This is a genomic window from Myxococcus guangdongensis (genome assembly GCF_024198255.1).
Taxonomy (GTDB): domain Bacteria; phylum Myxococcota; class Myxococcia; order Myxococcales; family Myxococcaceae; genus Myxococcus; species Myxococcus guangdongensis.
Genome location: NZ_JAJVKW010000009.1, coordinates 1 through 57055, shown reverse-complemented (window position 1 = coordinate 57055; position 57055 = coordinate 1). Strand labels below are relative to the sequence as shown.

The following is a 57055-nucleotide window of genomic DNA, read 5'->3' as shown; positions in this document are numbered from 1 at the left end:
AGCAGACGGAGCGGCTGCTCGAGCGGCAGGTCATCTGCCTGGACCAGCGGCTCAAGGACCTGGGCGCCGTGGTGGACACGCTGGCCACCGCGGACGCGCAGGTCATCCAGAACGCAACGCGCGTGGTGCACTCGCTGGAGAGTGTCTCCGTCTGCGCCAACCTGTCCGCGCTGGCCGCGCCCGAGCCTCCGCCCACGGACGAGGCCAGCCAGAAGCGCATGGAGGCCCTGCGCACCCGACGCGCCCAGGTGCGCGCGAAGCTCAATGCGGGACAGGTCGCGCCCGCGCTCCTGCTCGCGAACGACGTGGCGACCGAGGCCCACGCCATCGGCTACGGGCCTCTGGAGGCGGAGGTGTTGGACCTGCTCGCCGAGACGCAGGGCAAGAACCTCGCGTACCGCGACGCCATCAAGACGCTGCACCAGGCCATCCAGGTGGCCACGGCCAGTCGCCATGACCGACAAGCCGCCGAGTCGTGGGCGGGCATGATTCGCCTGCTCAGCCTGGTGGGGCCGGAGGTGGACCCGGACGGCGCCGTGCCTGGACACGCGCAGGCGGCCCTGCGCCGGCTGGGCGGCGACGCGCGCATCGAGGCGATGTACTTCCGCAACCTCGCCAGTCTCCACCGCAAGCGCGGACGACGCGAGGAGGCGCTGGCCGCGAGCCAGCGCGCGGTGGAGCTGGCGCGCAAGCTCTACACCGCGAACGAGCCCGAGCTCGGCACGGCGTTGTTGACCATGGGCCACGCGCTGCACGAGTTCGACCGCCACGCGGAGGGGATTCGCTTCCTCACCGAGGCGGAGGCCATCTACCGCGAGAAGTACGGCCCCGAGCATCCGTACCTCGCCACGGTGCTCAGCAACCTCGCCGTCTTCAACGTGCGGCTCGGCGACATCGAGGCCGCGCTCCGCTACGGGCGGGAGGCGCTGCTCATCAACCGGCGCGTCTATGGCGAGGAGAGTGAGGCGGTGGCCAGCGCGTACCACAACCTGGCGGGGTTCCTGATGGCGCAGGGGCACCCGGAGGAGAGCCTCCAGCACTACCTCAAGGCGGCGCGCATCCACGAGAAGGTGCAGGGCCCCGACGCCAGCGACGTGGGCGCGTCCCTGTCGCGCATGGGCGTGGTGCTGGCCTCGCTGGGGCGGTACGAGGAGGCGCTGAAGCAGCACCTGCGCGCGGTGACCATCCGCGAGAAGCGGTACGGCCCCGGGGATGCCCGGGTGGGGATGGAGCTGGTGAACGTCGCCGATGACCACCTCGGCCTGGGTGAGCCGCGCAAGGCCCTCCCCCTGTTGGAGCGGGCCCTCGGGCTGCTCGAGCAGCCCTCCGCCGAGCGCTACGCCGATGAGCTGGCCAGCGCCCGCTACTCGATGGCGCGGGCGCTCGAGTCCGAGCCCGGCCAGCGCCAGCGAGCCCTCACGCTGGCGAACGCCGCGCAGCGACACAACCAGGGCCACCTGCCCGCTCGCACCCAGCAGTTCAAGGACGTCGAACGCTGGCTCGTGCGACACACCGCGCCTCGTCTATCCTCCCAGCACCATGGCAAGCCCCTATGAGGTGATGGCGGTGCGCGGCCCGTCGGAGCTCCCGCGCATCCTGGAGCTCCAGCGCAGGAACCTGAAGCAGGTGCTCGAGGACGACGAGATGCGCTCTCAGGGCTTCGTCACGGTGGAGCACGACGTGACGGCCCTGGAGAAGATGCACGCGCTGGCACCCAGCATCGTCGCGCACCACGGAAGCGAGCTGGTGGCGTACGCGCTGACGATGCCCCGCGAGTGCCGCGCGCTGATGCCCTTGCTCGTCCCCATGTTCGACCTGCTTGACACGCTGGAGTACCAGGGACGGTCCCTGCGCGAGCGGCGCTTCTACGTCATGGGGCAGGTCTGCGTGGACAAGGCGCACCGGGGCAAGGGGCTCTTCGACCAGCTCTACGCGAAGCACCGGGAGCTGTACCGCGAGCGCTTCGACCTGCTCGTCACGGAGGTGTCCGCGCGCAACACGCGCTCGCTGCGCGCCCACGAGCGCGTGGGCTTCAAGACGCTGCACACCTACCGTGACGCCACGGACGAGTGGGCCGTCGTGGCATGGGATTGGAGCGCGGCGCCCTGACGGCGGCGACCACCAGGCGGAGCAGCGTCCCGTGCTCGTGTTGCACAGCCGCAAGAGGAAGCGCTGGGCGCCCGAGTCTTCGCCGCTCCAGGCGGCGTTGAAGACGCAGACGCCGTCGCCCATCGACGTCCACGTCTTGCAGACATGGGCCCGGCGGTTCCCGGGCGCCGTCAGGTCGATGCGAGACATGTCCCCGCCCTGAGGAGCGACGACGACGAGGAGGAGCGCGCCCGCACGGCGGCCCCCCTCGTCCCGCACAGGCTAGAGGTCCACGGCCCAGCGCTTGTCCCGGTCGTGGTGGAAGGTGTGAACGGGAGCCCCCGCACGGGACAGCAGGAGGACCTCACCGCCATCATCGAGGATGGCCGTGACGGTGATGGCGTTCATCATCCACGTGTCCCCCGTGCTGAAGATGTCGGGCTGCCCCGAGGTGAACTCGATGCTGAACTCGAGCACCTGGCTGAGGAGGACTCCGGCGGGCATGGCGACGTCCACGGTGTGCGTGGAGCGGTCCACCCACCGCGCGCGGTTGTTCAGGCTGGAGCTCGCGAAGCCCACGTTGCCGGACAGCGCCGTGTACTTGAGCACCGCCACCGCGTGGCTCTCGTTGCGCAGGTCGTCGTTGCCCGTGGTGACGGAGACCCGCAGGTGCGTGATGAGGCGGTCTCCGTCTCCGGCCAGCGCGCGACCGGGCATCAGCATCATGACGGCGGCCGCGACGAGCATCGTCAGGGTCGACAGGAAGCGCGGCTTCACCGAGCAAGGGACTGGATTCATGACAGACAACTCCTGGAAGCGGGTCGGATGGGAGGGACTCCGGCGCGCACGGGACCCAGCGGGCACGCATGACGCCACCGTGCCGTGATGCCCTCGACCCGCCTACTGCCAGATTTCTTGCACTGCCCCGGCGCTCATCGCGGCGCGAGGCTCGCGACATGGGAAGCCCCTCCTCCGGCCTCATCATCCTGGCCCTCTGTCTGCTCTGGAGCGCACCCGCGCGCGCGACCGTGGACTTCCTCGCCCACCCCGAGGACGTCCACGTGAAGCTGGTGACCTTCGGCCCCGGCCCGCACCTGCACGAGCGCTTCGGCCACGTCGCGGTCTGGGCCGAGGACACACGACGTGGCGCCCGCGCCCTCTACAGCTACGGCGTGACGTCATATGGCCGCGCGACCGAGCTGCGCCTCCTGATGGAGCGACCCACCTACTGGGCGGCCCGGCTCCCCTTGGACAACGCGCTCCTGCTGTACCGCGCACGCAATCGCTCCATCTTCGTCCAGGAGCTGGACCTGTCCGTGGAGCAGCGGCGCAGGCTGCTCGAGCGCCTCGAACGCGACGTGAAGCCCGAGACGCGGACCTATGCCTATGACCCGCTGAGGGACAATTGCGCGACGCGCCTTCGCGACGCACTCGACGAGGCGCTGGGTGGTGCGCTCCGCCTCCAGCTCTCCGGCCCCGCCGGCCGCGACGAGCGCGAGCACCTGCGTGATTCGCTTCGCGAGCTCCCCGTGACGAGCACACTCCTGATGCTCTGGCTGAGCGACGACGTGGATGCGCCGATGAGCCGGTGGCAGGAGGCCGCCTTCCCGCGCGAGCTCTCCCAATCCCTGGACGAGGTCCGCATCGTGGATGACACGGGCACCCTCAAGCCCCTCGTCCTCCGGGGCCACGAGGAGCACCTGTCCCGGGACGTGCCGCCCTCCCGGGAGCACGGCTCGAGGCTCCTCCCTATCGCCGTCGCCCTGGGGGCATGCGCGCTGCTCCTCACACCGCGGAGGTTCGAGCGCGGCCGTGCATACCGCGTCGCTCTCGGGCTGTACCACGCCCTCATCGGCGCGACCGTGGGCGCCGCCGCCACCGCCGGGTTCGCGCTGATGCTCTTCTCGGTCCATCCGTACTTCGGCATCAACGAGAACCAGTGGCTCGCCAACCCGCTCACGATGACGCTGCTCCCGCTCGGGCTCCTGGTGGCCTGGGGCCACCCGCGCGCGGAGGTCTGGGTCCGCGGGTGCGTCGGGCTGCTGGTCCTCGGCTCGCTGGTGCCGCTCGTGCTCGGGCCACTGCTGCCCTCGTTCGACCAGGACACTCGTGAGGTCCTCCCCATCCTGGTCATCACCAACGCGGGGCTGGGGCTCATCCATGCGAAGCGTTGGTGGCACTCCCGCCCCGCACGGAGCAGGGCCACCGTGGGCGCCGAGGGCCTCAGCCACCGGTGGGGAGCATGACCTCCACCCGGGCTCCGCCACCGGGCAGGTTCGCCGCGCGCAGCGTTCCTCCACTCGCCTCGATGAGCCCTCCCACCAGGCGCATCCCCAGTCCGGAGCCGGCCTGCTTCGTCGAGACGCCCGTGAGGCGCGTGGCGTCCAGCGCCGCCGCCCGGAAGCCAGGGCCGTCGTCGCTCACCCGCAGGAGCACCCGCCGCGTGCGTCCCTCGGGCTCCACGCTCACCTCGACAGTACAGGCGCCTCGCTGCCCATCCCCCTCGCACGCGTTCACCAGCAGGTTCGTCATCACGTGCGCCAGTCCCCGCTCGCCTCCGACAATCCAGACGCGCAACGCCTGTGACTCCGCGGACACGGCGCCGAGCACGATGCGGACATGCGCGTAGCGCGTCTGCACCACCGCCGTGGCATGACGAAGCGCCGCGCACACCTCCACGGGCGACGCCTCATCGATCATCGTCAGCTCCCCGAGCGCACGGGACTTCACGCTCTCGACGAACTCCCACAGCTCCCGAAGGTCCTGCGCCAGCCCCTGGGCGTGGTGCGAGTCCCCCTGGCCGCCCGCCTCCCGCAGCAACAGGTCCGCGCGCAGCCGGGCCGCGGACAACACCGTCCGCACGTCATGGTGCTCGCGGAGGATGGCGCGCAGGTTGCTGCGAGCCCGCCGCACGCGCTGCCCCGCCGCGCCGGAGGCAAGCACCAGGCGCCGCGCCACCCCACACGTGACGGCGGCCACCGCCCCCGCGCTGCCGATGAAGATGACCCACAGCGCCACCTCGGAGGCGCCATAGGTGATGACGTCGGCGTTGCGGTGGAAGTCCAGCGCGACCAGCGCGAGCGCCCCCACGAGGTTCAACCCCGTCCCCACCCAGGCGATACGCGGAGACAGTCGCAGCGCGGTGACGAACACCACCGCGATGAGCGCGGACGGGTCCGGCATGCGCAAGAGCCCCGTGTAGTGAGGACCGTGCCACCACAGCGTGGACCCCAGCGTGCCCAGCGCCACGACCGCATCCAGCAACACCGAACCCAACAGCAGCCACGGACCGAACCACCGCCTCCGTCCCGCCCACAGCCCCAGCACGGACAGCGCCATCCCGCCCACCAGCAGCGACACCTCCAACAGCGCCGCCGATGGCCCTCCTTCCGCGTCCGCGCCCCCCAGCGCGAGGAAGCGCGTCAGCACCAACGCGCAGAAGACGATGCGCACCGCGCTCACCAGGACCTCGGCGTCGTTCGACGCGTCGGAGAGGACTTTGCGTGCTAGGCTTTCACGCATGGCCATGGTCCAACACCTCCTGCTCGTCGAGGACTCGGTGAGCCTGGCGCGCGTGCTGGAAGAGGCCCTGGCCCCCCGCGCGCACCGCATCACCCACGTCACCACGCTCGCCCAGGCGCGCGAGGCCCTGCGAACCCAACCTCCCGACGCGGTGCTCCTGGACGTCAGCCTCCCGGATGGGACCAGCGACGCGCTGCTGGAGGACCTGCTCGCGGTGGAGCCACTGCCGTATGTCATTGCCATCAGCGGCAGCGCGACCGCCGAACAGGCCTTCCGCCTGGCCGCCGGCGGCGTGCGCGCCTTCGTCCCCAAGCCGCTGGACCTCGCGCGGCTGGAGGACGTGTGGACCCGGACCCTCGCCAGTCCCCCGGAGCTCGTCCCCGTCCTGAGAGCCAGCGCCGGCAAGGTCCCCCTCCATCACTTCGAGGACCTCGTGCGCGACACCCTTGTCGATGAGGCCCTCGCCCGCGCCAAGGGCAGCGTTCGCGGCGCCGCCAGGCTGCTCCACATCTCCCGGCAGCTCCTCCAGCACATCCTCAACGCCCGGGACTGAGTCGGGCGACCCGGCGAACGCCTCACCTCCGCGCTCCCTCTCCGTGAGAAAACCTCGCTTCCCGGGGAGCAACGGCCTCCGAGCAGGTCCTTCGCGCGGATGGGCAACGGGCAGCCCTCGCGATTCCGCCTGGGTGGAAATCCCCGGATCCGAGGCGACAGCGCTTGCGCAGTCACTCGCGCGCCCGGGTATTCCTCACACCATGGGAAAACCCACGACGAGGTCGCTCCCACCCCCTACCACCCAGCCAGCGGTGGCGGCACGAGGGCGGGCGCGTCGTGCTCCCAAGGCGGCGCACCGGCGCGCGGCGGCCACCTCCCCACCGGCCATGCGAGCGCGCCACCCGCCCCACCCCTCTCGGCCCGGTGCGGGCGCGGCGTAGCATGAGCGAGTGAATGCGCGGGTGCCTTGTCTCGTCCTCCGAGGCAACGCCCCATTGGAGCCAATTGTCTCGTATATGATGCTTTGGTAGAGGACCGCCGCAGCAGGCAGCACCCGCCTTTTCTCCCCGCCATCATGGTTTTTTCCGTCCACCACTGGGCCGCGTGGGCTCCCGGGCTTGTCGGGCAAGACGCCTGGAGGTCCTGGCTCTCACAGCCCCATCCGCTTCCGTCCGAGGGAACCCCTCCGCTGACGGAGATGCCGCCGATGATGCGCCGTCGGGTGGACAGGCTGGGCCGCATCGCGCTCCAGGCGGCGTACACGTGCCAGGCGGACGCCCCGGCGTGTCCCCTGGTGTTCGCCTCCCGCTATGGGGACATGGGCCGCTCGGTGGACCTGCTGGAGCAGCTCGCGAAGTCCACCCCGCTGTCGCCCACGTCCTTCAGCCTGTCGGTGCACAACGCCATCGGCGGGCTGTACTCCATCGCCCGGGGGGATTTGTCGGCGCAGAGCGCGGTGGCCGCGGGGGCGGAGACGGTGGAGGCCGCCTTCGTGGAGGCGTGCGGGTTGCTCGCCGAGGGCGCCCCCGAGGTCGTGGTCGTCGTCTATGACGAGCCCCGCCCGGTGCCCTTCCAGCACTTCCCGGAGCAGGTGTCCCTGGCGCACGCCTGGGCCTGCAGCGTGAGGCCCGCGGGCGACGGGCCCCGCTTCCGGCTGTCCTGCGGCGCGGCGGAGGGGGCCGTTCCCACGCCGACGCCGGAGGGGATTGCGGAAGAGCTGTCCGTGCTGCGCTTCCTCGTCCTGGACGACGCGCGCCTGGAGCGGGTGCTGGGCTCTCGCGTGTGGCGGTGGGAACGCGATGTCTGAGCGCCTCAACTACTACTGGCGCGTGTTCGCCACGGGCTTCTGCTTCACCACCTTCGGGCTGGGCGGGCTGGCCCTGCGCGTCCTCTTCTTCCCGCTGCTGTCGCTGCTGGTGCGCGACAGGCCCCGGCGCACGCGGCTGGCGCGGCTGGCGGTGCACCACTCGTTCCGCTTCTTCATCGAGCTGATGCGCGTGGTGGGCGTCCTGGCCTACCGCATCGAGGGCGTGGAGAAGCTCGCGCGCCCCGGCCTGCTCATCCTCGCCAACCACCCCACGCTCATCGACGTGGTGTTCCTCATCTCGCTGGTGCCCAACGCGGACTGCGTGGTGAAGGCGAGCCTGGCCAACAACCCCTTCACCCGGGGGCCCGTGGAGGCCACCGGCTACCTGTGCAACGACTCCGGCCCGGAGCTGGTCAAGGCGTGCATCGCGTCCGTGAAGGCGGGCAACAACCTCATCATCTTCCCCGAGGGCACCCGCACGCCGGTGACGGGCCCCATGAAGCTGCAGCGCGGCGCGGCCAACATCGCGGTGCGCGGGCCCTGTGACATCACCCCCGTCACCATCCGCTGCCAGCCGCTGAGCCTCACCAAGGGCCTGCCCTGGTGGCGCGTGCCCCCCTCGAAGATGAACTTCACCATCGTGGTCCAGGACGACATCGCGGTCTCGTCCATGGTCGACGAAGCGCACGGAGAGGCGCTCGCGGCCCGCCATCTCACCGAGAGATTGCACGACTACTTCTCCACGGAGACACAACGTCATGCAGGTGCTTGAGCAGGAGATAAAGAAGCTGGTCATCGAGACCCTGAATCTCGAGGACGTCAAACCCGAGGACATCGACCCGGGCGCGCCGCTGTTCGTCGAGGGCCTGGGGCTGGACTCCATCGATGCCCTGGAGCTCGGCCTGGCGCTGCAGAAGACCTATGGCGTCGCCCTGGCGAGCGACTCCCAGGAGAACCGTCGTCACTTCGCCAGCGTGCGCGCCCTCGCGACCTTCGTGAGCGCCCACCGCAAGTCCTGAGCATCCAACAACCATTCGAGGGGGCCCCCATGCACCACATGACCAAGAACCAGCTCTTCGAGAACCTGCGCACGCTCCTGCAGGACACCTTCGACATCGACCCGGCGCGAATCACCCCCGAGGCCCGCCTCCGGGACGACCTGGACATCGACAGCATCGACGCGGTGGACCTGCTGGTGAAGCTCAAGCCCGTGACGGGCAAGCGCATCTCGCCGGAGGTCTTCAAGTCGGTCCGCACGATTCAGGACGTCGTCGACGCGCTGCACAGCCTGCTCGACGAATCCGTGGCGGCGTGAAGCACCTGCGTCCAGCGCTGCTCGGCGTGCTGAGCCTCGCGTACCCGCTGCTGATGTACAGCGGGCTGGGCCGGTTCGAGCCTCGCTGGATGGCGATTCCCCTCGGGGTCATGGCCGTGCTGCGCGCCGTGGCCACGAAGGAGCGCGTGTGGCTCGTCACCGCCGCGCTCGCGCTCGTGCTCGCGGGCACCAGCATGCTGGGCAACCACGCCCTGCCGCTGAAGCTCTATCCGGTGCTCGTGAACTCGATGCTGCTCGCCGTCTTCGCCACCAGCCTGGTGTATCCGCCCACCGTCATCGAGCGGTTGGCGAGGCTGCGTGAGCCGGAGCTCCCGCCCTCGGGCGTGGCCTATACGCGGCGGGTGACGCAGGTGTGGTGCGGCTTCTTCGTCGTCAACGGCGGCATCGCGCTCGCCACGGCCCTGTGGGCGAGCGACGCCACGTGGGCGCTGTACAACGGGCTCATCTCCTACGGGTTGATGGGGCTGCTCTTCGCCGGTGAGTGGCTGGTGCGCCGACGCGTGAGGGCGGGCCACGTCCATGGCTGAGAGCCTCGCCCTCGAACAACTCCTCACCCACGGCCGCCCCTCCGACTCCCCGGTGGCGTTGCGGGACGGCCACGTGCTGGGGTTCGCGGACCTCCAGGCCCGGGCCGCCGGCTGGCGCGCGGCCATCGAGCGTCGCGAGGGTCGACGACTGGCGCTGTACTTCGAGGACACGTTCGAGTTCGCCGCCGCGCTCCTGGGCGCCTGGCACGCGGGGCGGTGTGTCTTCCTGCCGTCCGACATCCAGCCCGCCACGCTGGAGCGGCTCGCGCGCGAGGTGGACGGCTTCGCCGGGCAGGTCCCCGCCGCGCTCTCCCCGCTCGTGCCCGAGGAGGGCCGGCGCTTCGACTGGAGGCCGCTGTCCTCGGGGGCGCGCTCGCTGGTGGTCTACACGTCGGGCTCCAGCGGTGAGCCCGCGGCCATCGACAAGCACCTGGGCCAGCTCACGCGCGAGGTCCACACGCTGGGCCGCCTGTTCGACGCGCGCGTCGGTGACGCCCGCGTGCTCGCCACCGTGTCGCACCAGCACATCTACGGGCTCCTGTTCCGGGTGCTCTGGCCGCTGACGGCGGGTCGGCCATTCCTCGCGCGGAGCCTGCCGTATCCGGAGGAGCTGCTCGCGGAGCTGGCGAAGGGCGCGTCCGTGCTCGTGGCCAGCCCCGCACACCTCAAGCGACTGCCCCAGACGCTGGACTGGGCGCACGGGCGAGAGAACCTTCGCGCGGTGTACTCGTCCGGAGGGCCGCTGCCCACCGAGGCGCTGCACGCGTGCCGGACGCTGCTGGGACAAGCCCCGGTGGAGGTCTATGGCAGCTCGGAGACGGGCGGCATCGCGTGGCGACAGCGCTCGCGAGACGACGACGCGGGCTGGACGTTGATGCCGGGCCTGGAGGTCCGCCTGGAGGATGACGCGCTCGCGGTCCGCTCTCCGCACCTGCCGGAGGGTGGCTGGTTCCAGACCGAGGACCGGGCGCGGCTCCTGCCGGAGGGCTTCGAGCTGCTCGGGCGCAAGGACCGCCTGCTGAAGCTCGAGGAGAAGCGCGTGTCGCTGAGCGCCATGGAGCGAGCGCTCGTGGAGGGCGGGCTGCTCGCCGAGGCGCGCGTGGTGCCGCTGCGGGAGGGCTTGCGGGTGACGCTGGCGGTGGTGGCCGTGCCCACGGCCGAGGGCGGCAGGCTCCTCGCGGGAGAGGGCAAGCGCTCGCTGAACCAGGCCCTGCGGGAACAGCTGGCCCACGGCTTCGAGGCTGCTGTCCTTCCGCGTCGATTCCGGTATCTGGAGGCGATGCCAGTCAACAGCCAGGGCAAATCCACCGAGGCGGCGCTCACCGCCCTCTTCGACTCCCGCAGGCCGCCCCTGCGCGTGCTCGAGCAGGGCCCGGAGAAGGCCGTGCTCAGCCTGGAGACGCCGGCGAGCCTGCCCCAGTTCAAAGGCCACTTCCCCCAGAAGGCCATCCTGCCCGGCGTGGCGCAAATCGAATGGGCCATCCAGTTCGGCCGCGAGCTGTTCACGCTGCCGCCCCGGTTCCTCCACATGGAGGTGGTGAAGTTCCAGCAGCTCATCGTCCCCGAGACGCAGGTGACGCTGGAGCTGACGTGGAACGCGGCCAAGGGCAGCCTCCACTTCAAGTACACCTCCGAGGCCGGCACCCACGGGAGCGGCCGCATCCTGTTCACCGAGGTCCACGGATGAAGGTCTGCGCGGTGATTCCCGTCTACAACCACGGCGAGGCCGTGGGCGCGGTGGTGCATGCCGTGCGCGCGCATGGGTTGCCGTGCGTGCTGGTGGACGACGGCAGCGAGCCGGGCTGCGCGCGGGTGCTGGACTCGCTCGCGGAAGCGGACGCGTCCGGTGTCTCGGTGGTGCGCCTGCCCCAGAACGAGGGCAAGGGGGGCGCGATGATGGCGGGCCTCAAGGCCGCGCAGGCCTCGGGCTACAGCCACGCGCTCCAGATCGACGCCGACGGCCAGCACGACACCGGCGACATCCCGCGCTTCCTCGAGCTGGCGAAGGGCGCGCCCGACAAGCTCGTCTGCGGCACGCCCGTGTACGACGAGTCGGTGCCCAAGGGCCGGCTGTATGGCCGCTACGCCACGCACATCTGGGTGTGGATCAACACCCTGTCCCTGGCCATCCGCGATTCGATGTGCGGCTTCCGCGTCTATCCCTTGGCGCCCACCGTGGCGCTCATCGACCAGGTGCGCATCGGCAAGCGGATGGACTTCGACGTGGAGGTGCTGGTGCGGCTGTACTGGCGGGGGATGGGCATCCTCAACCAGCCCACCCGCGTGCGCTACCCCACCGACGGCATCTCCCACTTCGACGTGCTCTGGGACAACGTGCGCATCTCCGGCATGCACGCGAAGCTGTTCTTCGGGATGCTGCTTCGGCTGCCCCTGCTCCTCTGGAGGAAGGTCTCCTCATGAGGACGCGGCACTGGGCGGAGATGGGAGAGAGCACGTTCGTGCTCGGCATCTGGATCCTCTACTGGGTCCACCGGCTCCTGGGCCGCTGGCCGTTCCGCCTGTGCCTGTATCCCGTCGTCTTCGTCCACTGGCTGTCGCGCCCCGTGGTCCGCGACGCCTCGCTCCAGTACCTCACGCGCGTGCAGGCAGCGACGGGCGCCATCGGCCACACGCCGGGGCGGAGGGACAGCCTCAAGCACATGGTGACCTTCGCGGAGACGATGCTCGACAAGCTGCTGGCCGTCAGCGGCCGCTACCGCTTCGAGCAGGTCAACACCGAGGGCCGCGAGCAGTTCTACGAGGTGGCGAAGCAGGGCAAGGGCGGCATCATCGTCACCGCGCACATGGGCTGCCTGGAGCTGTGCCGGGCCATGGCGGAGAAGCGCGGCGAGGTGAAGCTCCACATCCTGGTGCACACCCGCCACGCCGAGCAGTTCAACCGGCTGCTCAAGCGGCTCAACCCCGACAGCATGTTCCAGCTGGTGGAGGTCACCGACATGGGGCCGGGCACCGCCGTCGCGCTGGAGAAGTACGTGGCGGCGGGCGAGTTCGTGGTGATAGCCGGGGACCGGGTGCCGGTGAACGCGAGCCAGACGGTGGACGTGGACTTCCTGGGGCACCCGGCCGCCTTCCCCGTGGGGCCGTACGTGCTGGCCTCGCTGTTCAAGTGCCCGCTGTACCTCTTGGGCTGCATCCACGAGAACGGCGGCTACACCATCCACTTCGAGTGCCTGGCGGAGAAGGTCGAGCTTCCGCGAGGCCAGCGCGTGCCCGCGCTGACGGAGCACGCCAGGCGTTATGCCGGACAGGTGACGGCGCTGTTGAAGCGCTCACCGTTCGATTGGTTCAACTTCTTTCCCTTCTGGGATCAGGCGAATGTCTCCGCCAGGAATCAACAGTGAGCGCGCGGTCCGGTTCGATGGGAGCCGGCTCGCCATCGAAGACGTGTCCGCGCTGTCGCGCCGCGAGCGCGAAGCCGAGCTGAGCACCGCCGCGGAGTTCCGGGGACGCATCACCCGGGGCGCCGAGTTCCTGGACCGGCTGCTGGCCGAGGATGGGCACATCTACGGGGTGACGACGGGGTACGGAGACTCGTGCACCGTCACCATCCCCCCGGAGCTGGTGGCCGAGCTGCCGCACCACCTCTACGCCTACCACGGCATCGGCGCGGGCCGATTCCTCACGCCCGAGGAGACGCGCGCGGTGCTCGCGGCCCGGCTGGCGTCGCTGTCGCAGGGCGTGTCCGGCGTGGGGATGGGGCTGCTCCATCAACTGGAGCAGTTCCTGCGCCTGGACATCCTGCCGCTGATTCCGGCCGAGGGCTCGGTGGGCGCCAGCGGTGACTTGACGCCCCTGTCCTACGTGGCCGCCGCGCTGTGCGGCGAGCGCGAGGTCTGGCACCGGGGCGAGCGCCGTCCCGCGGCCGAGGTGCTCGCGAAGCACGGGCTTTCGCCCCTGCGGCTGCGCCCCAAGGAGGGGCTGGCCATCATGAACGGCACGGCGGTGATGACCGCCCTGGCCTGCCTCGCGTGGGAGCGCGCGGAGTACCTGGGCCGGCTGGCCACGCGGCTGACGGCCTTCAACGTGGTGGCGAGTGCCGGCAACGCGCACCACTTCGACGAGGCCCTGTTCGCCGTCAAGCCGCACGTGGGCCAGCAGCGCGTGGCCGCGAGGCTGCGGCTGGACCTGGCCACCGAGCGCCCCAGCCGCAACGAGCAGCGCCTGCAGGATCGCTACTCGCTGCGCTGCGCGCCCCACGTCATCGGCGTGCTCGAGGACGCCCTGCCCTTCTTCCGCGCGCAGATCGAGAACGAGCTCAACAGCGCCAACGACAACCCGCTCATCGACCCGGACAGCGAGCGGGTGCTGCACGGCGGGCACTTCTACGGCGGCCACATCGCCTTCGCCATGGACGGGCTGAAGAACGCGGTGGCCAACGTGGCGGACCTCTTGGACCGTCAGCTCGCGCTGCTGGTGGACACCCGCTACAACCACGGCCTGCCGTCCAACCTCTCCGGAGCGACGGGCCCCCGCGCGGCCATCAACCACGGCCTCAAGGCGGTGCAGATCAGCGTCTCCGCGTGGACGGCGGAGGCGCTCAAGCAGACGATGCCCGCGTCCGTCTTCTCCCGCTCCACCGAGTGCCACAACCAGGACAAGGTGAGCATGGGCACCATCGCCGCGCGCGACTGCCTCCGGGTCCTGGAGCTGTCCGAGCAGGTGGTGGCCGCCATGCTCATCGCGGCGCGTCAGGGAATCGCCCTGCGGCGGCGGGTTGCTCAAGATTTGAATCTCACGGCGTCTCTGGCGTCGATGCAGGCCGAGCTGGAGCAGCGAATCCCATTGGTGGTGGAGGACCGCGCGTTGGACCGCGAGCTGCAAGTGCTGCTGGGGGCCATCCGCGCCCGCGAGTGGAGGCTCTATGAAGCCTGACCTCAGCCACGAAATCGAGCTGACGCCGCCCTTCCATGACATCGACCTGATGGAGGTCGTCTGGCATGGCCACTACGTGAAGTACCTGGAGCTGGCGCGGTGCGCGCTCCTGGCGAAGTTCGACTACGACTACCCGCAGATGCGGGCGTCCGGCTACGCGTGGCCCGTGGTGGACATGCGGCTGAAGTACGTGCGCTCGGCGACGTACGGGAAGGCGCTCAGGATTCGCGCCGAAATCACCGAGTGGGAGAACCGGCTGCGCATCGACTACCTGCTGCGGGACGCGGACACGGGCCAGAAGGTGAACCAGGCCCACACCATCCAGGTCGCCGTGTCCATCGCCACCCAGGAGATGCTGTACGTCTGTCCGCCGGTGCTCTGGCAGCGGCTGGGGGTGAAGCCCGAATGAAGCGCGTGCTCCTGCTCGTGGCGCTGCTCTGGGGAGCGGCGGCGAGCGCCCGTGACGTGGTGTCCCAGGTCCGCGAGCGGCTCGCGGACGTGCCGCTCCTGCGCGGCGACTTCGAGCAGAAGAAGACGGTCTCCGGCTTCAAGAAGCCGCTGGTGTCGCGCGGGGCCTTCCTCCTGTCGCGCGAGCAGGGCGTGCTGTGGGACACGAAGCAGCCCTTCGCCTCCACCCTCACGCTGACGCGCAAGTCGCTGAGCGCCGAGCAGGGCACGGGCGCGGCGGCGTACCACCTGGACGCGAGCAAGGAGCCGGGGCTCGCCGCGGTGAACGAGGTGATGTTCGCGCTCCTGTCCGGCGACGTGAAGGCGCTCGCCAAGCGCTTCAAGGTCGACGGTGAGCTGGTGGGCGCGGAGGGCTGGAAGCTGACGCTCACGCCCACGGACACCGGCCTGCAGCGCGTGTTCCGGAGCATCCACCTGGAGGGCGACAAGTACGTGCGGCGCGTGCAGTTGGAGGAGGCTCGCGGAGACTCGAGCGTCATCCTGTTCGACAAGCTGAGCCAGACGCCTCCTCCCAGCGACGCGGAAGCCGGACGCCTTGCGAAATAAGGCCGCCATCCTGTGGCTGCTGGTGGTCCTCTCCGTGGGGGCGCACCAGGTCTGGTTCTGGCGCTCGGCGCGCCTGGACACGGATGTGCTGGCGCTGTTGCCCGAGGACGAGCAGGCCCCCGAGGTCGGCGCCGCCACGCGCAAGCTCGCCGACCAGGCCGGCCGTGAGCTGGTGATGCTGGTGGGCGCGGAGGACTGGGACTCGGCCCAGCGCGCGGCGGACGTCGTCAAGGCGGAGCTGTCGCGCGACGACTCGCCGCTGAAGGCCTCCGCGCTGGATGCCTCCGCGCTGGACACGGCGCTGGATTTGTACCGGCCCTATCGCGACAGGCTCTTGACGTCCTCGCAGCGCGAGTGGCTGTCGAAGGCGAGCCCGGAGGAGTTGGGCGGCACCGCCCTGATGAAGCTGTACCAGCCCGCGGGCCCCCGGCTGACGGACTGGGAGGCGGACCCGCTGGGCCTGTGGCCCGACTGGTGGGCGGCGCGCGCGGCGGAGAGCACCGCGCGCCCCCGCGATGGACGCTTGTGGTTGTCGGGCGAGGGACGTGAGTGGGTGCTGCTCGCGTGGCACAGCCAGGTGTCCGCGTTCGCGCTGGGCGACGAGGGGAACATCACCTCCGCGGTGGCGCGGGCCCGCGCGGCCATGGAGGCGCAGGTGCCCGGCAGCCGGATGGTGTCCGCGGGCGTGCCGCTGTACGCGGAGGCCGCCGCGTCCCAGGCCAGCTCGGAGATGTCCACCATCGGCATCGGCTCGCTCGCGGCGGTGCTGCTGCTCGTCTGGCTCACCTTCCGCTCGGTGCGGCCCATCGTCCTGGTCGGCGTGTCGCTCGCGCTCGGGTGCGCCGTCGCGTTGAGCGTCACGGCCCTCGTCTTCGAGCGGGTGCACCTGCTCACGCTGGTGTTCGGCTCCAGCCTGGTGGGCGTGGCGGAGGACTACGGCTTCCACTACTTCGCCGCGCGCCAGGGCAAGCCCCCCTCGGAGCGCTGGCCGCTGATGCGGGGCCTGCTGCCCGGCATGGTGCTCGCGCTGGCCACCAGCGTGGTGGCGTACCTGGCGCTGGGCGTGGCCCCCTTCCCCGGCCTGCGGCAGATGGCGCTCTTCTCCGCCACGGGCCTGGTCGCCGCGTTCCTCACCGTCGCGTGCTGGTTCCCCCTGCTGGACACGGGCGAGCTGCCGGTGACGTCCTTCGCCACCCGCTTCGCCGCGTCGCTGTCACGCTGGCCGCGCTTCACGCACACGCCCGCGTGGTGGGTGGGGACGGCGGCGCTCGGCCTGTTCGTCGTCGGCGGCCTGTGGCGGCTGGGCACGCGCGACGACGTGCGCCAGCTCCAGAACGCGCCCGCGCACCTCATCTCCGACCAGCGCGAGCTGGGGCGCCTGCTCGGCCTGCCCAGCCCCGCCCAGTTCTTCCTGGTGGGCGGCGACGACTCGGAGCAGGTGCTGGAGCGGGAGGCCGCGCTCAAGGCGAAGCTGGACCCGCTCGTCGCACAGAAGGTGCTCACGGGCTACCGCGCGGTGTCGGACTGGCTGCCCAGCGCGGCGAGGCAGCGCGCGGACGCGGAGCTGAGCGCGCGCGCGGAGGCCCAGGCGGTGTCCGCGGTGGCCCAGGCCACGGGAGAAGCCCCCACGCGCGCCCGCTTCTCCGACGACGTGCTCACCCCCGAGCGGCTGCTCTCCAGCCCCGCCTCGGCGGCCATCCGCCCGCAGTGGTTGGGCAGGCTGGGCGACAGCCAGTTCAGCATCGTCATGCTGCGCGGGCTCAATGACCCGTCCGTGCTGCCGCGCGTGGCCGACGTCGCGCAGGGACTGGAGGGCGTGCGCTGGGTGGACAAGACGCGCGAGATTTCGAGCCTGCTGGAGCGCTACCGCGAGCTCATGGGCGGGCTCATCGTGCTGGGCTATGTCGCGGTGCTGCTGCTCCTCGTCGCGCGCTTCCGCCGGCAGGCGTGGCGGGCGTGGGTGCCCACGGTGCTGGGGACGCTGGTGACGCTGGCCTGCTTCGGTTGGGCCGGCGAGCCGCTCCAGCTCTTCACGGTGCTCGGCCTCATGCTCCTGCTGGGCATGGGCGTGGACTACGGCATCTTCATGCTGGAGCACCCTGGGGATGACTCCGCCTGGCTCGCGGTGGCGCTGGCGGGCGTGAGCACCCTGCTCTCCTTCGGACTCCTGGGGCTCTCCGCCACACCGGCGCTGCGCTCCTTCGGACTCACCATGCTGTTGGGCGAAGTCACCATCTGGGTGCTCACGCCCTGTTGCAGACTGCCATCAGGCAAGGACGTGTCGTGAAGATCGAAAAAACGGAAGTCGTCATCATCGGGGCGGGTCCGTCGGGTTCAGTGGCAGCGGGCATCCTGCGCAAACAAGGCCGGCAGGTGTTGATCCTGGAGCGCGAGGACTTCCCCCGCTTCTCCATCGGAGAGAGCCTGTTGCCGCAGAGCATGCAGTACATCGAGGAAGCGGGGATGATCCGCGACGTCGTGGAGGCGGGCTTCCAGTACAAGAACGGCGCGGCCTTCGTGCGCGGCGACAAGTACACGGACTTCGACTTCCGCGAGAAGTCCTCCCAGGGCTGGGGCACCACGTACCAGGTGCAGCGCGCGCACTTCGACCACGTGCTGGCGCTCGCCGCCCAGCGCATGGGCGCCACGCTGCGCTTCCGTCACACCGTGGAGTCCGTGGACGTCTCGGGCGCCACGCCGGAGCTGACGGCGCGCGGCCCCGACGGTGAGCCGTACCGCGTCCAGGCCCGCTTCCTGCTCGACGCCAGCGGCTTCGGCCGCGTGCTGCCCCGCCTCCTGTCGCTGGAGACGCCGTCGGACTTCCCGGTGCGCGGCGCGCTCTTCACGCACGTGGAGGACCGCGTCGCCCCGGGCACGTTCGACCGCAGCAAGATTCGCATCACCGTGCACCCCCAGCACGTGCACGTCTGGTACTGGACCATCCCCTTCTCCAACGGGCGCTGCTCGCTGGGCGTGGTGGCCAAGCGCGAGTACCTGGAGCAGTACAAGGGCACGGAGACCGAGCGGCTCAAGGCCATCGTCTCCGAGGACCCTTCGCTGTCCGGGCTCTTGAAGGACGCCGTCTGGGACACGCCCGCGCGCGCCATCACCGGCTACGCGGCCAACGTGAAGTCGCTGTGGGGCAACGGCTTCGCGCTGCTCGGCAACGCGGGCGAGTTCCTGGACCCGGTCTTCTCCTCGGGCGTCACCATCGCCGTGAAGTCCGCGAGCCTGGCGGCGAAGTGCATCGCCCGGGAGTTCGCGGGTGAGAAGGTCAACTGGGAGGCCGACTACGCGGTGCCCCTCAAGGGCGGCGTGGACACGTTCCGAACCTTCGTCGAGTCCTGGTACGCCGGCGGCTTCCAGTCCGTCATCTTCCACCCCAACGCCTCGCCCGAGGTGCGCAAGATGATCTCCGCCATCCTCGCCGGCTACGCGTGGGACAAGGAGAACCCCTTCGTCGCCGACAGCAAGCGCCGGCTCGGCGTGCTCGAGAAGCTGTGCGCGGCCTGATCGCCCTCCTCGCGCTGGTGGGGCTCGCCTCCTGCGTCACCCCGGCTCCGCGCCGGGGCGCGCCGGAGGTGGCCCTGCCCGCGCTCGCCCTGACGCCTGCATCGTTCGGTGCCACCGTCAGCCTGACGCAGCGGCTGAGCTTCGCCCACCAGATGGACCCGGGTGGACCGCGCTCGCTGGAGGCCCTGCTGGAGGTCGACCCGGCGGCGCTGCGCCTGGCCGGCTTCGCGCTCGGCCAGCGGGTCTTCACCATGGAATGGGACGGCGAGCGACTGGAGGAGCAGCGGGACGCGCGGGTGCCCGAGCAGTTCCAGTCGCGCACGGTGCTGCGCGACATCCAGTTCGTCTACTGGCCCGCCCCCGCGGTGCGGGATGCGCTCCCCCAGGGCTGGACGCTCGAGGATTCCCCGGGTCAGCGGGTCCTGCGGTATGGAGACAAGGAGTGGTTGTCGGTGCGCTATGGTGGAGAGCCCCGCTGGAAGGGCCGCGCGGAGCTGGTCAACGCAGCGGAACACTACCGGCTGACCATCGACTCCCAACCCACGGAGGAATGAGCCCGTGACGCCGCCCGTCTTCCTCAACCACCTCGGCGTGGTGTGCGCCCTGGGCCATGGCACCGCCGAGGTGGCCCAGGCCCTCTTCGGCGACCAGCCGACGGGCGTGGCCCCCAGCCCCGACTTCGCCTCGCGCGTGCTGCACGTGGGGCATGTCACCTCGCCGCTCGCGTCCACGGACGCGCTGCCGGTGCCGCTGCGAAGCCGCAACAACGCGCTCCTGCTCACCGCGCTCGCGCAGGTGCGTCCCGCCGTGGACGAGGCCCTGCGACGCCATGGGCCGGAGCGCGTGGCCGTCGTCCTGGGCACCAGCACCTCCGGCATCGGCGAGAGCGAGGCCGCCATCAAGGCGCGCGCGGCCACCGGCGAGCTGCCCGCGCACTTCGACGTGCGACAACAAGAATTGGGCTCGCCCGCGCTGGCGCTCAACCACGTGCTCGGCGTGAAGGGGCCCTCGTTCGTCATCTCCACCGCGTGCTCGTCCAGCGCCAAGGCCCTGGCCACCGCGGCCCGGCTCTTGCGCTCGGGCATCGCGGACGCGGTCATCACCGGTGGCGCGGATGCGCTGTGCGCCTTCACCGTCGCGGGCTTCGCCTCGCTCGACTCGGTGAGCGACGCGCGCTGCAACCCGATGAGCGTCCACCGCCGGGGCATCAACATCGGCGAAGGCGCCGCGCTGTTCCTGATGACGCGCGAGCCGGGGCCGGTGCGGCTCGCGGGCTGGGGCGAGTCCTCGGACGCCCACCACCTCTCCGCGCCCGAGCCCGGTGGCCGGGGCGCCCTCATCGCCATGCGGACCGCGATGGAGCGCGCGGGCGTGACGCCCTCCGACGTGGGCTACGTCAACCTCCACGGCACGGCGACGCCGCAGAACGACGCCATGGAGAGCCGCGCGGTGGCCTCGCTGTTGGGACAGGCCGTGCCGTGCAGTTCCACCAAGCCGCTCACCGGCCACACGCTGGGGGCCGCGGGCGCGCTGGAGGCGGCCCTGTGCTGGCTGACGCTCACCGACGCGCACGGGCGGCTTCCTCCCCACTGGTGGGACGGCGAGGCGGACCCGGAGCTGCCCGCGCTGGCGCTGGTGAAGCCGGGGACCACGCTGGGGCGCCCTCCGCGCTATGTCCTGAGCAACTCCTTCGCCTTCGGCGGCAGCAACGCCGCGCTTCTGTTGGGGACGGCCTGATGCGCACGCCCATTGCCTTCGACATCTCCGAGATTGTCCCCCACGCCGACCGCATGCGGCTGATAGACAGGGCGGTGGAAGGCGACGAGGAGGGCCTGGTGGCCGAGGTGACGCTGCGCGAGGACTGCCTCTTCCAGGAGGGTGGCGAGGTGGGCGGCTGGGTGGGCATCGAGTTCATGGCCCAGGCCATCGCCGCCTATGCGGGCTGGCGGCAGCGGCTGCAGGGACAGCCCCAGCGGATGGGCTTCCTGCTGGGCACGCGCAAGTACGAGTGCAGCCGTCCGTCGTTCAAGGTGGGCGAGCACCTGCGCATCGAGGTCCGCCGACAATTCTGGACGGACGAGGGCATGAGCCAGTTCGACTGCACCCTGGGCGTGGGCGGGGAGACGGTGGCCACGGCGGCGCTGACGGTGTTCCAGCCGCCGGCCTCGGTGGACCTGACGAAGGTGGGCAAGGATGAGTGAGAAGACGGTACTGGTGACGGGCTCCAGCCGGGGCATCGGCCGCGCGATTGCCCTGCGGCTGGCGCGGGACGGGTTCGACGTCGTGGTGCACTGTCGCTCCAAGGTGGAGGAGGCGGAGGCGGTCGCCGCGGGCGTGCGTGAGCTGGGCCGCGCGGCGCGGGTGCTGCGCTTCGACGTGGCCGACCGCGCCGACACGGAGAAGGTGCTGCTCGCGGACATCGAGGCCCACGGCTGCTACTACGGCGTGGTGTGCAACGCGGGCATCGCCCGGGACAACGCCTTCCCCGCCATGCCCGCGGAGGACTGGGACGCGGTCATCCACACCAACCTGGACGCGTTCTACAACGTGCTCAACCCGCTGAGCATGCCGCTGGTGCGCAGGCGCAAGCCCGGGCGCATCGTCACGCTGTCCTCCGTGTCCGGCCTCATGGGCAACCGGGGCCAGGTGAACTACAGCGCGGCGAAGGCGGGCATCATCGGCGCGACGAAGGCGCTGGCGGTGGAGCTGGCCAGCCGCGGCATCACCGTCAACTGCGTGGCGCCGGGGCTCATCGACACGGAGATGGTGGAGCCGCACATCGTCGAGGAGGCGCTGAAGATGATTCCGGCGAAGCGGCTGGGCAAGCCCGAGGAGGTCGCCGCCGCGGTGAGCTTCCTGATGAGCGAGGACGCCGCGTACGTCACGCGGCAGGTCATCTCCGTGAATGGAGGGCTGCTGGGATGAAGCGGGTCGTCGTCACGGGCGTGGGCGCGCTGAGCCCCCTGGGCCATGACTGGCCGCAGGTGGAGGCCCGGCTCAAGTCGCTGCGCAATGCCGTGCAGGTCATCGAGGACTGGAAGCAGTACGAGGGGCTCAACACCCAGGTGGGCGCGCCCACCGCGCCGTTCGAGCTGCCGCCGCAGACGTACTCGCGCAAGACGATGCGCGGCATGGGCCGGGTGGCGCTGCTGGCCACGCGCGCCAGTGAGCTGGCGCTCGTCGACGCGGGGCTCCTCGGCGACGCGCTGCTCTCCAGCGGGAAGATGGGCGTGTCGTACGGCTCGTCCACCGGCTCGCCGCCGAGCATCGGCGACTTCGGCCGGATGCTGATGAACAAGAGCACCGAGGGCATCACCGCCACGTCCTACGTGCGCTCCATGTCCCATACGGCCGCCGTCAACATCGGCGTCTTCTTCGGGCTCACCGGCCGCATCATCACCACGTCGAGCGCGTGCACGTCCGGCAGTCAGGGCATCGGCTACGCGTACGAGGCCATCAAGATGGGCCGGCAGGTGGCCATGCTCGCCGGAGGCGCCGAGGAGCTGGATGCCACCGGCGCCGCCGTGTTCGACACCCTGTTCGCCACCAGCACCAAGAGCAACGACACGCCGGAGCTGACGCCCCGCCCCTTCCACGCCCAGCGCGACGGCCTGGTGCTCGGCGAGGGCGCGTGCACGCTGGTGCTGGAGGAGCTGGAGCACGCGCGGGCCCGGGGCGCGCGCATCTACGCGGAGCTCATCGGCTACGGGACCAACAGCGACGGGCGCCACATCACCCAGCCGCACTCGGAGACCATGGCCCTGGCGATGCGCCTGGCCCTGGAGGACGCGGGCGTGGAGCCGGGCCAGGTGGCCTACGTCAACGCCCACGGCACCGCCACCGACACCGGCGACGTGGCGGAGAGCGTGGCGACGAACCAGGTCTTCGGCGAGCGGATGCCCCTCTCGTCCCTCAAGAGCTACATGGGACACACGCTGGGCGCCTGCGGCGCGCTGGAGGCGTGGATGACGGTGGAGATGATGCGCGCGGAGTGGTTCGCCCCCACGCTCCACCTGGACGCGGCGTCGGTGGACCCTCGCTGCGCCCCACTGGACTACGTGACGGGAAATGGCCGAAGAATCCAGGCCGACGTCGTCATGTCGAACAACTTCGCCTTCGGTGGCATCAACACCTCGTTGATCTTCCGCCGGTGGCAGTGACGGAGAACTCCATGAAGAAGGCAATGCTGCTGTCGCTGCTCGCGCTCACCGCCTCCACCCCGGCCCTGGCGCGCGACACCGTGGTGATGATTCCGCTCAAGGAAGTCCTGGCGATGCCCCAGGCCCAGGAGAAGCTGGACGGCACGGTGCGGTTCTACCTGGCCGGCGCCAAGACGCCCGACATCGTCAAGGAGTTCGGCGAGGACGTCACCAACAAGAAGACCAACGGCATCAACAAGTCCGACGAGGAGGGCTGCAAGTGGGCCACCCTCTCCGCGCTAATCGCCCTCCAAGAGGGCGCCAAGAAGCGCGGCGCCAACGCCGTGGTCGGCATCGTCAGCTACTACCGGAAGAACGAGCTGCAGCACGCGACGGAAATCGAGTGCCACGCCGGCACCTTCGCCATCGGCGTCGCCCTCAAGGGCACGTACGCGAAGGTCGCGGGCAAGAAGTAGCGCCTTTCCACGGGGGTCCTCGACCACCCCGGGTGGCTTGGTTTGAGCCCCGGCTAAGGCGTAATTCGCGACCAGCGGGATGCCTGGATTAGGCTCCCGCGTCGTGACGCCCTACACCATGTTGCATCTCGCCTTGGCCGGCGCCTTCCTGGTGCTCGCGCTGGTGCATCTGGCGACGTGGGGCGCGGTGCGCTCCCAGCGCGTGCAGCTCTGGCTCGCCACGAGCTTCCTGGGCTTCGCGGCGCTGAGCTTCTCCACCGGCGTGACGAGCCACGAGGCGGGGCGGCTGTTCATCGACACGCGGCCCTGGCTGTTGTTGGGCGCGTTGATGGCCATCCCCCTTCCCTACACGCTGCTGCGGGTGCTGTGGGCGCTGCTCGATTTGCCGCTGACGCCCTGGCGCAAGGTGTTGGTGGCGCTGGCGGTGGCCTTCGGCGGGCTGCGCATCGTGGACGTGCTGGGCTCGGTGCTGGCGAGCGCGAGCATCCGGATGACGCCGGCGGAGCTGGGCCGGGCGACCTCCAGCCTGGGGTTGCCCATGTTCTGGTTGCTCGCCTTCACGGTGGGCGGGACCTGGGCGGTGGAGGCGCTGCGAGCGCTCAAGCGGCGCGGCGCCATGGCGGTGGCGGTGTTGCTCGCCGCGCTGTGTGCGCTCGGCATCCTGGGGCGGGAGCTGGCGGTGGACCTGGGGTGGATGACGGGGCCGTCCCTCACCACGCTGGTGGGGATTCCCTTCCTGATGCTGGCGACGACGGCGCTCGCGATTCTCACCGCGCGCTCGCTGAGGGGCGCGGACCTGGGCACGGGCATCCACCGCTACCGGCGGCTCATGCGGTTGGGACGGGGCGGGATGGGCGAGGTGTGGCTCGCGGTGCGCACGGGGCGGGCGGGGTTCCACCGGCTGGTGGTGCTCAAGCGGATGGTGGACGAGGGCGGCGAGGACCTCGCGGTGCGGCTGCAGCGCTTCATCGGCGAGGCGCGCACGGCGGCGCGGCTGCACCACCCGAACCTCGTCTCCGTGCATGACCTGGGACAGGTCGATGGCGCGTGGTTCATCGTCATGGAGTACCTGAACGGGGTGAATGCGCTGAAGCTCGCGCGGCTGGTGCGGCGCGGGGGCGTGGTGCCGCTCGAGGTGGCGGTGGAGGTCTGCGTGCAGTCGCTGCGGGGGCTGGCGTACGCACACGAGCGCGGCGTCATCCACCGGGACATCAGCGCGGACAACCTGGTGGTGACGTTCGACGGCATGGTGAAGGTGGTGGACTTCGGCATCGCGCACGGGCTGGGCGCGCCACAGGAGCGCTCGGCGGCGACCGCGTCCGTGCCCGCGCTGAGTCACCTCACCCAGGAGGGGGATGTCATCGGCAAGGTCGCCTACATGCCGCCCGAGCGGAGGGCGGGGGCCCCGGCGACGGTGTCCGGGGATGTGTATGCGCTCGGCTGCGTGCTGCATGAATTGCTGTGGGGGGAGCTGCCGGGCGTCATCAGCCTGAGCCTCCAGCAGCGTGCGTCGTGGGATGGGCCCGAGGCGCCCGAGGCGAATCGCAAGTTGCGGGGCGTCGTCGACCGGGCGCTGCATCCCATGCCGGCGCGGCGCTTCGAGGATGCGCGGCAGATGGAACTCGCGCTGGAGGCGCTGAGGCACACGCTGCCCCCGGTGAATCTGGCGCGGTGGCTGCGCGAGAACTTCGCGGAGCAGTACACGCATGAGCGCGAGCTCGCGGAGCTGAGCGACCCGACGCCCGAGCAGGTGGAGGCGCTCCAGTCGCGCACGCCCGTGGTGGCGCCGGTGGAGCTCATCCCCACCCAGCTCGTGGCTCCCGTGGAGGCCGCGCCCACGGAGCTCCAGGCCACGCGCAAGCTGCGCGCACCGAGCTGAATCGCGCAACGTGACGCCGGTGCGCTACGACTCGGGGCGCTCCAGCACCGAGTAGATCCACCCTTCTCCCGAGCGCACCGCCGAGGCGGGAGCGCCGCTGAACCCCGACGCCCAGGCCGACGCGGCCGACAGCGCGGCGAGGAGCGAATCGAGCGCGTCACCATCCGCATCGGAGACCAGGGTGAGCGAATCCCGGGTGGAGATGACGAGCCCGGTGGCATCACGCACACGTCGGAGGATGTCGCGGCGACGCTCGTCGAAGTCACGGCCTTTGTATGTCTTCGGCAAACCCAGCCAACGGACGACCTCGGCGGGGAGGACCTCCACCACCGCGGGACCGGGATGCGTGCTCCACGGAGGCACGGCCCCGCGCCAGCCCCCGAGCGCCCGCAGCCCCCAGTACGTCTGTCTGAACATGCGCAGGTTCGTGGGCGCGAACGGCGCGGAGCACCTCACGTCCGTGACGCGCTTCTTCTCCGGCCCCACCGCGTCCCTGAACTGTTCGACCGACACATAGGCCTTCGTCACCGCGGCCCCCAATCGCGTGGGCCCCGTCACGGGGAGCCCCAGTCGCTGGAGCTGGCTCGCCTCCAGGCTGAAGCAGAAGTCGAGCCCGGCCACGTCGACGTCCTGGGCCATCAACCAGGGCCCCAGTCCCTCCGCCACCGCGAGCGCGCCTCCGGAGGAGAAAGGGCGAAGGAGCGACACGAGCCGCGCGCGTGCGTTCTCGAACTCCACGGTGGCGGCCCAGACCTTCCGGTGGGCGTGGACCGCGCCACTCCAGTCCACCCCCACCGCGCGCCCCTGCCGCGGGAGCCACATGCGGCGCGACGTCATGACCCGAAGCTCCCGAGCACGCTCACTCCGACGCAGAGGACCTCAGAAGAATCGCCACGCCGCGCCCGTGGGCGAGTTCTGGGCGGCCGTGCAGATCACGCCGTCCGGATTCCCGGCGGAGTTGCAGCACGCAATCTGGGTTCCAATCTCTCTCCTGAGGCAAGGCGAGTTCGCGTACAGGTAGCACTGCGGCAGACCGTCGCAGGTCGACGTGGCACAAGGGGTGAACACGCCGTCACACGTGACGCCCTGCCCATCCGTCCCGGTGCACGTCATCCCCGAACAGGACGCGTTCGCGGCCCCCGGACACGTCACGGTACACACCGCGAGCTGGGAATGCGTCGCGCCCTCCTCCGAAGGCGCCGCGGAGCCGGGCTCCAGCTCCGTCCCTCCACATCCGATGAACGAAAGCGCGACGAACAACGCCAACATGACTCCAGACCGCTTCATGTGCGTACCCCCGGCATCCATGGACAACCGCGCGACTCTACCCGCGCTCACCGGAAGTCTCGAAGCGTCCCCCGCCGTCATCCTCTCGAGAGAGTGTCATTGGAAACGGATGTCTTCAGGGTCAGCCCACGCAGCACCAGCTCCAGCATCTCCGAGAGCGCCGCTCGCTGATGGGCGCCCTCGACCGAGGTGAGGAGCATCCCCGTGATGCCGTGGAGCCCGGCCAGCAACCCCAGCGCGACGCTCCGGGGCTCGCGGACGATGAAGGCCCCCTGCGCCTTCCCCTCGACGATGATGGACTCCAGGAGCGCGAGCTCCCGCGCCCGGTCCTCCCGGAGGAAGGGCTCAGCGACGGGGATGAACTCGAGCATCGCCGACTCGGGGAGCGAGAGCGTCCGCGTCACGCGGGTGAGCTGTGCCTCGCGCACTTCGATGAACGTGCGCAGCTTCGCCTCCGGAGTCCGCGCCCCACGCACCGCGGCCTCGAGGTCGACGAGCGCCTCACCCCGGGTCCGGTCGATGACGGCGCCGAGCAGGGCCTCCTTGCTCTCGAAGTGGAGGTAGACGGTCCCCTTCCCGATGCCCGCGCGCTTCGCGATGTCCTCGATGGAGGTCTTCTTGAAGCCGAGCCGGGAGAAGCTGTCCGTGGCGGCGTCGAGAATCGCGGTGCGGTGCTCGGAACTCATCCCCCGAGGGTAGACCGGAGGGCCGGTCACCCCAAGCGACACGAAGGTCCCCGTGCCACGAACACACGGGGACGGCCGGCCGCCTGGGGACGACCGGCGAGCGAGGGCTTCAGCGCTGGCTGTAGCGGTCGCAGGTGGCCAGGTACTCGTCACTCGACATGGCGAGCGCGGCCACGCGGTACTGCTTTCCCTTGGGCTTCTTCAGCGTGGTCTTGATGACCACGAACTTCCCGATGGGGATGCCCATGTAGGACTGGTCGAGGTAGGTGTTCTCCTCGATGTGCTCCCACGCGATGTGCACGCCATCCGCGAAGTGGATGCCGTCATAGCCGATGGTGAGCCCGGGCTGGTCCATCTTGCCCAGCACCATCGGCTTGATGCAGTTGACCAGCATCACCAGACAGCCGAACAGGATGAGCCCGGCGAAGGCGAGCACGCCCGCGCCCTTGTCCCGCGCGGAGAACGCGAGGTAGCCGAAGAACGCCGTGGCCAGCACCCAGATGACGGTGCCGATGAGGAGCTTCGTGCGCGAGTAATAGAAATGCTGGGGCTGGTTCGACTTCGCCTTCGACGGAGCGGATCGGTAGAGTTCCATGATGTGCTGCCTGACGGTGGGGTGATGGGGAAGCGCTCAGCCGGCGAGCCGGTCTGAGAGGTAGGAGAACAGGACGGGCGCGTTGAGGATCTTCTCCTCGTCAATCTTGTGCAGCCGACCGTTCGCGAGGATGTGCAGCTCCCGCGTGGAGACGCCCTGCTCGAAGTCGTCCTGCAGCCGCAGCGACTCGATGTCGTCCCACTCGATGAGCTTCTTCTTGAAGACCAGCCCCTCGGCGCGGACCGACAGCGGGCCGAAGCCCACCTGCTCGCCGCGAACCACCTGACGACGGATGACGGGCAGGAGCATGGAGATGACCTGCTGGGTGACCACGGCCTCCAGCTCGTCCGAGTCACTCCACAGGTGGAGCCGCAGGCGGTACTTGCTGCCACGGTGCGCGAGGATGAGACACTCGTTGTTGTGCTCGCGCACGATGCTCGTCATGTCGCGCCACAAGACGGACGTCTTGCCCACGTGGATGCCACGGGCGTCCAGCTCCAGCGAGCTCGGGGAGAACATCCAGTAGAAGAGGTCGCCCGCGCGCCAGAGAATCAGGTACAGCCCGCAGGGGATGCCGAGCAGCGCGAAGGCGAACCCCGTCTGACTGCGCACCATCCCCTTCACCATGTCCACCGGCAACAGGTGGATGCCCGCGGGCGTGAGCACCATCGCGAGCACGAAGTAGATGAGGACGATTCCCCCCGCGAGCCAGTACAGCGTGTGCGTGGGAAAAACCAACGAGTGTGAGTACTTCAGGGGACGACTCCCAGCGGGCCGACCGGGGCACGAGCCTCAGCGAACGTTCGGTCACCTATAAACGACTGGCAGCCATTTTTCGACTCCGAAACATTCGCGAGACGGGCCACCGCGCCCAAAGTCCCGCATTCCCTGTCAGCGTCCTTGGAGCACCAGGAAAGCAGTCAGCGCCCGCCCGCCATCTCAGACAATGAGAATCATCTCACGTGAATGAGATGGCACGCCGGAGTCAACCCTCACTCCAAGTCAAGGCGCGGAGCGTGCCTACGCCGTCACATGCAGTCGGACGTCGGCGGGAGCGACGGGCCAGTCCAAATCCCGAGCATCGCGGATGACGAGCTGGTGGGCCGCCCGGAGCGCCAGCGCCGCCGCTTTGCGATTGGGACTGATGGCAGGCAGGACGTGTTGATCCAGGACCAACCTCACCGCCAGCTCGACGACCCAGGCGCCACAGCTGGTCTGCGCTCCCTCGCTCTCATTTCCGATGTCGTCCTGGTACTGAAGCAAGCAGTGCTCAGCCTCCAACCCCGGGAACGGAAGCGTGAGGCGGCGAAGGTCCTCGACCGGGACGTTGTTGGGGTTGAGCGGGTCCACGTAGAGCATCCTCACCGGGCGTCCCCCAGGCCCTCGCGCCCCCAGGGTGATGAAGACGAGCGCCCAGTGATTGTTGTTGCGCTGGAGCGGCTGGATGATGGTGTCTGTCGCGGTGGTGATGGCGGGGTGGTATTCCGTCGTGAAGAAGTTCCGGTTCATCTCCAGCCACTGGCGCCTGTCGACTCCCTCGAGGACCGCGACGTTCGCGTGGCCTCGCAGCAGGTAGCGCTGGAGATTGTAGATGTCGTTTTCTTCGTAATAGGAGTCGTCGCGGGTCAGGTCCGGGATGTGATGGACCGGGCCAGCGAAGGCGCCTTGTGCCGCGTAGGCCTTCTTCGCGGAGTCCGTGTCCTTCTTCTCGACTGGAATCGGCCCTGGCCCCACCGACGCGGAGCCCTCCTTCTGCGGCGGCGCGACGGCCGCGACCGGCATCGGAAGCGCCGCAAGCACGACTCGCCGGACTCGGCCCAGATTGTTCGGGGTCAACAACGGGACATCGAGGACCGGCGCCGGAGGCGGGCCTTCGCCACCGCGACCACCGACTCTCGGGCCCCCCGTCACGGAGGCTCCGACCCTCGCGACACCCGACACGGCGCCCCCGAGCTTGGAGCCAAGCCCCCCGATGGCGATGCCCGCGTTGAGGAGGTCCGCGTTGCGCATCAGCATCCGGATGTCGAGCAGCCGCCGCCTCATGCGCGTCTCCTCGGGGGACAGGACGGACAACTTCTTCTCCCAGCCCAGCTCCTTCTCCTTGTCCTTCCCGAGCTTGAACAAGAGGTGGGGCTTGAGCGTCTTGTCGATGAAGGTGTCGACCGAGCCACGGGTGCCACAGATGCGCATGACCCCGTGGACGAGGTCACCCCCCGTCGGATGTTTGCTCGCGCTGTCAACCATCAGCAGGACACCGCCGGCGGCGCCTCGCACCTGGGAGCGCGCCAGGGCCCCCACGAAGTGCGACAGGTACTCAGCCTTCTCGCGCGTCGTGTTGTTCGTCGTGTCGATGACGATGGCCCCCAGCCCCACCTGCCCGAAGACAGAGGGTGCATCCGGGATGTTGATGGGATTGGGAGCGCCATCGAAGATCAACACACGAACGCCATTCGTCGAAGGCAACTTCTTGAAGAGTTCGTCCTGGTCGAGTTCGAAATAAGGCGCCCAGGTGCCGACCCACTGCGTGTCCTTCAATGGACTCTCATTCAGACTGCCTTCGTCCGAGTACAGCCACTTCGAGTACCGCATCCCGTAGCTCGTGGCCATCCGGAGCGCGGCCATGCCGGTGATCAACGAAACCTTCTTGACGACGATGGAATTGGCGACCACGACGTCCGCATCACCGTCGCCCTTCGAAGGCGTCTTCGACGGCGAAGCCCACTCCCCCTCATCCTCGGAGTCTGAACCGTAATTCCAGTCCCCCCTTTGCTTGGAGCGGTCCTTCAACCCAATCGCTCCCACGGGGACCGGCACCCCCTCCAGGTGATATTCGACCAGCCCTTCGATGGCCGCCGGACTGTAGCTGGCGGCCCTGTTGTCGAACTTCGTGACGAACGCGGCGCAATCGCCGGGCGCAAGCGCGGGGGAGGTCCGCATCAACTCGAGCAACGCGGACATCAGGCGGTCGACACCGGCGAGCTTCGTTTCATCCATGCCACCCAATCCGTCGATCGTCGCGAGCGGGGCCGTGGACTTCCGCATGGCGCTGATGAACGCGTCCGTGAACCGCAGCGCAGTGGCGATCGCAAGGGTGCCCGCTTCGGGCGGCAGCAGCCCCGGGTCGAGCCGGATTCCGTTGGGGAGATCCGCGAGGGTCGGAAACACCGAGCCGAAGCCTTCTCTCGAAACGACCTCGAGGCCGATTCGCGCGGCCCGGATCAACTGGGTGAGCTTCGCGCCGAAGACACATTGGACGGCCCGCCACTGCCCCTGGTTCGCGGGAAAACCCCCTGCGTGCCTCCCGATGACGCAGAGCATCGGGTAGCCATGAATCCTCCAGCCCGGACTCCGGCGCTCCTCCACCGGGGCGCCTCCGCTGATGGTGAAGTTCACGGCCTTGCAGCTTTCGACCACCGCCACGCAGACCGCTCGCTTGGACAGGATGGCGATGTCGCTCAGGGGGACGCGCAGGCCCTGAGTCCCGGTCTCGAAGAGAGCGCAGAGTCGCTCCAAGCGGCCCACCTCGCGGTGATGGCGCCCTCCCGCCTTGGGGGCCGTGTCGAGGGTCGGGGTCTTCTCCAACAGGAGGAAGCCCGGTCCGTTCGAGCGGGGATAGACCCGGTTGATCTCCGGCCCGCTCTTCTTGGCCCCAGGCTTGTGGGCCCCACCCGTCTTTCCCCCGGCCTTCTTGGACTCGCCCTTCGCGGGCTCCGTGGCGGAGAAGTAACGAAAGGCCACCATGGACCCGGAGGACGCGAGCATGACGTCGTGCAACCACTCGAGGTCGTAGGCGATGCGGACGCCTCCACTCGGATCCATCTCGACCTGCAACGGCATCTTCGCCACCCTTCCTGGCAGGCGGAGCCCGGAGCGTCACCAGACCCGCCCCTGTCGCCGGACCATCGAAGGGAGGGCTCCGCCGTGCGCGCGGTAACATAGCGGATTGCCGCATGTAGGTGACACGCCGCAGCGCGCCTCTTTCCACCCCGAGGAAGCACCCGACGCCAGGGATTGGATTTCCCCACGTCCATGAGCGCGGCGCTCCAGGACATGTCGCGGACATGTCGCGGACACACCGCGACGAGCCCTTCGTGTCAGGCGCGTCGCGAGACAGCCCTCGAGAGGCCGCACCGGGTGCGTGGCACATGTCCTGCTCTCGACAGGCTCGGCGTGAGTGACACGCCAGTCCCCAAATCCTGGAGAGAGCAATGGCTTCCTATCAATGGAACGACGGCCGCATCCTGACGTTGAACCCCGGCGACACCACGAGCTGCGCGGGCGGACTCAACCAGCAGCAACTCTATGCGCTCTTCTTCTACAACAGCGCGCAGAACGACACGGGCGCCACGCTCAACGTCGTGTGGAGCAACAGCCAGCCTCCGGTGCAGGTGCAGGTGCCGGGGACCACGGGGCGGCTCGGGCTGGCGTCGCTGCTCTTCGTGTCCGGCAATGACACCAACAGCGTCTCTGTGTCGATGAGCCAGAACCAGCCGGGAGCCCAGGTGCAAGCCTTCATCGGCAGCGTCAAGATGCCCACCAACACCGCGGGCATCAACAACACACCGCTGGAGGCGGATGGACAGCTGCACCCGTTCAAGGCCTTCACGCGGTACTACGCCGTGCCCCAGTCCCACTGGTACCAGGGACAGTTGCAGAGCAACGTCAACCAGTTCATCTCCGTCCAGTTCATGCAGCAGTCGGCGCTCGTCAACGTCGTGAACTGCCTGGTGGACCCCTCGCCCACCCTCTTCTTCGCGGGGCCCACGGCGCCCTCGCAGGTCAAGGTGAACACCACCACGATCCAGACGCTGCAGTGGAACCTCCAGGGCAGCGGAACCCAGACGGTGTGGATCAACGCCGACAGCATCCAGAACTCGCAGTCGGCCTCCATCTCCCTGCTGTCCCTCAGCTCGCTCTACGCGGCGCACCAGCCCTAGCGTCCGCCGACGTGCCCCGAGGGAGCGGGGTGGGCTCTGGCATGACACGCCCGCTCATCTGCCTCGAAGGGGAAGCCGGCTACAATGACATCCCGTGTCCCGGCTCCCTCCCGCCTCCCCTCCATCGCCCCTGGTGCTGGCCGACGTCTCCACGGCCGCGGAGCCTCCACGCCGTGGCGTCGAGTCCGTGTCCCATCCGGTGGCGGTGCTGACGCTCGTCGCCCACCCGCACCTGGCTCGCGTGGGTGAGCGGCTCGTGCTCGAGGACCTCCTCGCGGGTCAGGAGTGGGTCCTCTCGCGCAATGCTCCGGACTTCACGCCGGCCTCCAGCGCCTTCGGCGCGCCGCTGGGGGACCCGTTCCTGAGCCGCAAGCCCTTCCTCCGGTTCAACCAGACGGACACGGGGATTCGCGTCAGCGTGGGACCCGATGGGAAGTGCACGTCGGACGGCCTGCCGCTGGGGGACGCTCGGGAGTGGAGCCTGGAGGAGGTCAGGGCGGGCGTCCCCCTGGAGCTGGCCGGGCGGCTCGCCCTGTTGCTGCACCTGTCCGAACCCAGGTCCGCCTCCGCGCGCTCATTGCCAGGCATGGTCGGTGAGAGCGTGGGATTGCGCAGGGTGCGCAAGGACATCGAGCGGGTCGCGGACCTGGAGCTGAGTGTCCTCATCCGAGGCGAGACGGGCACTGGAAAGGAATTGGTCGCGCAGGCGCTCCACCAACAGAGTCCACGCGCGAAGAAGCCTTTCCTGAGCATCAACCTGGGCGCCATTCCCAAGGAGCTCGCGGCGGCGGAGCTGTTCGGCGCCGCCAAGGGCGCCTTCACCGGAGCGAATCAGGCCCGGGACGGCTTCTTCCGCGCGGCGCAGGGCGGCACGCTCTTCCTGGATGAAATCGGGGAGGCGTCCGCCGAAATCCAGGTCATGCTCCTGCGAGTCCTCGAGACGGGCGAGCTGTTCCCCGTGGGTGCCAGCACGCCGGTCCACGCGGATGTGCGACTGGTCGCAGCCACCGACGCGGACCTGGACACCCACATCCGCGATGGCCGCTTCAAGGCCCCCCTGCTCCACCGGCTCGCGGGCTATGAAATCCAGCTCCCACCGCTGCGCGAGCGCCGGGAGGACATCGCCCCCTTGTTCCTCCACTTCGCCCGTGAGGCGTTGGAGTCCATCGGGGAGTCGCATCGACTGACACCGGGAGACCCCTACCAGGAGCCCTGGTTGCCTCCCGCGCTGGCCGTTCGACTGTTGCGCCATGCCTGGCCCGGGAACATCCGCCAGCTGCGCAACGTGGCCCGGCAGCTCGTCGTCGGGAGCCGGGGGCAACCGCGGCTGGAGCTCGGCCCACGGCTCGCGCAGGAACTGGAGTCGTCCTCCCAGCCCAGCGCACGTCCTCCCGCACCCGAGTCACCCGACGCAGAGCCCCTGGCGCGACGAAAGTCCACGGAGGTGACGGAGCCGGAGTTGCTCGGGGCCCTTCGCGCGCAAGACTGGGACGTCAAGCGCGCCGCGGACCATCTGGGCATCCCCCGCTCGTCCATCTACAACCTCATCGAGCGCAGCCCGGTCATCCGGCTCGCCGGCGACCTGAGCGTGGAGGAGATCACCCGCTGCTTCCACGAGTGCCAGGGAGACCTGGACGCCATGGTCCGCCGCCTGGAGGTCTCCCGACGCGCGCTCAGCCGCCGCGTCAAGGAGCTGGGGCTCGGCTGACCCGACGACGAGGGCCCGGCGATTGCAAATCCATAGGGTCTCTCTCGAAGTGGAGGTTTGAATGAGCACTGCCAACAACGAAGACACCCTCGAAGCCGTGCCGGGAGGCTGGTGCCTCAATGGCAAACAGTTCTACCCCTCGGGAGCGACCATCCCCGTCCCAGAAGGTGTCGCCATCAACCTCGATGCCGCGCCCTCACTCCTGCGGCCCGAGTTCTTCCTCGACGGCAACCCCTCCCCTAGCACCATCGAGCCAAAGGAGGGGCCCCACTCCCTCCTGTGCCAGTTCACCCGCCTCCCCTGTCAATCCATTGGGGACATCACGGGAACGCTCAATGTCGGGATGGGCACGGAAGACGCATCCGAGGCGCTGATGCCCCTCGAGCGGAACCCGGACACCCGACACACGGGTGAGCGCCGCGGCGACACCCACGTCAACGCGTGAGCGTGGCGCCCGGAGCGTCCTTCCCGTTCGACCAACGCGGGACCAGATGCGGGTTGCGGGAGAGCGCCAGGTTCAACGCCTCCCGCGCCTGAAGCCGCTCCTGCCGGGCGCCCTCTCCTTCTCCGGGCGTGAGCTCCGCCCGCGCCAGGAGCAGCCCCGCGCGGTGGGCCTGCGCGTTGGGCCACCCGGGTCTCGCCGCCAACGCCTCGTCCACGCGGACGAGACCTCGCGCCAGGAGCGCCTTCGCGTCCGCGCCCCTTCCGGCACGCCATCTCGCCCAATCCAGACAGAGCCTCACGAAGGCCAGCCGGAAGTCATGGCGCTCGGGAGCGAGCTTCAGGGCCTCGTCGAACGCTCGCGCCGAGGCCTCGAAGTCCGCATCCGTCACCCGCCCCTTCGAGGCGCTCCAGCGGGCGCGGACCGCGAGCAGCTCTCCCCGCCCGCTCCACGCCTCCGCCAGCCGTGGGTTGTGCTTCAAGGCCGCCTGGAGCGCGTCCTCCGCGCGCTTCAAGGCCGGCCCCGGGTCCCGGCCCCGGGTCAGGTCCTCCGCCGCCCACAGCACCTCGCTGGTGCCCAGGTTGGACCAGGGCTGGGCGTGCTCCGGCGCCAGCGCCACGGCCTGCTGGTAGGCCTCCAGCGCCGCGCGGAGGCTCACGCCCGGGTCCTTTCCGGCCTCGCGCAGGTGAAGGGCTCGCACGGCGTGCACCTCGCCCAGGTTGTTGAGCGCGGGGAGCCACTTGGGCGCCACCTCGAGCGCCTTCTCGTAGCTGGCCTGCGCCTGGGCCAGCAGCGGCTCCGAAGCCGCGCCGCGCTCCCACGCATCCTCCGCCAGACGACGCAGCGCCCGCCCCACGCCATTGTGCAGATGCGGCAGCCGCGGGTTGATGCCCAATCCCTGGCGGTACAGCTCGAGCGCGGTGTTCAGCTCCGGCTCCGGGTCTCCGCCCGTGCTCCGGCGACGCGTGGCCAGGAGGATGTGGACCTCTCCCCCGTAGAAGAACGTCACCACGTGTCTGGGATTGATGCGTCGGGCCTCCGCCAGGGCATCACGCGCCCGCGCCAGGTCCTCTCCCTGCTCCGCGCCACGCAGGCCCTCCGCGCGGGTGATGTATGCGATTCCCAGGTTGATGTACGGCTCGGGCAGTCGCGGGTCGAGCGCGATGGCCTCGCGATAGGCCTCCATGGCCATCCCACGGGCCTCCCGGGAGGACAGCCCCGCCTGCTCCTCGTACTCCGCCCATTCCTTGTGGAGCAGCCCTCGCTGATTGTGGAACCCGTGGTCACGTTGCTCGGGAGCGATGCCCTCCAGCATCGCCAACGCCTCGCGGAAACGCTCACGCGGGTCGCCTCCGTGCTCGCGGCGGGACTGGCCCCACTGGAGCAGGACGTTGGCCAGCTCGAGCCGCGCCTCGGGCCGCTGGGGTGCGAGGGCCAGCGCGGCCCGCAGGCGGTCGGAGGACTTCTGGAGCAGCGCCTCGAGGTCCGCGCCATGGCGCCCCCGGTCCTCCGCCCAGCGACGATGGAAGCGCGCCTCCAGGACGAGCGACTCGTAGTCCTCGGGTGAGGCGGCCAGCGCCCGCGCGACGGAGGCGAGCCCGCGCTCATAGGCGGGCCGCACGTCCCCCTTGTCATAGAGCTCCATCAACAGCACCGCGTACTCGAGTCCGGCCAGGGCGCGGTGCGACGCGGGCAGACTCTCGGCGATGGCGATGGCCCGGGAGTAGGCGCCGCGAGCGGCGTCGAAGTCGCGCAGCGCCTCCTCACGCGCGCCGGAGGTCCCCTTCCGCGTCGCGCGAGCCACCAGGATGTCCCCGCGCAGCATCGGCGCCTCGTGGAGCCACGGCTGCTGGGTGCCCAGGGCGTCCAGGAGGCCGAGGGCCTCATCCAGGCGTCCTTCGTAGAACGCCAGCAGCGCGGTGCCGTACGCAGGGGCGAGCCCCTCCGCGCCCTGGCTCTGACGCAGGTACGCGAGCGCCGGCTCCCGGTAGTCCCGCTCCAGGTCGCTCAGTCGCGCCTGTCGCTGCTCGGGGGAGCGCAGCCGCTCGGCTTCGAGCAGCTGCTCCCGGTAGAGCTGCCCCATCACGAGCGCGAGGGACTGGGCCACGCGCGGCTCACGGAAGCCCGCGCTCCACGCGGACTCCAGGGAGCGTCGGGCCTGGGCGATGTCGCCCAGCGCGAGGGAGCCACGTCCCAGCGCGTAGTGTCCGGGGCCCCGGGCGCTCGGCCCCCCCGTGTCGATTTCGACGGCGAGCACGTCCATCCGCTCGCGCAGCCGGCGCTGGTCCTCGCGCGTATCGTGCAGCGGGGCGAGCGCGGAGTAGCGCGCCAGGGCCTCGATGCGCTCCACCTGCTCGGTGAAGCGGCGGGCCAGGCGCTCCCGCACCGAGGCCTCATGGCGAGTCAGCGCCACTTGCCCGAGGGCGCTCGCGACGACCAGGAACATGGCGACCCCCACCGCCACGCGTCGCCAGTGTTTGCGCAATCGCTTGCGCAGCTGATAGCCCGCGCCCCGGTGCGCGCGCACGGGCTCGCCCGCGAGGTAGCGCTCCAGGTCCTCCGCCAGCGCGCGGGCCGAGTCGTAGCGAGCGGAGGGGTCCTTCTCCAGACACTTGAGGGTGATGGCCTCCAGGTCCTCGGGGATGGCCTTGTCCAACAGCCGTGGAGCCCGAGGCTCCGCCGTGCGCAATCGCTCCAACACCTCCAGGGCCGTGAGCCCCTCGAGCGGAGCCCGCCCGGTGAGGAGGAAGTAGAGGCTGGCGCCCAGGCTGTAGACATCCGCGCGGCGGTCCAGCGAGGCGTGCTCGCCGCGGGCCTGCTCGGGGGCCATGTAATGGGGTGTGCCCAGCAGCGTCCCATCCAGGGTGGTGCTCGCGGACCAGTCACGGGCGAGGCCGAAGTCCATGACATAGGTCTTCAGCGTGCCGTCATCGGCGCGCTCGACCATGATGTTGGAGGGCTTCAGGTCGCGGTGGATGAGGCCCACGCGGTGCGCCTCGTGCACGCCGAGCGCGGCGTCCCGGAGCACCATCACCCGCTGCTCCAGCGGCAGCGAGGGCGCGAGCGCGCCGAGAGGCTGGCCGTCGATGAACCGCATGGCGATGAAGACCTTGTTCTGGACCTCACCGACCTCGTAGACCTCGCAGACGCGCTCGTGCCTCACGCGGGCCTGGGCGCGGGCCTCCGCGATGAAGCGGCGGGTGAGCCACGACGACTCGTCGCGGACGAACTTGAGCGCCACCTGACGCCGCAGGCGCGGGTCCCACGCGAGGAACACGCGCCCCATGCCGCCGTGCCCCAGGAGCCGGACGGGCTGGTAGCGGTCCCACCCAGGGACGGGGAAGTCCCCGGGCGACGTCGCGCTCCGTGCCTCGACGGGAGGCGGCACCGTCACGGTGTCTTCGGGAGAGAGGCCCACGGGTATCGGGGCCGCCGGACTGGACACGTCCTGACGCAGCGCCTCCAGCGTCTCCGCCGAGAGCCGTCCACGCTCCATCAGGAGTTGGAGGGGGCTGCTCCCCGTCCGGAGCGCCTCCTCGCGAATCGCAGCCACCTCGTCCCGGGTGAGCAGGCCTTCGGCCAGCGCCGCCCCGAGCAACGGCTCATCACCATCCTGGACAGCCATGGGACCTCGCGGTCAGGAGCAGGCCACAACCCTCCACGCCTCCCTAGCATGGCCTGACCTGTCGAGACCGGGGAGCGGGTCTCGAACGACATACAGCGTCGCCCACGCGGTAAGCTGCGCTCCTACCCGTCCCGCCCCCTGAACCCTCACAGGTCCCCACCGATGTCGCGCTCCGCCATCTTCCTCATCGTCCTCGTCAGCTTCATCGCAGGAGGAGTCTCGTGCGCCGTGGGCCAGGAGCTCGTCTTGGACATCGCATACGGCCCCGTCCAGAGCGTCGTCCTCGAGCAGGACATCGCATTGGGCTTTGGCAACTCGGAGGGAACCTCCTGCCCGGGAACTCCCGCGGGAGGCGTGTTCGCGGGCACACCGCTCGTGGTCCGAGGACGCGGCGCCATCAAACTCGTCACGCTGCGATTCAGCTACGCGGGGAAGGACCTCCCCACGCTGGCGGGCGGGCAGACCCCACCAGCGGGCATGAACGGCATCCATTGTGTGAACCCCGCGGCCAGTGACTCCGACCCGCGATGGGACCACCTCTGAGCCGACTCCGCGCTACTTCTTCAGCTCGTTCATGCCGAAGAGGGACACACGGCCATCCGGGATGAGCGACACCTTGTACACGAAGCTGTCGGCGCCGAAGTCCACCAGGTACGTGTACACGCGGTCATCCCCCATCACCTCGCGCTGGGCGAGCCGCAACTTCCCCGTGGGCCCCAGCTTCGACAGGCGCTCCGTGAAGTGCGGCAGCGCCTCCGAGACGAGCCAGGGCGGCGCGTAGGCGAAGCGGGCCTTGTCCACCTTCCCCGCCCTCACCTCCTCGAGGAACGCCGTGAGCTGGGCGGTGACCTGCGGCTCGGTGTCCTCGATGGCGGCAAGCTTCGGCGTGCCGAGCGCCGGATTGACGATGGCAGCGATGCCCTCGGTGAACCGCCCGGGGCTGGACTGCGCCGTGTTCGCCAGCACGATGATGGACAGTGAGTCGCCCACGAAGTGGGAGTAGTTGGCGCGGAAGCCCTGCCACGCGCCTCCGTGCTGGTGCAGCGGCTTGCCGTTGCGCTCCTGGAGCTGCCAGCCAAAACCGTAGGGATGCGTGGCGCCGCTGTTGAGCCGCACCGGTGAGAGGATTTCACGCCAGCTCTCCTCGCTCAGCAGCGCGTGCTTCCGCACGGCCGTGTCCCACGCCAGCATGTCCTTCACCGAGAAATAGAGCGCCCCATCTCCCGTCGTGTTGAGCGACGGAGACACCCAGGTGTGGTGCTTCGGCGCGCCCTTCACCAATTGATAGCCGGACGAGCGGTTGGGGATGATGTCGGCCTCGCTGATGCCTCGCGCCGTCTTCATGCCCGCGGGCTTGAAGACCTTCGCGTCCAGGACGTCGACATACGACGTGCCCGTGATGCGATTCACCAGCAGGCCCAGCAGCACGTAGCCGGAGTTGCTGTAGCTGAAGCGCAGGCCCGCCGGGAACTCCAGCGGCAGCGTGTAGAGGAACCGGGCGAACTCCTCGTCCGTGTAGTCCTTCCGCTCGTCGATCTTCCCCTCCAGGTCCTGGAGGCCGGACGTGTGCGTCAACAGGTGGCGCACGGTGATGGGCGCCCAGGCCGCGGGGGCGTCCGGGAAGTGCTTCGAGATGGGGTCCGACAACGACACCTTGCCCGCCTCCACCTGCGCCATCACCGCCATCGCGGTGAACATCTTCCCCACCGAGCCTGACTGGAAGAGCGTGTCCGTCCCCACGGGGACGCGATGCTCCAGGTCGGCGGAGCCGTACCCCTTCACGAGCACGACGCGGCCCTGGTGCACCACCCCCACCGCGAGCCCCACCACGCCCTGGCGCTTCTGCTCCGCCTGGACGAACGCGTCGATGCGATCCCGCAGGGAGCCCTGCGCCAGCGCGGGCCCCGCCACGAGCAGGACACCGAGGATGACGCCGAACACCAGGCTCGCTCCCGAACGACCTTGCATGAACGCTCCTCCGGAGGACACCACCGTAGCCCTCTACGGTCGTCCGCCTCCCTCAGGGAGGATAGACCCGAGCCACGGCGGCGCTCCGAATGAATTCGTGCTCGGAACGCCATCGCCGGGCGAAGGCTCACGCACGCAGGAAGGGCAACACCTCGCCCGCGGCGCTCCAGACGGAGCTGGGATACACGGGGCCCGTGGAGTTCTCGGGCCCGGCCCAACCCGGGATGTCGTCGTATTTGTAGTCGGGGTAGCCCGGGCACCGCGAAGTGTCCTCCCACTCGGAGCGAGGGATGCCCATGGATTGCAGCACCGTGCCCAGCCACTGGTGCCACAGCAGGCCGAACCAGCGGGGCTCGCCGGCGGGGCCCATCCCGGTCTTCTTGTCCAGGTTCCGGTAGTCGCAGTACTGCCCCGTGCGGAAGAAGCCCTCCGCGCCGCCGAAGGCGACAATCGGCGCGCTGGTGTGGTCGTGGGTGTAGTTGCCTGACTCCTGTCCCCAGGCCAGCAGGGTGTGGTCCAGCAGCCGGGTGCCGTCGCCCATGTCCACCGCCTCCAGCTTGCTCGCCAGGTCCAGGAAGACGCGGCGGAAGAAGAGGTGGTGCGCCGCGAGCAGTGTGCTGTACGCCGGCTCGCTGCTCGCAGCCTGGTGGGCAATCTCCTGGTGCCAGTCGCCCGCGTAGGTGCTGAAGGTCTCCGTCGCGCCGGCCACCACGATGCGCGACACGCCACACGACAGCGCCAGCGTGTACACGTCGTTCCAGAGTTCGTGCGACAGGGACTGCGCCTCCGGGTCGCGTCCGTACGACGGCTGCTGGGTGTACTGCCCGGTCGACGTCGCTGGGCGCGTGGGAGTCTGACAGCGCGCCACCGTGGACAGCTTGCGGTCCAGTTCGGCCAGCCGCTCCATGTGGTCATCCAGCCGGCGGCGGTCCGCGGACGACAGGCGCCGGTTCCCATTGCGCAGGCGTCGGTAGTTCTCCAGCACCGCGCCGCTCATGAGCGGCTGGCCTCCGGTGACATCCGCGAACAGGCGGTCGAAGAGGTCCTGGTTGGAGCCATTCACGGTGTCCCCCACCCGCTCCACCGGTCCCTGCCGCAGCCGAGGGTCCGAGTGCGCGTAGGAGAGCGACCCCTGGATGATGACGCGCTCGCGCACGCCCGCCGCGTTTCCGTAGAAGGACGGAGACCAGGCCATGATCTGGTCGACGGTCTGCCGGATGCCCTCCTGCTTCACGACGTCCGGCGCCTGGTCGCTCGCGGAGAAGTTGCCGAGCGTCCCGCCCCGGTGGTGGCCGATGTAGAACGGGATGTCCAGGCCGTTGAGCACCCACAGCTTGCTCACCATCGACGCGGTGAGCTCGCTCGACGGAGCGCGCAGCACGGGCGACACCCGCGCCTCGCCTCCCGTCACGGTGGCACTCAGCGCGCCCCGGCGCACGGGATGGCCCGCGTAGGACAAGGACTCCGTCAGCGTGGCGTCCGCGGGGAACATGTCCCGCTGGAGGATGCCGCCGTGCTCCGTGCGCAGCATGACGAAGCACTTGTGGGACGGCGCGGACTGGGCGCGGGCCGTCGCGGGCAGGAGGCTGGGGAGGAAGGGAAGGACGAGCCCCGTCCCGCCCAGGCGGAGAATCGTTCGGCGCGAGATGGGCGTGCTCATCGGAAGTCCTTCCGCTGGAACTCGGGGCGCAGCGCGACGGAGGCCAGCACGGTGCGCAGCGACTGACGGCTCCTGGCCGCCGTGCGCAAGGCCTCCAGGACGGGCTCGTCGGAGGCGTCGTTCTCGGGCCGGGCGAAGGTGTAGCGGAAGTACTGTCGAGCGAAGCACTCCTCGTACTGGCCGCTGTCGAGGATGAGCTGGGTGACCTCCGCCGCCGAGGACACCGAGCGCGTGTCGCCCGGAACCACGGCGGGCACCGTGTCGGTGCGCACCGGTCGTTCGCCCACTTGTTGGCCCGTGTTGTCGAAGAGGCGCTGCGTGGAGCGGAAGCGGCCCAGCGCATCGAAGTTCTCGGTGACGAACCCCAGGGGATTGAGGCGGGTGCGGTGGCATGAGGGGCAGGACCCCTGCGTCTCGGTCAGGCGCTCCACGACCTCGCGGGTGGTGAGCTCGGGCGACAGCTCCACCCGCGTCATCATGGCGTCGGCGGGCGGTGGGGGGATGCTCCCGCACAGGAGCGCGTTGCGGATGCGGTAGCCCTTGATGATGGGGCGGGTGTTGGCGGAGCCGGTGGCGAGGAAGGCGATGCGCGTCAGCAGGCCGGAGCGCTGGGGCTCGGAGAAGGTGGGAGGCTGCGAGGTGCCATCCCATCTCGGCACGCCGTAGAGCGCCGCCAGGTCGGCGCTGCGGGCGAAGGCATGCCGGTCGGTGAGCACGTCCTGCAGCGTGCCTTCGTGAGAGACCAGCCAGGCGACGAGGTCGGCCACTTCGCCGTTGATGCGCTCGCGGGTGTCGCGCGTCGGGGTGAAGTCACCGCGAAACGCGTCGAAGATGGGGTCTCCCACGCGCCTGTCGAACTCCTCGAGGTCGTCCAGGCGGAACCACTGGCTGAAGAACTCGCCCAGGGCCTGGTGGGCGCGTGCGTCCCCCATGAGGCGCTCGACCTGCTGGCGATAGCCGGCGTCGGTGAGCAGGGCCCCCGAGTCCGCGGCCTCGGTGAGCAGTTCGTCCGGGAGGGTCTGCCAGAAGTGATACGACAGCCGCGCGGCCAGCTCGTGCGCCGTCAGCCGCGTCACGGTGCCGGCCGCGTCGGACTGGCCGTGCTCGACGAAGTAGAGGAACTCGGGCGCCGTCAGCAGCAGCGCCACCACCTTCTGCACGGCGAGGGGCGAGACAGGAGGCTCGCTCACGGCCTCGCGGTAGAAGGCCACGTCGTCCGCGTCCAGGGGCCTCCGCAGGGCCAGGCGCCCGAAGCGGGAGATGAAGTCGACCAGGCAGGCCTCGTCATTGGCCGCGCTGGCATCCGTGGCGCAGGAGCCCAGCAGCAGCCCTCGCCGCGACGTGTTGCTCCCGAGCAGCTCGCCGACGCGCAGACCGAGCGAGTACGCGATGTCGATGTGCCCCTGCTGCACGCCCTGGTCCATGCGGAAGAAGCCGCCGTGGGACTCGCCGGGGATGGAGACTCGCAGGTCCCGTGGGTAGCTCTGGAGCTGCGACGCCACCGCGCCGTCCTGCAGCACCGCGTCCGCCTCCGGGGCGCCGAGCGCGCGGGTGAGCACGTCGCGCACCGTGTTCTGGAATTGGACGGCGGACAGCCGCCGCAAGGGCAGCTCCTCGGGCACCAGCGGCGGCGGGGGCTCACCGGGGGGCGGCGGCTGGGAGGGCGGCAGGGTTACGTCACCCTTGCAAGCACTCAGCAAGGTCGCCGCGACCATGACGAGGGTGCGTGCGAGTCGAAGTCGTTTCACCTGGCACCTCCACGTGGGACCGTCCACGATGCCATGGGCGAGCCGGGAAAGACCAGATCAAATGGGAGTCCCGAGGGAGCCGTTCCTCAGGTGCGGGCTGCGTGTGCAGCCCTCCCCCAACGGCTGCACCTGGACGTCCGACGGGACTGGCGCAGCGCTGTTGGCCGCATGAGATACCTCCACGGCGGTCAATGACATGGCGCCGAGTTCCACCGCGATACGGGCACTCGTGTGCAGCACCTCGAGCACCCCTGACTCGGAGGACGGCTCTGAGGCCTGAGGCGAGGCGCTCGGGGCCAGGCGCGGAGGGGCTCGTCGACGGCAACGGGGCTCTCGATGGACGCGAGCGCGAGGCTCGGGGAGAGGCGCAGCGGCGAGAACAGCAAAGACGCCATCGACAGGAGTCGTGCCGTGATGTCGTCTGCTTGTGACATCGCGATGCAAGGGTGACGGACCAGGATGGGCGTGTGTCCTTCCCGTGGCTGGGTCTTCTCGTCGCTTCATTGTCCTCGACACCGCAAGAGCCCGCGCAGGAGAGCTACGAGGACGTACTCGTCCAGTGGGGCCTCGAGAGCCAGGGCCTGACGCGCGAGGCGCAGCCGGAGGGCAAGACGCTCGAGCAGGTCTGGGTGGCCCGCGAGGACGTCGTCGCCAAGAGCGACCCCTATCCGAACTTCCTCAACCTGGCGCACGCGCGCACACGCGAGGAGGTGGTCCGGCGTGAGGTGTTGCTGACGCCCGGACAGCCCTATCAGACGGTCCTCGCGGAGGAGACGGCGCGCAACCTGCGGCGCCTGGGCATCTTCTCCGCGGTGCGGGTGGCGCCCGTGCGAGGCACCAGGCCGGACACCGTGTCGCTGCTCGTCATCACCAAGGACGTGTGGTCGCTGCGGCTCAACAACGACTTCTCGGCGGTCGGCTCGCTGTTGCAGTACCTGCGGCTCCAGGTCACCGAAGACAACTTCCTCGGCCTCGCGAAGAAGGTGGCGCTCGATTACATCCTGAACCTGGACACCTGGTCGGTCGGCCAGAGCTACGTGGACAAGCAGGTGCTCGGCAGCCGGTGGACGCTGACGGAGTCCGCGGCGGTCATCATCGGCCGAGAGAGCGGCAGGGCCGAGGGCTCCCGGGGCGGCGTCACGCTCAGCCGGCCCCTGTATTCGCTGTCCACGCCCTGGAGTCTCACGGCGCAGGTGGCGTGGAACGTGGAGACCTCGCGCACCTTCCGGGGGGCGGACGTCTGGCGACTGCCGTATCCCGATGGGGAGCCGGTGCCCTACGTCTTCAACACGCGCGAGATGACCGGCAGCGTGCTCTACGTGCGCGCCTGGGGCGAGGAATCCAGGTGGGAGCTTGGCGGAGGCGTGGGCGCGTACCGCAAGGCCTATGCGCCCCCGGTGGCGGCCCCGCTCGACGCGGGACAGCGCGCCTGGTTCGAGCGGCACTACCTGCCGCGCTCGGAGGACGCGGGCTACACCACGGCGACGCTGCGAGCCTGGAGTGCGCGGTACGAGGTGCTGCGCGACGTGGAGACGTATTCGCTCTCCGAGGACTTCCAGGTCGGCCACTCCGTGTCACTCACCCTGCGCTACGCGCCTCCGGCCATCCCCTCCGGCGCGCACTTCACGGAAGGAGGGCTGAGCGCGCGCTATCGGGTCCGCGTGGGAGACGCGCTCACCACGGTGGCGGCGGCCGCGTCGCTCCGGCGGCAGTTCGACGACCGCGCGGGTTGGACCCATCGGCGCTGGGCCGCGGAGCTGCACCAGGTCTCGCCGCGCGTCCTGGGGGGGCGCTTCGTCGCGCGGGGCCTCGTGGACGTGAACATCGACGACCTGGTCGAGCGGGTGGTGCTGCTCGGTGGTGGAAACGGCCTGCGAGGCGCGAAGGTGGATGCCTACGCGGGGAGGCGCCTGCTGCTCGTCAACGTGGAGTACCGCACCGCACCGCTCATCATCCGAACGCTGCATCTGGGCGGCGTGCTCTTCTACGACGCGGGGAGCGCATTCGAGCGCAAGCCGAGCATGGTGCACTCCGTGGGCCTGGGCGTGCGGGTGCTGGTCCCCCAGTTCAACATCATCCCGTTCCGGCTCGACTTCGGGTACGTGCTCGATGACGACCGCCCCGCCGCGGGAAGCCGCTTCCTCGTGGGCGGCGGACAGATCACCGACTTCCGGCCCGCCTTCCTGGAGACACCGCTGCGGTGACGGACAGCCTGTCCAGATGAGGCGCGAGGAGCCCGAGCACCCCATCTCGAAGGTTGTCGTTCGGGGTGGCCCCAGCCGACACCGGGGCCCCTGCTGTTACTGAAGGCACTCCGCGCAGGAGCCGCCCAGCCGGGTGTTGGCGATGAAGGCGTCGTAGTCCGCCCGGGAGGTGAGGACCGCGGAGCCGAAGTCCGCGTAGACGGCCCAGATCGAAGGAGTGGCCGCGGCCCCCTCGAAGGTCCCGCGATGGTAGTCCACCCCATTCGCCGTCCGGATGAAGCTCCACCCGTGGTTGCGATTCCAGGGCCGGCAGCTCGCGTAGGTCGCCATGTAGCTTTGCGTGGGACTCCCCCCACGTCCCTTCCACAGGTAACACGCGTTCGTGGGAACCTGGGAGGAAGGCGTCTGGGCCTCCGCGCCAGACATCAGCAGACAGCTCCCCAGCGCGAGGCACGTCAAGACTCCGCGAGGCATCATCGGTCATCTCCGGTCGAAGCCCGTGGAAATCGGGCGGGAGTCCGCACTGCAAGCCCCACACCCAGCGATGACGAAGAAGCAAGGCCCCAGCGGGCCAGCGTGCGACGGGAGCCCAGGCGACACGCATTGACATGTCAAAGGCAGGGTTTGACGCGTCAGCCCCGGGCCGTGCCGGCATCATCCACACGAGGGCATCAAGGCAGCCAGGCGGCAAGATTTCGCCAGGTGCGGAACACGAAATCTCTGCATGGTTTTCCTCCGGGTGGCGTCTTCAAGCCAGGAGGGTCCACCTTGATGCGAACGCGACGTCGTCTGGGGATGAGCGGTGCGATAGCGGGAACGATTCTGGGTCTCCTCGTGGAAGGCGCGCCGGAGGCCCGAGGCTCCGAGCAGGATGGCGCCCCTGGAGAGCTCGTTCTCGCCGCCCCGCTCATGGGCTCGCCAGTCGTCGTGGCGCCACGCGATGTGGAATTCGGTGACAACCTCATCTCGGTCTGCGTGAACCAACCTTCCGTCGCGAACTGCGATTATCGACTGACCGGGAATACTGGCGCGGTCAGCATTCCACTCAAGGGTTCGATCTCCATCCTCAGCAGCCATGTCTTCGATGACAGCTACATCACCCAACTCCGTGATGACCTGAGCCGCGGCATCCCGCGACCCGATGCGGGGTTCATCAGACTGGCACTCACCAACGTAGGCGCTGGCTGTGACGTCACGGACGGGAATGTGCTCTCAGCGCGAATGCTGCAGTTCTGGAACAGCATCATCCTCTCGGCCGACAAGAGAACGCTGTCGTGGGAGTTGACGGGCAGGAATGCCACATACTTCGATGACTTCTGCCCACAGGTCCAGGACCCGGTGAAGCTGACCATGAGGCTCACGCTTCCGCTCATCGAGGCAGGGCTGCAATATCGGACGAACATCACGCTGAGCAACGACCCACTCGTCGTTCGGCCCGACTATAGGTTCCGGCCCATCATCATCACCAACTCCTGAGAGCGACGAAACCTCGACGCATCCTGTCATATCCACGGCCTCCAGGGCCTGTCGATTGATGCGCAATGGACGTTGTCGAACTGTGGATTGCGTTGCGAGCTGTCGGGCGCCAGGAGTGGTGCCGTTCAATCCATGAGGGGGAACAGTCCATTCCGGGCTTCATCCAGCTCCTCGGGGGGAGACACTCGATGATTGGTCGTCCTGGTGTTCTGTCGTCCTGGATTCTGTCCGTGCCGCTGGTCCTGGCGCTGGGGGCGTGCGGTGGCGCCCCGCAGGAGGAGTCGGACCGCCCCGCTCGTGAGGGCGACGTGGCGAGTGAGCGACTCCGAGCCGCGCTGGCGTGGGACCCCTATGCGGACGCGGTGGCCCCCGGAACCAACGCGGCGGTGCTCAACGCGAGCGCGGCGCTCGGAGCTCCAGACGGGAGGACGGCGGCCCTTCTGGGACTGCTCAACGCGGCGCTGGTGCTGGATTTGGGTCAGGGCGAGGAAGGCACCGGGGATTTGCGCGTCTATTACCAGGGCCTGTCGCTGGCGCTGGTGGCGCAGGTGGACTTCTTGAAGGCAGACGGGACGTTCGTCGGCTCCAGCCCCTTGCAACTGGTCGAGTTGGGCCTGGGGACGCACATCGCGGTGGCGATGTACCCAGGGAACGTGCCCTATCGCTACGTACGGCTGAGGGGGGCGCTCGCCGTGTATCTGGTGGACGCGGTGGAGACCTCCCTGCGAGTCATCTGTGGAGACGGGGTGCTGGGCGGGCCCGAACTCTGTGACGACGGCAATCAGCGCTCGGGAGACGGCTGCAACAGCGTCTGCGAGGTGGAGCCGGGCTACACCTGCACGGGACAGCCGAGCGTCTGCGACAACAACCGGGCGCCCACCGTCGAGGCGGTCCAGACGATCACCGCCGAGGACACCGCGGTGAACATCACCATCCCCGCGGCGGACCCGGACGGCGACACGCTGACCTACACGTTCACCCTGCCCGCCCATGGCGCGCTCACGGGCACGGGGGCGTCGGTGACGTACACGCCGAACGCGAACTTCAACGGGACCGACACCTTCCAGGTCACCGTCTCCGATGGCAGGAAGCAGGCCACCGCCACCGTCACCGTCACGGTGACGCCGGTCAACGACGCGCCCGTGGCGGCCTCCGCGACGGTGACGGTGAACCACAACACATCGACGCCGATCACATTGGTGGCGACGGACGTGGACGGAGATGTGGTTGGCTTCACGGTGACGGCGCCGCCCGCGAACGGAACCCTGTCCGGGACGGGCGCCCAGTTGCTCTACACGCCGAACGCGGACTTCCAGGGGGCGGACTCGTTCACCTTCACGGCCAACGATGGCGCGCTGCCCTCGAACACGGCCACGGTCAGCCTCACCGTCCGAGGGCCGCCGGTCTGTGGTGACGGCTTCGTCGACTCCGGTGAGGTGTGTGACGACGGCAACCGCGTCGCCGGAGACGGGTGTCGAGCGGACTGCCAGGGCGTGGAGGTGTGTGGTGACGGCCTGGTCGACAGCGCGGCGGGAGAGCAGTGCGATGATGGCGGCACGACGCCGGGGGATGGCTGTGATGCCGAGTGCCAGTTGGATGCCTTCTCGAACATCCCGCCCACGCTCATCAGCGGGACGTTGAACTGCACCACGGCCAATTCGAACACGGGCCGCAAGGCCGCGGTGGATGCGCTGGGGCGCTTCTATGTGGTCATGCTCTGCGGGGGCTCGGTCCATGTCAGCGTGAGCGCGGACCGCGGCTTCACCTGGGTGGGGCCCACGCCGATGGGCATCACGAACGCGGCGGAGGTCGCCATCGAGGGTGGCCCCACGGGGATTGCCTACGTCGCGGTCACGAGCGCGGGTTCGCTGCTGTTCACGCGGACCGTGGACGCGGGAGCCAACTGGGAGGCGCCGCGAACGCTCAGCAACGCGAGCAACCCCACCGTCAGCCTGGATTCCAGGGGCGACGCGCTCTACATCTCCGTCTCGCGAGGTGGCGCGGGGGTGCGCGTCCTGCGCAACTTCGCGCGTGGCGCGGGCGACTTCAGCGTGACGGACGTGGACCAGAGCAATGCCTACTTCGACGTCCTCGTGGACAAGATCAGCGGAGATGTCTTCTCGGTGAGCGACGACCCGTTGTTCCGCATCCGTCGGAGCAGTGACCAGGGGACGAGCTTCGGTCCGCAGAGTTCTCCGCCGGGACAGGCGTTCTTCTCGGACTGGACGGGCTCCAACGGCTTCATCTACGTCACGGGCACCTTCGGGGACGACAACGTGGACGTCATCCCGGTGTCCGCGCCGGGCACGAGCACCCAGGTGACGGGGCTCCCCAATGACGTCCCGCCCGGCCCCGTGCGTTCGATTGACGCGGACGCGCTCGGCAACGGCTACATCGTCACGCAGCGAGGGACGGGCAACATCCAGTTGGACCGGATGCTCGTGGGGGCCACGGTGATTCAGCCCACGGACGCCAGGACTATCGGACCGGGCTCCGTGCCAGCCGTCGCGGCGCTCCCGTCGAACGGCGGCGCGCTGGTGGCCTACACGAGCGGCACCAGCGTCTACGGCTCGGTGGTGGTGTACTGAGTCTTCGGCGGCGCGCCTCCTGGTTCCAGCGGGAGGCGCGCCGCCGCATCGACGAGCAAGAGTGTGCCCGCACCTCCCCATCGAGCGCTGCGGGCGAGCTGCACTGATGACACCCCAACATCGGAATTGAACCCAAGCAGAATGGCTCATCCTCCTCGAGTCGGAGACGATTTCCGGTGCAACACACTCGGAGGAATCAACATGCCGAACCTGATGAGAGCGACTGCTTCCGTTCTGCTTCTGACGTGTCTCGTGGGCTGCGGCCCCGTGGACGCGACGGTCGAAACCGACGTATCCACGCCCCCCGCGACGAGTGAGGACAGCGAGGTCTCCGCCGAGAGCCTCAACGGATTCTTCGATTGCCTGGGCATCTTCGACGAAAACCCGGACGGCACCCGCTGCGTCACCAATTGCATCCTCGGCTTGCCCGACATCCAATACGTCACCGCGTGCCTCGTCGGAATCTGTCGGCTGACGCTCCCTGAAGTCACCGCGTGTCTGCCCGAACTCGCTGAGCTGTAGTGCCCCTCGACTCACGAGGACTGCGGCCATGGATGCGGGGCGGACGGTGCCCCGCGCGTCGGCGCACTGTCATGTCGTGAATCCCCTGGACTGTCGGATTTGACGCCACCGCAGTGCCAGCATGTCTCGATTGTCGATAGTAGTGCGTGCCAGATGCCTGGGTTGAACGAATGCGCTATCGCCCGTTCGACACGTGGCAACCATCCCCTGGCCTCTCGCCGGGCGACAGGGCAGACCTCGCGCGCCCCGCATCATGCGGGATGCGTAGAGGAGTCGCTGTCTATGATTCGCACTGCATTCATGCACTCTGGGAAGAATCTCCTGCTGGGCGCCCTGCTGCTGTCCGTCGCATGCAACGCCCCCATCGAAACCGAGGGAGAACCCGGGGCGTTCGAGGCAGCGACACAGGAAGCCGAACTCCAGATGGAATCCGAGACGTTCGAGTCCCAAGACCTCGTGGGCGCCGGCTGCGCGGACGGTTCCGCCGAGCAGACCTTCTCGGGAGGCATGGTGGGTTGCTCGGGAAGGGTGACGTGGGCCAACCGGGCCACACTGTGCGCCCAAGGCTACCGGCTCGCCACCGCCGCCGAGTGGGTCAGCCTGCGAGGCACCACGGCCCCCACCCACCACTACTGGACCCAGGACACCCTGCGCTACAGCGGCTCCGGCACCTCCGCATGTTCCGTGAGCACCACCGCAGGCACCGCGTGTGGCCAGGGTCAATCCATGGGCGTCTGCACGGCCCAGGGCAGAGACCCCGAGGGGAACAACTGCAACTGGGGCAACTGTGGCCTGGGGGCGAACACCCCGAACCAGTTCTTCGGCGGCTGCGTGAACACGTCCGGCGCGCTCTGTGTCCCGGCGACCCCCACCACCGCGGGGTGCGCCGACGGCACCATCGAGCAGACCTTCTCCAACGGCATGGTGGGCTGCGCGGGACGGGTGACGTGGAACAATCGGGCCTCGCTCTGCGGCGCGAACCACAGGCCCGCGACCGCGAATGAGTGGAGCACGCTGCTCAACGGGGTCGCCCCGACACACCACTACTGGACCGACGACGACCTGCGCTACAGCGGCTCCGGGTCGGGGGCGTGCTCTGTGTCGACGACGGCGGGGACGTACTGCGGCGCGAACACACCCATGCGGGTCTGCTCGCCGACCGCGGGGAACGACCCCGAAGGAAACACCTGCGGCTGGCGCAACTGTGGCCTCGGAGCGAACACCCCCAACCGGTACTTCGGCGGCTGCTCCGGCAACACCACCGCGGGGACGATCTGCGTTCCCAGGGCAGCGCCCACCGGCTGTGAGGACGGCTCCGCCGAGCAGACCTTCTCGGGAGGCATGGTGGGTTGCGCGGGAGGGGTGACGTGGGCCAATCGGGCCACGCTGTGCGCCCAGGGCTACCGGCTCGCCACCGCCGCCGAGTGGGTCAACCTGCGAGGCACCGCGGCCCCCACGCATCACTACTGGACGCAGGACAACCTGCGCTACAGCGGCTCCGGCACCTCCGCGTGTTCCGTGAGCACCACGGCTGGAAACGCGTGTGGCCAGGGCCAATCCATGGGCGTCTGCAGGGCCGCGGGGACGGACTCCGAGGGCAACAACTGCAACTGGGGCAACTGCGGCCTCGGTGCGAACACCCCCAACCAGTACTTCGGCGGCTGCGTGAACACGTCGGGTGCGCTCTGCGTCCCGGTGACGGCGCCCGCGTCGGGGTGCGCTGACGGCACCGTCGAGCAGGTCTTCTCCGCCAACCTCGTGGGGTGCGCGGGACGGGTGACGTGGAACAACCGGGGCTCGCTGTGCGCGGCGGGCTGGTCGGTCAGCAACGCCGCCACCTGGGCCACACGCCCGGGCGCCACGGCTCCCTCGCACCACTACTGGACCGACGACGACCTGCGCTACAGCGGCTCTGGGTCGGGGGCGTGCTCGGTGTCACCGACGACGGGGACGTACTGCGGCGCGAACACGCCCATGCGTGTCTGCACGGCCGCGGGGAACGACCCCGAAGGAAACACCTGCAACTGGCGCAACTGTGGACTTGGGGCGAACACCCCCAACCAGTACTTCGGTGGCTGCGCGGGCAACACCACCGCCGGGACCCTGTGCCGCCGGTGAGGTAGAACGAGACGCCGCCTGCGGACCTCCACCTCCGCAGGCGGCGTCTCCACGGATATTTTCTGTATCGCAGCGGCATTTACAATCGCCGTGCAATGCAGACACAGACAGCACCCACCGAGTCCGCCCCCATTGTCACACCCAATCGGGCTGTGGTATCTCGCCGCAAATGGCCGATAGCACTTGCTCCACACGATTCGGGACTTGACCACTGCGCCTGGGCCACCCTCTCGTAAGGGAAAACCGCAGGAATGGACAGCACCGCGACGATTGAAGATTCGCGGGAACTCTTTTCATGCGGCGGTGTCTTACCGGTGCTGCCCAACGTCAACATCGGAAGGAACTATGAGAACGCTCCTCATGATTCTTGTCGTGATGCTGTGCGCAGGTTGTGGTCAGGGCGAGGACAGCCTCGTCCTCGAAGACAAAAGCACACCCATGAATGAAGTCAGCGCCATGGGCGAGCCATCAGGCGACATCCCAGGGTATCCTACCGGAGACGGCAGATACCTCTTCAATACGCCATACGGAACCATCAGGGTGGCACCCGCCGCCATCTGCATCGTCGCCACCAACGTTCCGGTCTTTGGGTCGGCGTTCGTCATCAGCGGATATGGCTCCGTCATTACGCACCCCCGTGAATGGGATGGCCTCCTTCAGATCCAAACCCCCGAGTACCCCGGCTCACCGAGTGTGACCTGGTCCGCCTACGTCACCCTGGTGGGGCGGACGGCATCAGGAGGGTTCAACCTGGCCCTCAGGCAGATCCCACCCGCCCAGCGATGCTCGGGAGGAGAGGTGGAGAATGCCGTGCAGAGCAACATGACGAGCCCCATCTAGATTCAAGGGTCCATCCGGCTGTCAAAACGGCGTCGGCACTGAACGATTCCCTCAGCTCGAACTGACAGTGCCGGCGCCCACAGCAGGACAAGGAAAGCACGGAACTGAGCACGTTCCGTGATGGAGAGCCCCGTACCGCTGTAACTCCACTCGCCCACATTTGTGACGAGCGGAAGCAGAGAAGTCGCGTCGTCCCAGCTGAGCTCGCGGCGAGCGATGTGCCGAGCGACTCGAGCGTCGTCAGTAGTTTCGATTCTGATATACGCGGCTGCTGATCTGACCTTCGGGCACATCTTCCATGTGTTGCGAGATCATCCACGTATAACCCTCAGGGTCCTCATACGTGGTCGTCATATCGCCCCAGGGCTGATGTTGACGCCTCGTTGGCATGGCCCCCGCCTTGTGCGCCCGTTCCTCGAACGCCTTCAAATCATCAACGTAGATTCACAGCACGAGGGTGCAGCCAGCGAAGTTCCAGCGTTCCTACTTCCTTTCGGGCGACGCATCCGCGAATCGGACCCGTGAATTTCCGATTTGCGGGTCACCATAGCCATCACTTCCATCCGACGTGTGATATTGGCGCAGCACCTCCACGCAGACCGCCTTTCTGTAGAATTCGACGGCCTTCGCGGTGTCCTTCAGCAGCACAAAGGGCACAACGCTGTTGAACCCTTCCGGAATGGACTTTGCCTTGGTCGCAGTCATGCAAACTCCTGGCGGGAGATAAAACCCGCGCGATGGATTGGGGGGCGAGGATCTTCGCTTCAAGAAAGCACCGCAAACTTGCCTACCTCTATCCCAGGTCGGAAGAGAGTGTTCAGCATGATACCTGTGGACTCACCGCGGATGGGGTGCGGAAAGCGCCCTCTCGTCGACTACCTTCCGGACGAACTGAAGGACATGCCGATGGAGAAGTGTGACCAAGCTGGCACGAGCCTGCAGGGTTGATTTCACCGCGTGGCATTCGAGCGTCTACGCGAGCGAACCATTCAGGACACACTCAAGCGCAACTCGGCGGTTCCACAGGAAGCCCGCTGTTCACTGATGGCCAATCCAGAATGTGTGGCTTGCCAATCATTCGCCCTCCTGCCTATCACGCGACAGGCAAAAGGAGGCTGTCCATGAAAGGCAAGACAAAGAGCGTGCCCTCGAGCGTTCTGGGCATTGTAGTCGCATGCCTCACGGAGCCATGGGTGAGCGGCGACGCATTCGCCGAGCCGATCAACAACACCAGCTCAAGGGGTGAACTGGTCATTCACGCAGACGACAACGAGTTCCACTCGGGCCAGACGGTTGTGTTCACCCACACCTTTGCTCACCAGAGAGTACAAGACGTATCCTTGATGCGCGTAGAATACTCCCTGGCCGGACTGCTGGCGCTCGACCGGTGTGAACCCGCATCAGCCTGTAGTTCCACTTCAAACAGCTTTCAAGCAGTCGTCGCCCCACCAGACCTCCCGGCAAATCAGACTCGCGTGGTCACGGCATTCTTCACCGTGTTGCCACTTTCGAGCCCGGTAAGTGCCTCTACGCGGCCGCTCTTCGTCATTCAGGAAAAAGGCGGGACAGCCGCGAGCGAGCGCATGCCATTCATGAGCTATACCGTCTACCCTGGCGAAGCTGACTTGGCCGTTGGACTGACTGCCCAGGCGCCACTCCTGGGGGCAAACGTACTCTACAACCTGACAGTGACGAACAATGGCCCCGACGGTGCGTCATCCGCGACAGTGACAACAACTCTCCCGGCCTCAGCGACATCTATCACTTCAACAGACTGTACTCTTGATGCAACTACTGGTGAGGTGAGTTGCCCGGTGGGCGCACTTGCGAATGGAGCCTCCACAAGCAAGACCTTCCGCGCGAACTACGGGCTGCTGGCGCTGGGGCAGCTGACTGCGACGGCAACGCGAGTTGCGAGCAGCCCGGGAGACCCCAACGCGCAGAACGACAGCGCAACGGCATCTTGCACCGCCCTTACGTCGTTGCTCATTACCTGTCCGTAGATGAATCCCCCTGTGTCAGGGAAGTTGTCGCCTCGGGGGAGATGCCGAGCTGACGACGCCTTGAGGGGCGAGAACAGGCAGGGCGTGGTGCCGTACGCGGATGCATTCAAGATGCAGTTGGTGAAGCAGATGGTCGGCCCGGGCGCGGTGAGCACCGCAGCGCTGGCGCGGCAGGTGGGAGTCCCAACCGACGCTGTCGCAGTGGTTGCGCGAGGCGAACAGGGAGGCGGCGATGACGCCGCCTCCCAAGGAGAAGGAGCCCACCGTGCCCGATGGGCCGAAGAAGTGGATGCCGGAAGAGAAGCTGCGCGTGCTGGCGGCAACTCGGGGGCTACAGGGCGAGGAGTTGGGGGCCTTCTTGCGCAACGAGGAGCGATGCCGCGCCGGCATAGCCCGCATCGTCCTTTATCGACCGCTCACCCCACGTCACGCGTCGGACAATTGCCGCCACTGGGGCCCGTTACACGCTCGAACGACACGCCCAGGTTCCCGACTTGTTCGAGCGCGTCCTTGATCTCCTCCGAGACGATGAGCGCAACCTTGAACTTCTTCAGCCGGAAAACGTGGGATCCCTCAGCTTTCGAGGGGTCGATTCGCAACCCGTAGATCCAACGATACTGCCCCTCAAACTCAGGGACGCCGTCGTCTGCGTCGTCATGCTGGATCTCCTGACATCGGGCTTCGTCAATACAATCAACCGCCTTGGTTGCGTTGACTAAGAAGTAAGGCTCGGACTCCCCTTGTACCGACACTGGCATCAATTGCACGTCGTCAGGCACGAGAACCCTGAAGACGTTTGCGACGGGTCCACTCACCAAAGGAGTCTTCTCGATTGCGGAGAACACGAACGTGCGCTTCGCACCCGGAGTCGATATGCGAGCTTTCATCTTCCCCGGATTCTCGAGTTGGCGGCCGTCCGCGAACATCCAGGGCTCATCGAACGCTTCCCCAGATTCCCGCGTTGGAGTCTCGATGAGCCATTGCGGCACGTCCGCCCGCCGCACCCAATAGAATTGGCGCTCCACGTCATCCGCCCTCTTTCACAATGAAGCTCCGCAGCGGAGAGCCTGGAGTCAGAAGCTCGTTGGCGATCTTCGCGAGTTCGCGCTCCAGCTTGCCCCGACAGGAATCAACCGTCCGGCATCGTTCGACGACACGCTCCAGACGTTCCGTCACTTCCCGATGGTAGCGCTCGGGATGAGGCCCCTCGTGCCCCTTGAGCCGCACCTTGTTCGCGACGTCCTCAAGCGTCATCCCAGCCTTCCTGAAAATCTTCTCGCATAGAGGCGTCCACGGGCCACCCGTCACATCCGAAATCGGATTCTTGTTCGTGCCTCAATGGTCAGGTGAAAACCGGCCAAAGAGGGTCCCGTCAAAACCGGCCAAAGAGAGAGGGCCGAGACAGGAGGACTCCTACCCTGCGGACTCGGCGGACCGCAACTCCATGGCCCCCTTGGTGC

General features: G+C 68.8%; 51 protein-coding genes and 1 pseudogene (1 of these 52 cut by a window edge). 35 read left to right on the top strand and 17 right to left on the bottom strand.

Translation table 11 applies throughout. From position 1 onward, the window contains the following. Positions 1-1556: the 3' portion of a tetratricopeptide repeat protein gene (locus LXT21_RS26190; RefSeq protein WP_254040927.1), read on the top strand. 1360 nt of this gene lie to the left of the window's left edge; only the last 1556 of its 2916 coding nucleotides appear in the window; its start codon lies off the left edge, out of view; the stop codon is at positions 1554-1556. Further along, positions 1540-2109 carry a GNAT family N-acetyltransferase gene (locus LXT21_RS26185; protein ID WP_254040926.1) on the top strand — a complete coding sequence of 190 codons (570 nt, stop codon included), beginning with the start codon at positions 1540-1542 and terminating at the stop codon, positions 2107-2109. Before LXT21_RS26190 ends, LXT21_RS26185 begins: the two co-directional genes overlap by 17 nt. 261 nt (positions 2110-2370) lie before the next feature. Here LXT21_RS26185 and LXT21_RS26180 read toward each other — a convergent pair whose 3' ends face one another. Then, positions 2371-2886, bottom strand: coding sequence for a hypothetical protein (locus LXT21_RS26180; RefSeq protein WP_254040925.1), 516 nt, complete (start codon positions 2884-2886; stop codon positions 2371-2373). A 158-nt stretch (positions 2887-3044) separates the two neighbouring features. Between LXT21_RS26180 and LXT21_RS26175 the strand changes: the two genes are divergently transcribed. Then, a complete protein-coding gene (locus LXT21_RS26175; protein ID WP_254040924.1) occupies positions 3045-4334 on the top strand; it encodes a lipoprotein N-acyltransferase Lnb domain-containing protein in 1290 nt (429 codons plus the stop codon). Here LXT21_RS26175 and LXT21_RS26170 read toward each other — a convergent pair. After that, entirely contained in the window at positions 4312-5616 is a 1305-nt protein-coding gene (locus LXT21_RS26170) for an ATP-binding protein (RefSeq protein WP_254040923.1), read from the bottom strand. The two genes, LXT21_RS26175 and LXT21_RS26170, sit on opposite strands and share 23 nt — an antisense overlap. Here LXT21_RS26170 and LXT21_RS26165 point away from each other — a divergent pair. From LXT21_RS26165 to LXT21_RS26065, 21 genes are all read left to right on the top strand, one after another. Then, positions 5609-6163 carry a response regulator gene (locus LXT21_RS26165; RefSeq protein ID WP_254040922.1) on the top strand — a complete coding sequence of 185 codons (555 nt, stop codon included), beginning with the start codon at positions 5609-5611 and terminating at the stop codon, positions 6161-6163. The two genes, LXT21_RS26170 and LXT21_RS26165, sit on opposite strands and share 8 nt — an antisense overlap. Before the next feature lie 516 nt (positions 6164-6679). Next, positions 6680-7411, top strand: coding sequence for a beta-ketoacyl synthase chain length factor (locus LXT21_RS26160; RefSeq protein ID WP_254040921.1), 732 nt, complete (start codon positions 6680-6682; stop codon positions 7409-7411). Continuing rightward, on the top strand, positions 7404-8183 hold the full coding sequence (locus tag LXT21_RS26155) for a lysophospholipid acyltransferase family protein (RefSeq protein ID WP_254040920.1): 780 nt from the start codon (positions 7404-7406) through the stop codon (positions 8181-8183). Before LXT21_RS26160 ends, LXT21_RS26155 begins: the two co-directional genes overlap by 8 nt. Continuing rightward, positions 8170-8430, top strand: a complete 261-nt coding sequence (locus LXT21_RS26150; protein ID WP_046713101.1) for a phosphopantetheine-binding protein — start codon at positions 8170-8172, stop codon at positions 8428-8430. The genes LXT21_RS26155 and LXT21_RS26150 overlap by 14 nt, the downstream gene beginning before the upstream one ends. A 29-nt stretch (positions 8431-8459) precedes the next feature. After that, complete coding sequence (locus LXT21_RS26145; protein ID WP_223750172.1) at positions 8460-8726, top strand: acyl carrier protein; 267 nt, start codon at positions 8460-8462, stop codon at positions 8724-8726. Further along, the gene (locus LXT21_RS26140) at positions 8723-9274 is read left to right on the top strand and encodes a COG4648 family protein (protein WP_254040919.1); all 552 of its coding nucleotides are present in this window, start codon (positions 8723-8725) and stop codon (positions 9272-9274) included. The genes LXT21_RS26145 and LXT21_RS26140 overlap by 4 nt, the downstream gene beginning before the upstream one ends. Next, complete coding sequence (locus tag LXT21_RS26135; RefSeq protein WP_254040918.1) at positions 9267-10961, top strand: AMP-binding protein; 1695 nt, start codon at positions 9267-9269, stop codon at positions 10959-10961. The genes LXT21_RS26140 and LXT21_RS26135 overlap by 8 nt, the downstream gene beginning before the upstream one ends. Continuing rightward, the gene (locus tag LXT21_RS26130) at positions 10958-11695 is read left to right on the top strand and encodes a glycosyltransferase family 2 protein (protein WP_254040917.1); all 738 of its coding nucleotides are present in this window, start codon (positions 10958-10960) and stop codon (positions 11693-11695) included. The genes LXT21_RS26135 and LXT21_RS26130 overlap by 4 nt, the downstream gene beginning before the upstream one ends. Next, the gene (locus LXT21_RS26125) at positions 11692-12636 is read left to right on the top strand and encodes an LpxL/LpxP family acyltransferase (protein ID WP_254040916.1); all 945 of its coding nucleotides are present in this window, start codon (positions 11692-11694) and stop codon (positions 12634-12636) included. The genes LXT21_RS26130 and LXT21_RS26125 overlap by 4 nt, the downstream gene beginning before the upstream one ends. Further along, positions 12611-14167 carry an HAL/PAL/TAL family ammonia-lyase gene (locus tag LXT21_RS26120; protein WP_254040915.1) on the top strand — a complete coding sequence of 519 codons (1557 nt, stop codon included), beginning with the start codon at positions 12611-12613 and terminating at the stop codon, positions 14165-14167. Before LXT21_RS26125 ends, LXT21_RS26120 begins: the two co-directional genes overlap by 26 nt. Then, the gene (locus LXT21_RS26115; RefSeq protein WP_254040914.1) at positions 14157-14576 is read left to right on the top strand and encodes an acyl-CoA thioesterase; all 420 of its coding nucleotides are present in this window, start codon (positions 14157-14159) and stop codon (positions 14574-14576) included. Before LXT21_RS26120 ends, LXT21_RS26115 begins: the two co-directional genes overlap by 11 nt. Beyond that, entirely contained in the window at positions 14573-15181 is a 609-nt protein-coding gene (locus LXT21_RS26110) for a LolA family protein (RefSeq protein WP_254040913.1), read from the top strand. Before LXT21_RS26115 ends, LXT21_RS26110 begins: the two co-directional genes overlap by 4 nt. Beyond that, a complete protein-coding gene (locus LXT21_RS26105) occupies positions 15171-17468 on the top strand; it encodes an MMPL family transporter (protein ID WP_254040912.1) in 2298 nt (765 codons plus the stop codon). Before LXT21_RS26110 ends, LXT21_RS26105 begins: the two co-directional genes overlap by 11 nt. Next, positions 17465-18694, top strand: coding sequence for an NAD(P)/FAD-dependent oxidoreductase (locus LXT21_RS26100; RefSeq protein WP_254040911.1), 1230 nt, complete (start codon positions 17465-17467; stop codon positions 18692-18694). Before LXT21_RS26105 ends, LXT21_RS26100 begins: the two co-directional genes overlap by 4 nt. Next, entirely contained in the window at positions 18682-19248 is a 567-nt protein-coding gene (locus LXT21_RS26095) for a DUF3261 domain-containing protein (protein ID WP_254040910.1), read from the top strand. The genes LXT21_RS26100 and LXT21_RS26095 overlap by 13 nt, the downstream gene beginning before the upstream one ends. A gap of 4 nt (positions 19249-19252) precedes the next feature. Beyond that, entirely contained in the window at positions 19253-20431 is a 1179-nt protein-coding gene (locus LXT21_RS26090; protein WP_254040909.1) for a beta-ketoacyl-ACP synthase, read from the top strand. Then, on the top strand, positions 20431-20895 hold the full coding sequence (locus LXT21_RS26085) for an ApeP family dehydratase (protein WP_141325833.1): 465 nt from the start codon (positions 20431-20433) through the stop codon (positions 20893-20895). Before LXT21_RS26090 ends, LXT21_RS26085 begins: the two co-directional genes overlap by 1 nt. Beyond that, on the top strand, positions 20888-21619 hold the full coding sequence (gene fabG / locus LXT21_RS26080; protein ID WP_254040908.1) for a 3-oxoacyl-ACP reductase FabG: 732 nt from the start codon (positions 20888-20890) through the stop codon (positions 21617-21619). The genes LXT21_RS26085 and fabG overlap by 8 nt, the downstream gene beginning before the upstream one ends. Further along, entirely contained in the window at positions 21616-22854 is a 1239-nt protein-coding gene (locus LXT21_RS26075; RefSeq protein ID WP_254040907.1) for a beta-ketoacyl-ACP synthase, read from the top strand. Before fabG ends, LXT21_RS26075 begins: the two co-directional genes overlap by 4 nt. An 11-nt stretch (positions 22855-22865) precedes the next feature. Next, positions 22866-23309: an excinuclease ATPase subunit gene (locus tag LXT21_RS26070; protein ID WP_254040906.1), complete on the top strand. Its 444-nt coding sequence runs from the start codon at positions 22866-22868 to the stop codon at positions 23307-23309. A 118-nt stretch (positions 23310-23427) separates the two neighbouring features. Further along, positions 23428-25188 (top strand): serine/threonine-protein kinase, encoded by a 1761-nt coding sequence (locus LXT21_RS26065; protein ID WP_254040905.1) that lies wholly within the window; start codon positions 23428-23430, stop codon positions 25186-25188. Between the two features lie 24 nt (positions 25189-25212). On the opposite strand, the gene LXT21_RS26060 is transcribed toward LXT21_RS26065, so the two are convergent. The 6 genes from LXT21_RS26060 to LXT21_RS26035 form a co-directional block, all read right to left on the bottom strand. Next, positions 25213-26025 (bottom strand): DUF429 domain-containing protein, encoded by an 813-nt coding sequence (locus tag LXT21_RS26060; RefSeq protein ID WP_254040904.1) that lies wholly within the window; start codon positions 26023-26025, stop codon positions 25213-25215. A gap of 42 nt (positions 26026-26067) precedes the next feature. Beyond that, positions 26068-26475, bottom strand: coding sequence for a hypothetical protein (locus LXT21_RS26055; protein ID WP_254040903.1), 408 nt, complete (start codon positions 26473-26475; stop codon positions 26068-26070). A gap of 77 nt (positions 26476-26552) precedes the next feature. After that, positions 26553-27161: a TetR/AcrR family transcriptional regulator gene (locus tag LXT21_RS26050; RefSeq protein ID WP_254040902.1), complete on the bottom strand. Its 609-nt coding sequence runs from the start codon at positions 27159-27161 to the stop codon at positions 26553-26555. Positions 27162-27270: 109 nt separating this feature from the next. After that, a complete protein-coding gene (locus LXT21_RS26045; protein ID WP_254040901.1) occupies positions 27271-27756 on the bottom strand; it encodes a hypothetical protein in 486 nt (161 codons plus the stop codon). Positions 27757-27792: 36 nt separating this feature from the next. Then, the gene (locus LXT21_RS26040; protein ID WP_254040900.1) at positions 27793-28494 is read right to left on the bottom strand and encodes a DUF6585 family protein; all 702 of its coding nucleotides are present in this window, start codon (positions 28492-28494) and stop codon (positions 27793-27795) included. Positions 28495-28776: 282 nt separating this feature from the next. Next, positions 28777-31593, bottom strand: a complete 2817-nt coding sequence (locus LXT21_RS26035) for a hypothetical protein (protein WP_254040899.1) — start codon at positions 31591-31593, stop codon at positions 28777-28779. Positions 31594-31964: 371 nt separating this feature from the next. Between LXT21_RS26035 and LXT21_RS26030 the strand changes: the two genes are divergently transcribed. The 3 genes from LXT21_RS26030 to LXT21_RS26020 all read left to right on the top strand — a co-directional run bounded on the left by LXT21_RS26030 (position 31965) and on the right by LXT21_RS26020 (position 34846). Beyond that, positions 31965-32693, top strand: a complete 729-nt coding sequence (locus LXT21_RS26030) for a hypothetical protein (protein WP_254040898.1) — start codon at positions 31965-31967, stop codon at positions 32691-32693. A gap of 94 nt (positions 32694-32787) precedes the next feature. Next, the gene (locus tag LXT21_RS26025) at positions 32788-34401 is read left to right on the top strand and encodes a sigma 54-interacting transcriptional regulator (RefSeq protein ID WP_254040897.1); all 1614 of its coding nucleotides are present in this window, start codon (positions 32788-32790) and stop codon (positions 34399-34401) included. A gap of 61 nt (positions 34402-34462) precedes the next feature. Then, a complete protein-coding gene (locus LXT21_RS26020) occupies positions 34463-34846 on the top strand; it encodes a hypothetical protein (RefSeq protein WP_254040896.1) in 384 nt (127 codons plus the stop codon). Here LXT21_RS26020 and LXT21_RS26015 read toward each other — a convergent pair. Next, positions 34836-38468 (bottom strand): serine/threonine-protein kinase, encoded by a 3633-nt coding sequence (locus LXT21_RS26015; RefSeq protein WP_254040895.1) that lies wholly within the window; start codon positions 38466-38468, stop codon positions 34836-34838. The two genes, LXT21_RS26020 and LXT21_RS26015, sit on opposite strands and share 11 nt — an antisense overlap. Positions 38469-38630: 162 nt before the next feature. Here LXT21_RS26015 and LXT21_RS26010 point away from each other — a divergent pair, with 162 nt between their 5' ends. Continuing rightward, on the top strand, positions 38631-39011 hold the full coding sequence (locus tag LXT21_RS26010; protein ID WP_254040894.1) for a hypothetical protein: 381 nt from the start codon (positions 38631-38633) through the stop codon (positions 39009-39011). Between the two features lie 12 nt (positions 39012-39023). On the opposite strand, the gene LXT21_RS26005 is transcribed toward LXT21_RS26010, so the two are convergent. The 3 genes from LXT21_RS26005 to LXT21_RS25995 form a co-directional block, all read right to left on the bottom strand. Further along, positions 39024-40436: a serine hydrolase domain-containing protein gene (locus tag LXT21_RS26005; RefSeq protein ID WP_254040893.1), complete on the bottom strand. Its 1413-nt coding sequence runs from the start codon at positions 40434-40436 to the stop codon at positions 39024-39026. A 127-nt stretch (positions 40437-40563) separates the two neighbouring features. Beyond that, positions 40564-42096 carry a DUF1552 domain-containing protein gene (locus LXT21_RS26000; RefSeq protein WP_254040892.1) on the bottom strand — a complete coding sequence of 511 codons (1533 nt, stop codon included), beginning with the start codon at positions 42094-42096 and terminating at the stop codon, positions 40564-40566. After that, entirely contained in the window at positions 42093-43844 is a 1752-nt protein-coding gene (locus tag LXT21_RS25995; RefSeq protein ID WP_254040891.1) for a DUF1592 domain-containing protein, read from the bottom strand. The genes LXT21_RS26000 and LXT21_RS25995 overlap by 4 nt, the downstream gene beginning before the upstream one ends. A 467-nt stretch (positions 43845-44311) precedes the next feature. On the opposite strand from LXT21_RS25995, the gene LXT21_RS25990 reads away from it, so the two are divergent. Beyond that, on the top strand, positions 44312-46048 hold the full coding sequence (locus LXT21_RS25990) for a BamA/TamA family outer membrane protein (RefSeq protein ID WP_254040890.1): 1737 nt from the start codon (positions 44312-44314) through the stop codon (positions 46046-46048). A gap of 96 nt (positions 46049-46144) precedes the next feature. Here the strand turns inward: LXT21_RS25990 and LXT21_RS25985 are convergent, their stop codons facing one another. Beyond that, the gene (locus LXT21_RS25985) at positions 46145-46378 is read right to left on the bottom strand and encodes a hypothetical protein (RefSeq protein WP_254040889.1); all 234 of its coding nucleotides are present in this window, start codon (positions 46376-46378) and stop codon (positions 46145-46147) included. A gap of 441 nt (positions 46379-46819) precedes the next feature. On the opposite strand from LXT21_RS25985, the gene LXT21_RS25980 reads away from it, so the two are divergent. From LXT21_RS25980 to LXT21_RS25960, 5 genes are all read left to right on the top strand, one after another. Further along, positions 46820-47524 carry a hypothetical protein gene (locus tag LXT21_RS25980; RefSeq protein WP_254040888.1) on the top strand — a complete coding sequence of 235 codons (705 nt, stop codon included), beginning with the start codon at positions 46820-46822 and terminating at the stop codon, positions 47522-47524. Positions 47525-47712: 188 nt separating this feature from the next. Beyond that, positions 47713-50112: an Ig-like domain-containing protein gene (locus LXT21_RS25975; protein WP_254040887.1), complete on the top strand. Its 2400-nt coding sequence runs from the start codon at positions 47713-47715 to the stop codon at positions 50110-50112. 201 nt (positions 50113-50313) lie between these two features. Then, positions 50314-50634, top strand: a complete 321-nt coding sequence (locus LXT21_RS25970) for a hypothetical protein (RefSeq protein ID WP_254040886.1) — start codon at positions 50314-50316, stop codon at positions 50632-50634. Positions 50635-50916: 282 nt separating this feature from the next. Next, positions 50917-52752: a hypothetical protein gene (locus LXT21_RS25965; RefSeq protein WP_254040885.1), complete on the top strand. Its 1836-nt coding sequence runs from the start codon at positions 50917-50919 to the stop codon at positions 52750-52752. A gap of 360 nt (positions 52753-53112) precedes the next feature. Continuing rightward, complete coding sequence (locus LXT21_RS25960; protein WP_254040884.1) at positions 53113-53592, top strand: hypothetical protein; 480 nt, start codon at positions 53113-53115, stop codon at positions 53590-53592. Positions 53593-53832: 240 nt separating this feature from the next. On the opposite strand, the gene LXT21_RS45670 is transcribed toward LXT21_RS25960, so the two are convergent. Continuing rightward, positions 53833-54021, bottom strand: coding sequence for a hypothetical protein (locus tag LXT21_RS45670; RefSeq protein WP_407667030.1), 189 nt, complete (start codon positions 54019-54021; stop codon positions 53833-53835). Positions 54022-54075: 54 nt separating this feature from the next. Then, positions 54076-54297, bottom strand: coding sequence for a VOC family protein (locus LXT21_RS25955; protein WP_254040883.1), 222 nt, complete (start codon positions 54295-54297; stop codon positions 54076-54078). A gap of 416 nt (positions 54298-54713) precedes the next feature. Between LXT21_RS25955 and LXT21_RS25950 the strand changes: the two genes are divergently transcribed. Further along, positions 54714-55595, top strand: a complete 882-nt coding sequence (locus tag LXT21_RS25950) for a DUF11 domain-containing protein (protein WP_254040882.1) — start codon at positions 54714-54716, stop codon at positions 55593-55595. Between the two features lie 416 nt (positions 55596-56011). On the opposite strand, the gene LXT21_RS25945 is transcribed toward LXT21_RS25950, so the two are convergent. Next, positions 56012-56620 (bottom strand): imm11 family protein, encoded by a 609-nt coding sequence (locus tag LXT21_RS25945; RefSeq protein WP_254040881.1) that lies wholly within the window; start codon positions 56618-56620, stop codon positions 56012-56014. Between the two features lies 1 nt (position 56621). Continuing rightward, a pseudogene (locus tag LXT21_RS25940) lies at positions 56622-56927 on the bottom strand (AHH domain-containing protein); the annotation flags it as partial. Between the last annotated feature and the right edge of the window lie 128 nt (positions 56928-57055).

Bases quoted from the DNA above. Each gene is read 5' to 3' on its own strand.
- LXT21_RS26180 (WP_254040925.1), bottom strand. From the start codon at position 2,886: ATGAATCCAGTCCCTTGCTCGGTGAAGCCGCGCTTCCTGTCGACCCTG.
- LXT21_RS26115 (WP_254040914.1), top strand. From the start codon at position 14,157: ATGAAGCCTGACCTCAGCCACGAAATCGAGCTGACGCCGCCCTTCCAT.
- LXT21_RS26145 (WP_223750172.1), top strand. From the start codon at position 8,460: ATGCACCACATGACCAAGAACCAGCTCTTCGAGAACCTGCGCACGCTC.
- LXT21_RS26060 (WP_254040904.1), bottom strand. From the start codon at position 26,025: ATGACGTCGCGCCGCATGTGGCTCCCGCGGCAGGGGCGCGCGGTGGGG.
- LXT21_RS26050 (WP_254040902.1), bottom strand. From the start codon at position 27,161: ATGAGTTCCGAGCACCGCACCGCGATTCTCGACGCCGCCACGGACAGC.
- LXT21_RS26070 (WP_254040906.1), top strand. From the start codon at position 22,866: ATGAAGAAGGCAATGCTGCTGTCGCTGCTCGCGCTCACCGCCTCCACC.
- LXT21_RS26175 (WP_254040924.1), top strand. From the start codon at position 3,045: ATGGGAAGCCCCTCCTCCGGCCTCATCATCCTGGCCCTCTGTCTGCTC.
- LXT21_RS26110 (WP_254040913.1), top strand. From the start codon at position 14,573: ATGAAGCGCGTGCTCCTGCTCGTGGCGCTGCTCTGGGGAGCGGCGGCG.
- LXT21_RS26085 (WP_141325833.1), top strand. From the start codon at position 20,431: ATGCGCACGCCCATTGCCTTCGACATCTCCGAGATTGTCCCCCACGCC.
- LXT21_RS26150 (WP_046713101.1), top strand. From the start codon at position 8,170: ATGCAGGTGCTTGAGCAGGAGATAAAGAAGCTGGTCATCGAGACCCTG.
- LXT21_RS25975 (WP_254040887.1), top strand. From the start codon at position 47,713: ATGATTGGTCGTCCTGGTGTTCTGTCGTCCTGGATTCTGTCCGTGCCG.
- LXT21_RS25970 (WP_254040886.1), top strand. From the start codon at position 50,314: ATGCCGAACCTGATGAGAGCGACTGCTTCCGTTCTGCTTCTGACGTGT.
- LXT21_RS26130 (WP_254040917.1), top strand. From the start codon at position 10,958: ATGAAGGTCTGCGCGGTGATTCCCGTCTACAACCACGGCGAGGCCGTG.
- LXT21_RS26125 (WP_254040916.1), top strand. From the start codon at position 11,692: ATGAGGACGCGGCACTGGGCGGAGATGGGAGAGAGCACGTTCGTGCTC.
- LXT21_RS25960 (WP_254040884.1), top strand. From the start codon at position 53,113: ATGATTCTTGTCGTGATGCTGTGCGCAGGTTGTGGTCAGGGCGAGGAC.
- LXT21_RS26005 (WP_254040893.1), bottom strand. From the start codon at position 40,436: ATGCAAGGTCGTTCGGGAGCGAGCCTGGTGTTCGGCGTCATCCTCGGT.
- LXT21_RS26165 (WP_254040922.1), top strand. From the start codon at position 5,609: ATGGCCATGGTCCAACACCTCCTGCTCGTCGAGGACTCGGTGAGCCTG.
- LXT21_RS26035 (WP_254040899.1), bottom strand. From the start codon at position 31,593: ATGCCGTTGCAGGTCGAGATGGATCCGAGTGGAGGCGTCCGCATCGCC.
- LXT21_RS25955 (WP_254040883.1), bottom strand. From the start codon at position 54,297: ATGACTGCGACCAAGGCAAAGTCCATTCCGGAAGGGTTCAACAGCGTT.
- LXT21_RS26075 (WP_254040907.1), top strand. From the start codon at position 21,616: ATGAAGCGGGTCGTCGTCACGGGCGTGGGCGCGCTGAGCCCCCTGGGC.
- LXT21_RS26000 (WP_254040892.1), bottom strand. From the start codon at position 42,096: ATGAGCACGCCCATCTCGCGCCGAACGATTCTCCGCCTGGGCGGGACG.
- LXT21_RS26015 (WP_254040895.1), bottom strand. From the start codon at position 38,468: ATGGCTGTCCAGGATGGTGATGAGCCGTTGCTCGGGGCGGCGCTGGCC.
- LXT21_RS25985 (WP_254040889.1), bottom strand. From the start codon at position 46,378: ATGGCGACCTACGCGAGCTGCCGGCCCTGGAATCGCAACCACGGGTGG.
- LXT21_RS26155 (WP_254040920.1), top strand. From the start codon at position 7,404: ATGTCTGAGCGCCTCAACTACTACTGGCGCGTGTTCGCCACGGGCTTC.
- LXT21_RS25950 (WP_254040882.1), top strand. From the start codon at position 54,714: ATGAAAGGCAAGACAAAGAGCGTGCCCTCGAGCGTTCTGGGCATTGTA.
- LXT21_RS26135 (WP_254040918.1), top strand. From the start codon at position 9,267: ATGGCTGAGAGCCTCGCCCTCGAACAACTCCTCACCCACGGCCGCCCC.
- LXT21_RS26120 (WP_254040915.1), top strand. From the start codon at position 12,611: ATGTCTCCGCCAGGAATCAACAGTGAGCGCGCGGTCCGGTTCGATGGG.
- LXT21_RS26185 (WP_254040926.1), top strand. From the start codon at position 1,540: ATGGCAAGCCCCTATGAGGTGATGGCGGTGCGCGGCCCGTCGGAGCTC.
- LXT21_RS26170 (WP_254040923.1), bottom strand. From the start codon at position 5,616: ATGGCCATGCGTGAAAGCCTAGCACGCAAAGTCCTCTCCGACGCGTCG.
- LXT21_RS26030 (WP_254040898.1), top strand. From the start codon at position 31,965: ATGGCTTCCTATCAATGGAACGACGGCCGCATCCTGACGTTGAACCCC.
- fabG (WP_254040908.1), top strand. From the start codon at position 20,888: ATGAGTGAGAAGACGGTACTGGTGACGGGCTCCAGCCGGGGCATCGGC.
- LXT21_RS25980 (WP_254040888.1), top strand. From the start codon at position 46,820: ATGCGAACGCGACGTCGTCTGGGGATGAGCGGTGCGATAGCGGGAACG.
- LXT21_RS26045 (WP_254040901.1), bottom strand. From the start codon at position 27,756: ATGGAACTCTACCGATCCGCTCCGTCGAAGGCGAAGTCGAACCAGCCC.
- LXT21_RS26020 (WP_254040896.1), top strand. From the start codon at position 34,463: ATGAGCACTGCCAACAACGAAGACACCCTCGAAGCCGTGCCGGGAGGC.
- LXT21_RS26065 (WP_254040905.1), top strand. From the start codon at position 23,428: ATGTTGCATCTCGCCTTGGCCGGCGCCTTCCTGGTGCTCGCGCTGGTG.
- LXT21_RS26160 (WP_254040921.1), top strand. From the start codon at position 6,680: ATGGTTTTTTCCGTCCACCACTGGGCCGCGTGGGCTCCCGGGCTTGTC.
- LXT21_RS26010 (WP_254040894.1), top strand. From the start codon at position 38,631: ATGTCGCGCTCCGCCATCTTCCTCATCGTCCTCGTCAGCTTCATCGCA.
- LXT21_RS25965 (WP_254040885.1), top strand. From the start codon at position 50,917: ATGATTCGCACTGCATTCATGCACTCTGGGAAGAATCTCCTGCTGGGC.
- LXT21_RS26055 (WP_254040903.1), bottom strand. From the start codon at position 26,475: ATGAAGCGGTCTGGAGTCATGTTGGCGTTGTTCGTCGCGCTTTCGTTC.